General features: G+C 59.1%; 68 protein-coding genes, 1 pseudogene and 1 riboswitch (1 of these 70 running past the window's edge). Of the genes and pseudogenes, 49 read left to right on the top strand and 20 right to left on the bottom strand.

Annotated features, from left to right (window positions below; all coding sequences use genetic code 11):
- From Q8R10_RS01850 to rplQ, 29 genes are all read left to right on the top strand, one after another.
- Positions 1 to 435: EF-Tu/IF-2/RF-3 family GTPase (locus tag Q8R10_RS01850; RefSeq protein ID WP_371133280.1), on the top strand; the 435-nt coding region annotated here is incomplete at its 5' end.
- Positions 436 to 589: 154 nt separating this feature from the next.
- Entirely contained in the window at positions 590 to 901 is a 312-nt protein-coding gene (gene rpsJ / locus Q8R10_RS01855) for a 30S ribosomal protein S10 (protein WP_305650481.1), read from the top strand.
- A gap of 84 nt (positions 902 to 985) precedes the next feature.
- Positions 986 to 1,621 (top strand): 50S ribosomal protein L3, encoded by a 636-nt coding sequence (gene rplC / locus Q8R10_RS01860; protein ID WP_305650483.1) that lies wholly within the window; start codon positions 986 to 988, stop codon positions 1,619 to 1,621.
- Positions 1,622 to 1,633: 12 nt separating this feature from the next.
- Positions 1,634 to 2,236 (top strand): 50S ribosomal protein L4, encoded by a 603-nt coding sequence (gene rplD / locus Q8R10_RS01865; protein WP_305650484.1) that lies wholly within the window; start codon positions 1,634 to 1,636, stop codon positions 2,234 to 2,236.
- Positions 2,233 to 2,532, top strand: coding sequence for a 50S ribosomal protein L23 (gene rplW / locus Q8R10_RS01870; RefSeq protein ID WP_305650485.1), 300 nt, complete (start codon positions 2,233 to 2,235; stop codon positions 2,530 to 2,532). Before rplD ends, rplW begins: the two co-directional genes overlap by 4 nt.
- Before the next feature lie 14 nt (positions 2,533 to 2,546).
- Positions 2,547 to 3,374 (top strand): 50S ribosomal protein L2, encoded by an 828-nt coding sequence (rplB, locus tag Q8R10_RS01875; RefSeq protein ID WP_305650486.1) that lies wholly within the window; start codon positions 2,547 to 2,549, stop codon positions 3,372 to 3,374.
- A 12-nt stretch (positions 3,375 to 3,386) separates the two neighbouring features.
- Positions 3,387 to 3,662 carry a 30S ribosomal protein S19 gene (rpsS, locus tag Q8R10_RS01880; RefSeq protein WP_173203038.1) on the top strand — a complete coding sequence of 92 codons (276 nt, stop codon included), beginning with the start codon at positions 3,387 to 3,389 and terminating at the stop codon, positions 3,660 to 3,662.
- An 11-nt stretch (positions 3,663 to 3,673) separates the two neighbouring features.
- A complete protein-coding gene (rplV, locus tag Q8R10_RS01885; RefSeq protein WP_305650489.1) occupies positions 3,674 to 4,003 on the top strand; it encodes a 50S ribosomal protein L22 in 330 nt (109 codons plus the stop codon).
- Between the two features lie 16 nt (positions 4,004 to 4,019).
- Positions 4,020 to 4,706, top strand: a complete 687-nt coding sequence (rpsC, locus tag Q8R10_RS01890) for a 30S ribosomal protein S3 (protein ID WP_305650491.1) — start codon at positions 4,020 to 4,022, stop codon at positions 4,704 to 4,706.
- 12 nt (positions 4,707 to 4,718) lie between these two features.
- Positions 4,719 to 5,132, top strand: coding sequence for a 50S ribosomal protein L16 (gene rplP, locus Q8R10_RS01895; RefSeq protein ID WP_305650492.1), 414 nt, complete (start codon positions 4,719 to 4,721; stop codon positions 5,130 to 5,132).
- On the top strand, positions 5,132 to 5,323 hold the full coding sequence (gene rpmC / locus Q8R10_RS01900; protein ID WP_252876989.1) for a 50S ribosomal protein L29: 192 nt from the start codon (positions 5,132 to 5,134) through the stop codon (positions 5,321 to 5,323). The genes rplP and rpmC overlap by 1 nt, the downstream gene beginning before the upstream one ends.
- Before the next feature lie 2 nt (positions 5,324 to 5,325).
- Positions 5,326 to 5,592, top strand: a complete 267-nt coding sequence (gene rpsQ, locus Q8R10_RS01905) for a 30S ribosomal protein S17 (RefSeq protein ID WP_305650497.1) — start codon at positions 5,326 to 5,328, stop codon at positions 5,590 to 5,592.
- Positions 5,593 to 5,615: 23 nt separating this feature from the next.
- Positions 5,616 to 5,984 (top strand): 50S ribosomal protein L14, encoded by a 369-nt coding sequence (gene rplN / locus Q8R10_RS01910; protein ID WP_305650499.1) that lies wholly within the window; start codon positions 5,616 to 5,618, stop codon positions 5,982 to 5,984.
- Between the two features lie 12 nt (positions 5,985 to 5,996).
- A complete protein-coding gene (gene rplX, locus Q8R10_RS01915; RefSeq protein ID WP_305650501.1) occupies positions 5,997 to 6,308 on the top strand; it encodes a 50S ribosomal protein L24 in 312 nt (103 codons plus the stop codon).
- Between the two features lie 20 nt (positions 6,309 to 6,328).
- Positions 6,329 to 6,868: a 50S ribosomal protein L5 gene (gene rplE / locus Q8R10_RS01920; RefSeq protein ID WP_305650502.1), complete on the top strand. Its 540-nt coding sequence runs from the start codon at positions 6,329 to 6,331 to the stop codon at positions 6,866 to 6,868.
- A 13-nt stretch (positions 6,869 to 6,881) separates the two neighbouring features.
- Positions 6,882 to 7,187, top strand: coding sequence for a 30S ribosomal protein S14 (gene rpsN, locus Q8R10_RS01925; RefSeq protein WP_305650504.1), 306 nt, complete (start codon positions 6,882 to 6,884; stop codon positions 7,185 to 7,187).
- Between the two features lie 200 nt (positions 7,188 to 7,387).
- A complete protein-coding gene (rpsH, locus tag Q8R10_RS01930) occupies positions 7,388 to 7,780 on the top strand; it encodes a 30S ribosomal protein S8 (protein ID WP_305650506.1) in 393 nt (130 codons plus the stop codon).
- 12 nt (positions 7,781 to 7,792) lie between these two features.
- Complete coding sequence (gene rplF / locus Q8R10_RS01935; RefSeq protein ID WP_305650508.1) at positions 7,793 to 8,326, top strand: 50S ribosomal protein L6; 534 nt, start codon at positions 7,793 to 7,795, stop codon at positions 8,324 to 8,326.
- Positions 8,327 to 8,335: 9 nt separating this feature from the next.
- Entirely contained in the window at positions 8,336 to 8,686 is a 351-nt protein-coding gene (gene rplR, locus Q8R10_RS01940) for a 50S ribosomal protein L18 (RefSeq protein WP_305650510.1), read from the top strand.
- A gap of 3 nt (positions 8,687 to 8,689) precedes the next feature.
- Entirely contained in the window at positions 8,690 to 9,190 is a 501-nt protein-coding gene (gene rpsE / locus Q8R10_RS01945; protein ID WP_305650511.1) for a 30S ribosomal protein S5, read from the top strand.
- A 2-nt stretch (positions 9,191 to 9,192) separates the two neighbouring features.
- The gene (rpmD, locus tag Q8R10_RS01950; RefSeq protein ID WP_305650513.1) at positions 9,193 to 9,375 is read left to right on the top strand and encodes a 50S ribosomal protein L30; all 183 of its coding nucleotides are present in this window, start codon (positions 9,193 to 9,195) and stop codon (positions 9,373 to 9,375) included.
- Between the two features lie 3 nt (positions 9,376 to 9,378).
- Entirely contained in the window at positions 9,379 to 9,813 is a 435-nt protein-coding gene (rplO, locus tag Q8R10_RS01955; RefSeq protein WP_305650515.1) for a 50S ribosomal protein L15, read from the top strand.
- On the top strand, positions 9,814 to 11,142 hold the full coding sequence (gene secY / locus Q8R10_RS01960; protein WP_305650517.1) for a preprotein translocase subunit SecY: 1,329 nt from the start codon (positions 9,814 to 9,816) through the stop codon (positions 11,140 to 11,142). It begins immediately after the preceding gene.
- 28 nt (positions 11,143 to 11,170) lie between these two features.
- Entirely contained in the window at positions 11,171 to 11,287 is a 117-nt protein-coding gene (gene rpmJ, locus Q8R10_RS01965) for a 50S ribosomal protein L36 (RefSeq protein WP_002555468.1), read from the top strand.
- Positions 11,288 to 11,420: 133 nt separating this feature from the next.
- The gene (rpsM, locus tag Q8R10_RS01970; RefSeq protein WP_305650519.1) at positions 11,421 to 11,777 is read left to right on the top strand and encodes a 30S ribosomal protein S13; all 357 of its coding nucleotides are present in this window, start codon (positions 11,421 to 11,423) and stop codon (positions 11,775 to 11,777) included.
- Positions 11,778 to 11,807: 30 nt separating this feature from the next.
- Positions 11,808 to 12,197 (top strand): 30S ribosomal protein S11, encoded by a 390-nt coding sequence (gene rpsK, locus Q8R10_RS01975; RefSeq protein ID WP_007924177.1) that lies wholly within the window; start codon positions 11,808 to 11,810, stop codon positions 12,195 to 12,197.
- Positions 12,198 to 12,212: 15 nt separating this feature from the next.
- The gene (rpsD, locus tag Q8R10_RS01980) at positions 12,213 to 12,833 is read left to right on the top strand and encodes a 30S ribosomal protein S4 (protein ID WP_305650521.1); all 621 of its coding nucleotides are present in this window, start codon (positions 12,213 to 12,215) and stop codon (positions 12,831 to 12,833) included.
- A gap of 21 nt (positions 12,834 to 12,854) precedes the next feature.
- Positions 12,855 to 13,856, top strand: coding sequence for a DNA-directed RNA polymerase subunit alpha (rpoA, locus tag Q8R10_RS01985; RefSeq protein WP_305650523.1), 1,002 nt, complete (start codon positions 12,855 to 12,857; stop codon positions 13,854 to 13,856).
- A gap of 42 nt (positions 13,857 to 13,898) precedes the next feature.
- Positions 13,899 to 14,285, top strand: a complete 387-nt coding sequence (rplQ, locus tag Q8R10_RS01990) for a 50S ribosomal protein L17 (protein WP_305650524.1) — start codon at positions 13,899 to 13,901, stop codon at positions 14,283 to 14,285.
- Positions 14,286 to 14,475: 190 nt separating this feature from the next.
- Here rplQ and uvrA read toward each other — a convergent pair whose 3' ends face one another.
- A complete protein-coding gene (gene uvrA / locus Q8R10_RS01995) occupies positions 14,476 to 17,310 on the bottom strand; it encodes an excinuclease ABC subunit UvrA (RefSeq protein WP_305650525.1) in 2,835 nt (944 codons plus the stop codon).
- Between the two features lie 156 nt (positions 17,311 to 17,466).
- Here uvrA and Q8R10_RS02000 point away from each other — a divergent pair, with 156 nt between their 5' ends.
- From Q8R10_RS02000 to Q8R10_RS02015, 4 genes are read left to right on the top strand one after another with little or no spacing between them, the layout of a single operon-like run.
- Positions 17,467 to 18,870 (top strand): MFS transporter, encoded by a 1,404-nt coding sequence (locus Q8R10_RS02000; protein WP_305650527.1) that lies wholly within the window; start codon positions 17,467 to 17,469, stop codon positions 18,868 to 18,870.
- Between the two features lie 13 nt (positions 18,871 to 18,883).
- Positions 18,884 to 19,399 carry a single-stranded DNA-binding protein gene (locus Q8R10_RS02005; RefSeq protein ID WP_305650529.1) on the top strand — a complete coding sequence of 172 codons (516 nt, stop codon included), beginning with the start codon at positions 18,884 to 18,886 and terminating at the stop codon, positions 19,397 to 19,399.
- 17 nt (positions 19,400 to 19,416) lie between these two features.
- On the top strand, positions 19,417 to 20,301 hold the full coding sequence (locus tag Q8R10_RS02010) for a sugar nucleotide-binding protein (protein ID WP_305650531.1): 885 nt from the start codon (positions 19,417 to 19,419) through the stop codon (positions 20,299 to 20,301).
- Positions 20,294 to 21,226 carry an NAD-dependent epimerase/dehydratase family protein gene (locus tag Q8R10_RS02015; protein WP_305650533.1) on the top strand — a complete coding sequence of 311 codons (933 nt, stop codon included), beginning with the start codon at positions 20,294 to 20,296 and terminating at the stop codon, positions 21,224 to 21,226. The genes Q8R10_RS02010 and Q8R10_RS02015 overlap by 8 nt, the downstream gene beginning before the upstream one ends.
- A gap of 71 nt (positions 21,227 to 21,297) precedes the next feature.
- Here the strand turns inward: Q8R10_RS02015 and Q8R10_RS02020 are convergent, their stop codons facing one another.
- From Q8R10_RS02020 to Q8R10_RS02060, 9 genes are all read right to left on the bottom strand, one after another.
- Entirely contained in the window at positions 21,298 to 21,996 is a 699-nt protein-coding gene (locus Q8R10_RS02020; protein WP_305650535.1) for an OmpW family protein, read from the bottom strand.
- 143 nt (positions 21,997 to 22,139) lie between these two features.
- Entirely contained in the window at positions 22,140 to 22,757 is a 618-nt protein-coding gene (locus Q8R10_RS02025) for a hemolysin III family protein (protein WP_305650536.1), read from the bottom strand.
- Between the two features lie 98 nt (positions 22,758 to 22,855).
- Complete coding sequence (locus Q8R10_RS02030) at positions 22,856 to 23,374, bottom strand: DUF3299 domain-containing protein (RefSeq protein ID WP_305650538.1); 519 nt, start codon at positions 23,372 to 23,374, stop codon at positions 22,856 to 22,858.
- Positions 23,375 to 23,384: 10 nt separating this feature from the next.
- Complete coding sequence (locus tag Q8R10_RS02035; RefSeq protein ID WP_305650540.1) at positions 23,385 to 24,791, bottom strand: FtsX-like permease family protein; 1,407 nt, start codon at positions 24,789 to 24,791, stop codon at positions 23,385 to 23,387.
- A gap of 2 nt (positions 24,792 to 24,793) precedes the next feature.
- Entirely contained in the window at positions 24,794 to 25,501 is a 708-nt protein-coding gene (locus tag Q8R10_RS02040; RefSeq protein WP_305650542.1) for an ABC transporter ATP-binding protein, read from the bottom strand.
- 81 nt (positions 25,502 to 25,582) lie between these two features.
- Positions 25,583 to 26,146, bottom strand: coding sequence for a DUF2796 domain-containing protein (locus Q8R10_RS02045; RefSeq protein ID WP_305650544.1), 564 nt, complete (start codon positions 26,144 to 26,146; stop codon positions 25,583 to 25,585).
- A gap of 180 nt (positions 26,147 to 26,326) precedes the next feature.
- Positions 26,327 to 27,199 carry a thioredoxin gene (gene trxA / locus Q8R10_RS02050; RefSeq protein ID WP_305650546.1) on the bottom strand — a complete coding sequence of 291 codons (873 nt, stop codon included), beginning with the start codon at positions 27,197 to 27,199 and terminating at the stop codon, positions 26,327 to 26,329.
- A gap of 77 nt (positions 27,200 to 27,276) precedes the next feature.
- The gene (locus Q8R10_RS02055; RefSeq protein WP_305650547.1) at positions 27,277 to 27,951 is read right to left on the bottom strand and encodes a methyltransferase; all 675 of its coding nucleotides are present in this window, start codon (positions 27,949 to 27,951) and stop codon (positions 27,277 to 27,279) included.
- Positions 27,948 to 28,397, bottom strand: coding sequence for a YbaY family lipoprotein (locus Q8R10_RS02060; RefSeq protein WP_305650550.1), 450 nt, complete (start codon positions 28,395 to 28,397; stop codon positions 27,948 to 27,950). The genes Q8R10_RS02055 and Q8R10_RS02060 overlap by 4 nt, the downstream gene beginning before the upstream one ends.
- A 121-nt stretch (positions 28,398 to 28,518) precedes the next feature.
- Between Q8R10_RS02060 and nrdR the strand changes: the two genes are divergently transcribed.
- The 13 genes from nrdR (at position 28,519) to Q8R10_RS02125 (ending at position 38,382) form a co-directional block, all read left to right on the top strand.
- Positions 28,519 to 28,983, top strand: coding sequence for a transcriptional regulator NrdR (gene nrdR, locus Q8R10_RS02065; protein WP_305650552.1), 465 nt, complete (start codon positions 28,519 to 28,521; stop codon positions 28,981 to 28,983).
- Complete coding sequence (gene ribD, locus Q8R10_RS02070) at positions 28,980 to 30,119, top strand: bifunctional diaminohydroxyphosphoribosylaminopyrimidine deaminase/5-amino-6-(5-phosphoribosylamino)uracil reductase RibD (protein ID WP_371133281.1); 1,140 nt, start codon at positions 28,980 to 28,982, stop codon at positions 30,117 to 30,119. Before nrdR ends, ribD begins: the two co-directional genes overlap by 4 nt.
- A 56-nt stretch (positions 30,120 to 30,175) precedes the next feature.
- Positions 30,176 to 30,838, top strand: a complete 663-nt coding sequence (locus Q8R10_RS02075) for a riboflavin synthase (RefSeq protein ID WP_305650554.1) — start codon at positions 30,176 to 30,178, stop codon at positions 30,836 to 30,838.
- A 51-nt stretch (positions 30,839 to 30,889) separates the two neighbouring features.
- Entirely contained in the window at positions 30,890 to 31,984 is a 1,095-nt protein-coding gene (ribBA, locus tag Q8R10_RS02080; RefSeq protein WP_305650556.1) for a bifunctional 3,4-dihydroxy-2-butanone-4-phosphate synthase/GTP cyclohydrolase II, read from the top strand.
- Positions 31,985 to 32,078: 94 nt separating this feature from the next.
- Positions 32,079 to 32,555 carry a 6,7-dimethyl-8-ribityllumazine synthase gene (gene ribE / locus Q8R10_RS02085; protein WP_304874499.1) on the top strand — a complete coding sequence of 159 codons (477 nt, stop codon included), beginning with the start codon at positions 32,079 to 32,081 and terminating at the stop codon, positions 32,553 to 32,555.
- Between the two features lie 2 nt (positions 32,556 to 32,557).
- Positions 32,558 to 33,043: a transcription antitermination factor NusB gene (gene nusB / locus Q8R10_RS02090; RefSeq protein WP_305650813.1), complete on the top strand. Its 486-nt coding sequence runs from the start codon at positions 32,558 to 32,560 to the stop codon at positions 33,041 to 33,043.
- 100 nt (positions 33,044 to 33,143) lie between these two features.
- The gene (thiL, locus tag Q8R10_RS02095) at positions 33,144 to 34,112 is read left to right on the top strand and encodes a thiamine-phosphate kinase (RefSeq protein ID WP_305650559.1); all 969 of its coding nucleotides are present in this window, start codon (positions 33,144 to 33,146) and stop codon (positions 34,110 to 34,112) included.
- Positions 34,105 to 34,590 (top strand): phosphatidylglycerophosphatase A, encoded by a 486-nt coding sequence (locus Q8R10_RS02100; protein WP_305650561.1) that lies wholly within the window; start codon positions 34,105 to 34,107, stop codon positions 34,588 to 34,590. The genes thiL and Q8R10_RS02100 overlap by 8 nt, the downstream gene beginning before the upstream one ends.
- An 11-nt stretch (positions 34,591 to 34,601) precedes the next feature.
- Positions 34,602 to 35,375, top strand: coding sequence for an ABC transporter substrate-binding protein (locus tag Q8R10_RS02105; protein WP_305650563.1), 774 nt, complete (start codon positions 34,602 to 34,604; stop codon positions 35,373 to 35,375).
- 161 nt (positions 35,376 to 35,536) lie between these two features.
- Positions 35,537 to 36,187, top strand: a complete 651-nt coding sequence (locus Q8R10_RS02110) for a TIGR02281 family clan AA aspartic protease (protein ID WP_305650565.1) — start codon at positions 35,537 to 35,539, stop codon at positions 36,185 to 36,187.
- Between the two features lie 361 nt (positions 36,188 to 36,548).
- Positions 36,549 to 37,169 (top strand): GTP cyclohydrolase II, encoded by a 621-nt coding sequence (gene ribA, locus Q8R10_RS02115; RefSeq protein WP_305650567.1) that lies wholly within the window; start codon positions 36,549 to 36,551, stop codon positions 37,167 to 37,169.
- Positions 37,166 to 37,585 carry an MFS transporter gene (locus tag Q8R10_RS02120; RefSeq protein WP_305650569.1) on the top strand — a complete coding sequence of 140 codons (420 nt, stop codon included), beginning with the start codon at positions 37,166 to 37,168 and terminating at the stop codon, positions 37,583 to 37,585. The genes ribA and Q8R10_RS02120 overlap by 4 nt, the downstream gene beginning before the upstream one ends.
- Entirely contained in the window at positions 37,585 to 38,382 is a 798-nt protein-coding gene (locus tag Q8R10_RS02125; RefSeq protein ID WP_305650571.1) for a cobalamin-binding protein, read from the top strand. Before Q8R10_RS02120 ends, Q8R10_RS02125 begins: the two co-directional genes overlap by 1 nt.
- Before the next feature lie 13 nt (positions 38,383 to 38,395).
- Here the strand turns inward: Q8R10_RS02125 and Q8R10_RS02130 are convergent, their stop codons facing one another.
- Together Q8R10_RS02130 and dxs are read right to left on the bottom strand one after the other, a co-directional pair.
- Positions 38,396 to 40,339 (bottom strand): TonB-dependent receptor, encoded by a 1,944-nt coding sequence (locus Q8R10_RS02130; RefSeq protein WP_305650572.1) that lies wholly within the window; start codon positions 40,337 to 40,339, stop codon positions 38,396 to 38,398.
- A 123-nt stretch (positions 40,340 to 40,462) separates the two neighbouring features.
- A riboswitch (cobalamin riboswitch) is annotated at positions 40,463 to 40,692 on the bottom strand.
- Positions 40,693 to 40,984: 292 nt separating this feature from the next.
- Complete coding sequence (gene dxs / locus Q8R10_RS02135; RefSeq protein ID WP_305650573.1) at positions 40,985 to 42,877, bottom strand: 1-deoxy-D-xylulose-5-phosphate synthase; 1,893 nt, start codon at positions 42,875 to 42,877, stop codon at positions 40,985 to 40,987.
- Positions 42,878 to 43,093: 216 nt separating this feature from the next.
- On the opposite strand from dxs, the gene Q8R10_RS02140 reads away from it, so the two are divergent.
- The gene (locus tag Q8R10_RS02140) at positions 43,094 to 43,990 is read left to right on the top strand and encodes a phosphatase PAP2 family protein (protein ID WP_305650574.1); all 897 of its coding nucleotides are present in this window, start codon (positions 43,094 to 43,096) and stop codon (positions 43,988 to 43,990) included.
- On the opposite strand, the gene ispA is transcribed toward Q8R10_RS02140, so the two are convergent.
- Both ispA and Q8R10_RS02150 read right to left on the bottom strand, forming a co-directional pair.
- A complete protein-coding gene (gene ispA / locus Q8R10_RS02145; protein WP_305650576.1) occupies positions 43,987 to 44,874 on the bottom strand; it encodes a (2E,6E)-farnesyl diphosphate synthase in 888 nt (295 codons plus the stop codon). The two genes, Q8R10_RS02140 and ispA, sit on opposite strands and share 4 nt — an antisense overlap.
- On the bottom strand, positions 44,871 to 45,113 hold the full coding sequence (locus Q8R10_RS02150) for an exodeoxyribonuclease VII small subunit (RefSeq protein WP_305650578.1): 243 nt from the start codon (positions 45,111 to 45,113) through the stop codon (positions 44,871 to 44,873). The genes ispA and Q8R10_RS02150 overlap by 4 nt, the downstream gene beginning before the upstream one ends.
- A 184-nt stretch (positions 45,114 to 45,297) precedes the next feature.
- Here Q8R10_RS02150 and Q8R10_RS02155 point away from each other — a divergent pair, with 184 nt between their 5' ends.
- On the top strand, positions 45,298 to 46,269 hold the full coding sequence (locus tag Q8R10_RS02155; protein WP_305650580.1) for a DMT family transporter: 972 nt from the start codon (positions 45,298 to 45,300) through the stop codon (positions 46,267 to 46,269).
- Between the two features lie 31 nt (positions 46,270 to 46,300).
- A pseudogene (locus Q8R10_RS02160) lies at positions 46,301 to 46,427 on the top strand (IS3 family transposase); the annotation flags it as partial.
- Positions 46,428 to 46,484: 57 nt separating this feature from the next.
- Here the strand turns inward: Q8R10_RS02160 and ppa are convergent.
- The 6 genes from ppa to eat form a co-directional block, all read right to left on the bottom strand.
- Positions 46,485 to 47,012, bottom strand: coding sequence for an inorganic diphosphatase (gene ppa / locus Q8R10_RS02165; protein ID WP_305650582.1), 528 nt, complete (start codon positions 47,010 to 47,012; stop codon positions 46,485 to 46,487).
- A gap of 75 nt (positions 47,013 to 47,087) precedes the next feature.
- Complete coding sequence (locus Q8R10_RS02170) at positions 47,088 to 47,906, bottom strand: zinc-dependent peptidase (protein ID WP_305650584.1); 819 nt, start codon at positions 47,904 to 47,906, stop codon at positions 47,088 to 47,090.
- A gap of 78 nt (positions 47,907 to 47,984) precedes the next feature.
- Positions 47,985 to 48,440, bottom strand: coding sequence for a GNAT family N-acetyltransferase (locus tag Q8R10_RS02175; protein ID WP_305650586.1), 456 nt, complete (start codon positions 48,438 to 48,440; stop codon positions 47,985 to 47,987).
- A gap of 176 nt (positions 48,441 to 48,616) precedes the next feature.
- A complete protein-coding gene (eutC, locus tag Q8R10_RS02180) occupies positions 48,617 to 49,441 on the bottom strand; it encodes an ethanolamine ammonia-lyase subunit EutC (protein WP_305650588.1) in 825 nt (274 codons plus the stop codon).
- Between the two features lie 18 nt (positions 49,442 to 49,459).
- Positions 49,460 to 50,854 carry an ethanolamine ammonia-lyase subunit EutB gene (locus Q8R10_RS02185; protein ID WP_305650590.1) on the bottom strand — a complete coding sequence of 465 codons (1,395 nt, stop codon included), beginning with the start codon at positions 50,852 to 50,854 and terminating at the stop codon, positions 49,460 to 49,462.
- A 193-nt stretch (positions 50,855 to 51,047) separates the two neighbouring features.
- Positions 51,048 to 52,388: the 3' portion of an ethanolamine permease gene (gene eat, locus Q8R10_RS02190; protein WP_305650592.1), read on the bottom strand. Its footprint extends 30 nt past the window's final position; 1,341 of the gene's 1,371 nt are visible here — the last part of the coding sequence; the start codon falls outside the window, past its right edge; it ends in the stop codon at positions 51,048 to 51,050.

Raw genomic sequence — 52,388 nt, forward strand, 5'->3', positions numbered from 1 at the left:
ACGGTCAAGACCATCTGTACTGGTGTTGAAATGTTCCGGAAGTTGCTCGACGAAGGTCGTGCTGGCGAGAACTGCGGTATCTTGCTGCGCGGCACCAAGCGTGATGACGTTGAGCGTGGCCAGATCTTGGCTAAGCCAGGCAGCGTTAAGCCGCACACCAAGTTCGAAGCTGAAGTGTACGTGCTGAGCAAAGAAGAAGGCGGTCGCCACACTCCGTTCTTCAAGGGCTATCGTCCGCAGTTCTACTTCCGTACTACGGACGTAACTGGTAACTGCGAACTGCCAGAAGGCGTTGAAATGGTAATGCCGGGCGACAACATCAAGATGGTTGTTACCTTGATCAAGTCGATCGCCATGGAAGACGGTCTGCGCTTCGCGATTCGCGAAGGTGGTCGTACCGTTGGTGCTGGCGTGGTTGCCAAGATCATCGAGTAATCGATTGATCTGCTGGTAAAGAAAAGGCCCCCTCGGGGGCCTTTTCTATTTGTTGATCATTTATTGACACCCTGTGGGTGCATCCGTACAATTGCGCCTCCTTTTATCGGGCGTATTGCGCTCGGTGGGAATGGCAAATTGGAGTCTAGGGCTAATGCAAAATCAACAAATCCGGATTCGGTTGAAGGCTTTTGATCATCGCCTAATCGATCAGTCCACCCAGGAAATCGTGGAAACCGCGAAACGTACTGGTGCTCAAGTTCGTGGTCCAATTCCACTACCAACTCGCAAAGAGCGGTTTACTGTTCTGGTTTCTCCGCACGTCAACAAAGACGCGCGCGACCAGTACGAAATCCGCACTCATAAGCGCGTGCTAGACATCATTCAGCCAACGGATAAAACCGTTGACGCTTTGATGAAGCTCGATCTTGCGGCTGGCGTGGAAGTGCAGATCAGCCTCGGCTAAGACCGTTTAGGTTTTAGTCGTGTAACGCTCTGAAATGGGCGGCCATAGCGGGTGAGAGCCCCGTACACTCATGAGGTTTACAACATGACTATTGGTTTAGTCGGTCGTAAATGCGGTATGACCCGTGTTTTCACCGAAGAAGGTGTCTCCATTCCGGTTACGGTCATTGAGATCGAGCCGAATCGCGTCACCCAGTTTAAAACAGTCGAAACTGATGGCTATCGTGCAGTGCAAGTCACTGTCGGTGTGCGTCGTGCTTCGCGCGTCACAGCTGCTCAAGCTGGCCACTTCGCTAAGGCGAACGTTGCTGCTGGTCGCGGTGTTTGGGAGTTCCGTCTTGAAGAAGGCGACTACCAGGCTGGCGATCTGATCACTGCAGATCTTTTCCAAGCGGGCCAGATGGTAGATGTTACCGGTCAGTCCAAAGGTAAAGGCTTCCAAGGTTGCATTAAGCGTTGGAACTTCCGCGGTCAGGACAACACCCACGGTAACTCTGTATCCCACCGTGCTCCTGGATCTATCGGCCAGTGCCAGACTCCTGGTCGTGTATTCAAGGGCAAAAAGATGGCCGGTCATATGGGCGCTGAGCGCGTGACCGTGCAATCCCTCGAAGTGGTACGCGTGGACGTTGAACGCAATGTGTTGCTGGTTAAGGGTGCTGTTCCTGGTGCTCCTGGCGGCAATCTTATTGTGCGTCCGGCAGCCAAGGCTCGCGGTTAAGGGGAAGCTGACATGCAATTAAATGTAAATGACGCTCAGGCGATCGAAGTATCCGAGCTGACTTTCGGCGGTGATTACAACGAGACGCTGGTGCACCAGGCAGTCGTAGCCTATATGGCTGGCGGTCGTCAGGGCAGCAAGCAGCAAAAGACCCGTTCCGACGTATCCGGTGGCGGTAAGCGCCCTTGGCGTCAGAAGGGTACTGGCCGTGCGCGTGCCGGTACTATTCGTAGCCCGATTTGGCGTGGCGGTGGTGTTACTTTCGCCGCTCGTCCACAGGATCACTCTCAGAAGCTGAACAAGAAGATGTATCGCGCAGCACTGCGCTCCATTCTCGCTGAGTTGGTTCGTTCGGATCGTCTGGTAGTGGTACAAGACTTCGCAGTCGAAGGCCCGAAAACCAAGGTTCTGTTGGATAAGTTGAATGGCATGGGTCTGACCAATGTCCTCATCGTGTCTGATTCTATCGACGAAAATCTGTATCTGGCTGCTCGTAACCTTCCGCACGTTGATGTGCGTGATGTTCAGGGTTCCGATCCAGTTAGTCTGATCGCATACGACAAGGTGTTGATCACCGTGTCGGCCGTGAAGAAATTCGAGGAGCTGCTGGGATGAACCAGGAACGCGTATTTAAAGTTCTACTTGGCCCGCACGTCTCCGAGAAGGCCACGGTATTGGCCGATAAAAACGGTCAATTTGTTTTCAAGGTTGCAACTGATGCGACCAAGCTTGAAATCAAGAAGGCCGTCGAAAGTTTGTTCAGCGTGAAAGTAGAGCGTGTAACTACCCTGAATGTTCTGGGTAAAAGCAAGCGTACTGCTCGCGGTGTGGGCAAGCGTAATGACTGGAAGAAGGCAGTTATCTCCCTTCAGCCAGGCCAAGATCTCGATTTCAGCAGCAGTGCTGAGTAAGGAGGGGAAGCATCATGGCTATTGTTAAATGCAAACCGACTTCCCCTGGCCGCCGCTTTGTGGTCAAGGTGGTCAACCAGGAGCTGCATAAAGGCGCTCCTCACGCACCGCTGCTCGAGAAAAAATCGAAGACTGGTGGTCGTAACAACAACGGTCGTATTACCACTCGTCACATCGGTGGTGGCCACAAGCAGCACTACCGCATGGTCGATTTCCGTCGCAACGACAAAGATGGCATTCCAGCCACTGTTGAGCGTATTGAATACGATCCAAACCGTACCGCACACATCGCTTTGATGTTGTACGCAGACGGTGAGCGCCGCTACATTCTCGCCCCTAAAGGCGTGAGTGCTGGCGACCAGCTAGTTGCAGGTGCTTTGGCGCCGATCAAGCCGGGTAACCAGCTGCCGCTGCGCAACATGCCAGTGGGTAGCACGGTTCATGGTATTGAGATGAAGCCAGGTAAGGGCGCGCAAATCGCTCGTTCCGCTGGTGCTTCGGCTCAGTTGATCGCTCGTGAAGGCGCTTATGTGACTTTGCGTTTACGCTCCGGCGAAATGCGCAAAATCCTCTGCGAATGCCGTGCGACCTTGGGTGAAGTCTCGAACTCCGAGCACAGCCTGCGTTCGTTGGGTAAAGCCGGTGCAAATCGCTGGCGTGGTATTCGACCTACAGTTCGTGGTGTTGCCATGAACCCGGTTGATCACCCGCATGGTGGTGGTGAGGGTCGTACTTCGGGTGGTCGTCATCCGGTGTCGCCGTGGGGCTTCCCGACTAAGGGCGCGAAGACTCGTGGTAACAAGCGTACTGACAAAATGATCGTCCGTCGTCGCAATAAATAAAGGGATACGACAGTGCCACGTTCTCTGAAAAAAGGTCCTTTTATCGATCTTCACCTACTGAAGAAGGTCGAAGTGGCGATGGAAAAGAACGATCGCAAGCCAGTGAAAACCTGGTCGCGCCGTTCCATGATCCTGCCGCAAATGGTTGGTCTGACCATTGCTGTGCATAACGGTCGTCAACATGTCCCAGTTCTCGTGAACGAAGACATGGTCGGCCACAAACTCGGCGAGTTTGCTGGTACCCGCACTTATCGCGGGCACGTAGCAGACAAGAAAGCCAAGCGTTAAGGGGTTAAGAAATGGAAGTTGCCGCTAAGTTGTCGGGCGCTCGAATCTCTGCCCAGAAAGCCCGCTTGGTCGCCGACCAGATCCGCGGGAAGAAGGTGGGCGAAGCGCTCAACTTGTTGGCTTTCAGCAGTAAGAAAGCCGCCGAGATCATTAAGAAAGTGCTGGAGTCGGCTGTAGCCAACGCCGAGCACAACGAAGGCGCAGACGTTGATGACCTTAAAGTCAGCACCGTTTTCGTTAACGAAGGGCGTTCGCTGAAGCGCATCATGCCGCGTGCCAAAGGCCGCGCTGATCGCATCGTCAAGCGGTCTTGCCATATCACTGTCAAGGTTGCTGACTAGTAACGGAGTCGATCAGATGGGTCAGAAAGTACATCCCATTGGCATACGCCTGGGAATCGTCAAGGAGCACACCTCCGTCTGGTACGCCAGCGGTCGGACTTATGCGGACTATTTGTTCGCTGATCTGAAGGTGCGTGAGTATCTCCAAGACAAATTAAAAAGCGCGTCCGTCAGCCGTATCGACATCCACCGCCCTGCGCAAACTGCGCGGATTACCATTCACACTGCCCGTCCAGGCATCGTGATCGGTAAGAAAGGCGAAGATGTTGAGAAGCTGCGTCAGGAACTGACCAAGCAAATGGGTGTGCCCGTGCACATCAATATCGAAGAGATCCGCAAGCCGGAACTCGACGGTATGCTAGTTGCCCAGAGCGTAGCTCAGCAGCTTGAGCGTCGTGTCATGTTCCGTCGGGCTATTAAGCGCGCCGTACAGAACGCCATGCGGATCGGTGCCAAGGGCATCAAGATCCAAGTGAGCGGTCGTCTCGGTGGTGCTGAAATTGCTCGTACTGAGTGGTATCGCGAAGGTCGTGTGCCGTTGCACACCCTGCGTGCCGACATTGACTATGCCAATTACGAAGCTCACACCACTTATGGTGTGATCGGTGTGAAGGTTTGGATCTTCAAAGGTGAGGTCATCGGTGGCCTCAAAGAAGAACTGAAACCACAAGCACCAGCGCCTCGTAAAAAAGCTGCTAAGTAAGGGGTACGCCAAATGTTGCAACCAAAGCGTACGAAGTTCCGCAAGCAGATGACAGGCCACAACCGTGGTCTGGCTCAGCGCGGTAGCAAGGTCAGCTTCGGCGAGTTCGCGCTGAAAGCTGTTGCTCGCGGTCGTCTCACCGCTCGCCAAATTGAGTCCGCTCGTCGTGCTCTGACTCGTCACGTTAAGCGTGGCGGGAAAATTTGGATTCGAGTATTCCCTGATAAGCCGGTAACCAAGAAGCCACTCGAAGTTCGGATGGGTAAAGGTAAGGGCAGTGTCGAGTATTGGGTTTGCCAGATTCAACCAGGCAAAGTCCTCTACGAGATCGAGGGTGTTTCCGAAGAGATGGCGCGCGCGGCATTTGCCTTGGCTGCTGCCAAGCTGCCACTCGCCACCTCCTTTGTTAAGCGGACGGTGATGTGATGAAAGCGAATGAACTTCGTGAAAAATCAGCACAGCAACTGAACGAGCAATTGCTCGGTTTGCTGCGCGACCAGTTCAATCTGCGTATGCAGAAAGCAACTGGCCAGTTGGGGCAGTCTCACCTGCTCTTGCAAGTTAAGCGCGATATCGCTCGCGTGAAGACTGTGCTCAACCAGCAGGCAGGTAAGTAATCATGGCTGAAGCCGAAATAACTGTCCGTACGCTGACTGGCCGTGTTGTCAGCGACAAGATGGACAAGACCATCACCGTACTCATCGAGCGTCGCGTAAAGCACCCGATCTACGGTAAATATGTAAAGCGTTCGACCAAGCTGCACGCACACGATGAAACCAATCAGTGCCGCATCGGCGATAAAGTCTCGATTCGTGAGACTCGCCCTGTGGCCAAGACTAAGTCTTGGGCTCTGGTTGAAATCCTCGTTCGCGCAGTGGAAGTCTAAGGGCTTAGGGTCGGAGAAATTATATGATTCAGACTCAATCCATGCTCGATGTAGCCGATAACAGCGGCGCACGCCGTGTTATGTGCATCAAGGTGCTGGGCGGTTCGCATCGTCGTTATGCTGGCATCGGCGACATCATCAAAGTTACCGTTAAGGAAGCAATTCCGCGCGGTAAGGTGAAGAAAGGCCAAGTGATGACCGCTGTGGTTGTTCGTACTCGTCATGGCGTTCGTCGTCCTGATGGCTCGATCATCCGCTTTGACGGTAACGCTGCTGTTATTTTGAATAACAAGCACGAGCCAATCGGCACCCGTATCTTTGGGCCGGTGACCCGTGAACTTCGTACTGAGAAGTTCATGAAGATCGTCTCGCTCGCCCCTGAAGTGCTGTAAGGAGAAGCGATCATGCAAAAGATTCGTCGTGACGACGAGATCATCGTCATCGCCGGCAAAGACAAGGGCAAGCGCGGTAAGGTGCTTAAGGTTCTCGATGACCGTTTGGTCATTGGTGGAGTTAACCTGATTAAGCGCCATACCAAGCCGAACCCTAATGCGGGCGTAGCTGGCGGGATTATCGAAAAGGAGGCGCCAATGCACGTCTCCAACGTGGCCATCTTCAATGGCGAAACCAACAAGGCTGATCGTGTTGGTTTCAAAGTAGAAGAAGGTAAAAAAATTCGTGTCTTCAAGTCGACCCAAAAAGCGGTTGATGCTTGAACACTGCTAGGTAGAAGACCATGGCACGACTAAAAGAGATTTACCGGAAGGAAATCGCTCCCAAGTTGAAGGAAGAGCTTCAGCTGGGCAACGTGATGGAAGTTCCGCGCGTTACCAAGATCACCCTGAACATGGGTGTAGGCGAAGCGATCGGTGACAAAAAAGTCATCGAGCACGCGGTAGCTGACTTGGAAAAAATCACCGGTCAAAAAGCGGTCGTAACTTACGCTCGCAAATCCATCGCTGGCTTTAAAGTCCGCGAAGGCTGGCCGATTGGCGTTAAGGTGACTTTGCGCCGTGAGAAGATGTATGAGTTCCTGGATCGTCTGCTTGCGATCTCCCTGCCTCGGGTTCGCGACTTCCGCGGCCTGAATGCCAAGTCCTTCGATGGTCGTGGTAACTACAGCATGGGCGTTAAAGAGCAGATCATTTTCCCGGAAATCGATTACGACAAAATCGACGCATTGCGCGGTCTGGATATCACTCTGACCACCACTGCCCGTAACGATGATGAAGGTCGTGCCTTGTTGCGCGCCTTCAAATTCCCGTTCCGTAACTGATTGGAGTAGGAACATGGCCAAAACGAGCATGAAAAACCGTGAGCTGAAGCGTCAGCAAACGGTAGCTAAGTACGCCAAAAAGCGTGCTGAGCTAAAAGCTACCATCGCCAATCCGAACTCCACTCCGGAAGCGCGTTGGGAAGCTCAGGTAGCCTTGCAGAAGCAGCCGCGCGATGCTTGCGCTGCGCGTATGCGTAATCGCTGCCGTCTGACCGGTCGTCCGCATGGTGTTTACCGCAAGTTCGGCCTCGGCCGTAACAAGTTGCGTGAAGCGGCAATGCGTGGCGACGTACCAGGTCTGGTTAAAGCCAGCTGGTAAGTCATTCGCGACAAAGCTCGGGAGGCGGTTAGCGCCGTCTCTTGTGCTCAGTGATTTTGAATCAAGCCCCTTCTGGGGCTTGATTCATTTTGGAGCAGTCTATAGAATGCTCGGCTCGCCGAACCATGACCATTTTTGTTGTGGGTTCGGTGACTCTTAGCCGTAAGGCTAATTCTTTCTGTATTAGGAGCGTCTAGCCCATGAGTATGCAGGACCCGTTAGCGGACATGCTAACTCGTATCCGTAATGCCCAGATGGCCGAAAAGTCCGTCGTAAGCATGCCATCTTCCACTTTGAAGGTGGCTGTAGCTAAAGTCTTGAAAGACGAAGGTTACATCGCGGAATTTAAAGTCAGCAGCGAAATCAAGCCGCTGCTCACCATCGAGCTGAAGTACTTCGAAGGCCGTCCGGTCATCGAAGAAGTGAAGCGCGTAAGTCGTCCTGGTCTTCGCCAGTACAAGTCCGTCGGCGACCTTCCTAAGGTTCGCGGTGGTCTTGGTGTGTCTATCGTCACTACCAACAAGGGTGTGATGACTGACCGTGCTGCGCGCGCTGCCGGTATCGGTGGCGAAGTCCTTTGCACAGTGTTCTAAGGGGGGATAAGCATGTCTCGCGTCGCTAAGAACCCCGTAAAGCTGCCCGCTGGCGTTGAAGTTAAACTGTCAGGTCAGCAGCTTTCGGTTAAGGGTGCCAAGGGTACCCTAGATCTAAAAGTACATTCGTCCGTTGAAGTAACTGAGGAAGCCGGCGAGTTGCGTTTTGCAGCCCGTAATGGCGATCAGCAGACTCGCGCGATGGCCGGTACCACTCGTTCGCTCGTGAACAACATGGTTCTCGGTGTTAGCCAAGGCTTCGAGCGTAAGCTCCAGTTGGTTGGTGTTGGTTACAAAGCGCAAGCTAAAGGCGAAGTTTTATCCCTGGCTCTAGGCTTCTCGCACCCAGTGGAATATGACTTGCCTGCCGGCATTACCGCTGAAACACCCAGCCAGACTGATATCCTGATTCGGGGTATTGATAAGCAGTTGGTTGGTCAGGTGGCCGCTGAGATCCGCGACTTCCGTCCACCAGAGCCGTACAAAGGCAAAGGTGTGCGTTACGCAGACGAAGTCGTCCGTCGTAAAGAAGCGAAGAAGAAGTAGGGCTAGCAAATGACCGACAAGAAAGTTACCCGTCTGCGTCGCGCGCGCAAAGCACGCCTGAAAATGCACGAATTAGAAGTCGTGCGTCTCTGCGTCTACCGCTCCTCGCAGCATATATACGCCCAGGTCATCTCGGCCGACGGCAGCAAAGTCTTGGCCAGCGCCTCGACTTTGGATAAAGAATTGCGTGATGCTGCCACTGGCAACATCGACGCGGCCAAAAAGGTTGGGCTGCTGATTGCTGAGCGTGCGAAAGTCGCCGGCATTACTCAAGTTGCCTTCGATCGTTCGGGCTTCAAGTATCACGGTCGTGTTCAGGCACTGGCTGATGCTGCTCGTGAAGGCGGGATGGAGTTCTAAGTTATGTCAAATAACGACCAAAAGCGCGACGAAGGCTACATCGAGAAGTTGGTTCAAGTTAACCGTGTTGCTAAGACCGTTAAAGGCGGCCGTATCTTCACTTTCACCGCGTTGACCGTGGTGGGTGATGGTAAGGGTCGTGTTGGTTTTGGCCGTGGTAAGTCTCGTGAAGTGCCTGCTGCTATCCAGAAAGCTATGGAAGCTGCGCGTCGCAACATGATTCAAGTGGATCTTAACGGTACCACTCTGCAGTACGCGATGAAGTCTGGTCATGGTGCCTCTAAGGTGTACATGCAGCCTGCTTCTGAAGGTACTGGCATCATCGCTGGCGGCGCAATGCGTGCTGTTCTCGAAGTTGCTGGCGTGCAGAACGTCTTGGCCAAGTGCTACGGCTCGACTAACCCGGTAAACGTGGTTCACGCCACTTTTAAAGGTTTGAAAGCTATGCAGTCCCCTGCCTCTATTGCTGCTAAGCGCGGCAAGACTGTTCAGGAGATCTTCTGATCATGGCTACTGCAACCGTAAAAGTTACGCTGATCAAAAGCATGACCGGCCGCATCCCTAACCACAAATTGTGCGTTAAGGGCTTGGGTCTGCGTCGTATCGGTCACACTGTAGAAGTGCTGGATACTCCCGAGAATCGCGGGATGATCAACAAGGCTTACTACATGCTGCGCGTCGAGGTTTAATCGATGAAACTCAATGATCTGAGTCCAGCCCCGGGTTCGCGTCGCGTTAAGCAGCGCGTTGGCCGTGGTATTGGTAGCGGTTTGGGCAAAACTTGCGGCCGCGGCCACAAGGGTCAGTCTTCGCGCTCCGGTGGCACCATTGCTCCGGGTTTTGAAGGCGGCCAGCAGCCACTGCACCGTCGTTTGCCGAAGTTCGGCTTCGTCTCCTTGAAGGCTATGGATCGCGCAGAAGTGCGTACTTCCGAGCTGAACAAAGTGGAAGGCGGCGTTGTAACTCTGCAAACGCTCAAGGATGCCAACCTGATTAATCAAAACGTACAGCGCGTGAAAGTGATGCTGTCCGGTGAGATTACTCGCGCTGTCACCCTCAAAGGTATCGCTGCCACCAAAGGTGCGCGTGCGGCTATCGAAGCAGCTGGCGGCAAGTTCGAGGAATAAATGGCTAAGCAAGGTGCTCTCTCAAGTCTAAGCAATGGCGGGTTGTCCGAGCTCTGGGCGCGTCTGCGGTTTCTCCTGTTGGCGATTATCGTCTACCGGATTGGCGCACACATTCCAGTTCCCGGCATCAATCCTGAGCGGCTGGCTGCTCTGTTTCGGCAGAATGAGGGGACCATTCTTAGCTTGTTCAACATGTTTTCTGGCGGCGCGCTGGAGCGGATGAGTATCTTTGCCTTGGGGATCATGCCGTACATTTCGGCGTCGATCATCATGCAATTGATGACCACCGTTAGCCCGCAGCTAGAGCAGTTGAAGAAGGAAGGTGAGTCTGGCCGTCGTAAGATTAGCCAGTACACCCGCTACGGCACTGTAATCCTGGCATTGGTTCAAGCTATCGGCATGTCCGTTGGCTTGGCTGGCCAGGGTGTGGCTTTTTCGGCTGATTTCGGCTTTCACTTCGTGGCTGTTACCACCTTCGTGGCTGGTGCAATGTTCATGATGTGGCTGGGCGAGCAAATCACCGAGCGCGGTGTCGGCAACGGTATTTCGATGCTGATTTTTGCAGGTATCGTGGCCGGTCTGCCGAGTGCTATCGGGCAGTCTTTCGAGTCTGCGCGTTTGGGCGATATTAATATCTTCGCCCTGGTGGCTATCGGTTTGTTGGCGGTGGCGATCATTGGTTTTGTGGTGTTTATTGAGCGTGGTCAGCGTCGCATTGCGGTGCATTACGCCAAGCGTCAGCAGGGTCGTAAGGTCTTTGCTGCGCAAACAAGCCACTTGCCTTTGAAGGTGAACATGGCGGGTGTAATTCCGGCTATTTTTGCCAGCAGCATTTTGCTGTTTCCTGCCTCGTTAGGCGCCTGGTTTGGTCAGTCCGAAGGGATGGGCTGGATGCAGGATCTATCGCAGGCAATCGCTCCGGGTCATCCGTTGAATATCTTGCTGTTTAGTGCGGGGATTATTTTCTTCTGCTTCTTCTACACAGCCTTGATGTTCAATCCGAAAGACGTAGCGGAAAACCTGAAAAAGTCCGGTGCCTTTATTCCGGGTATCCGTCCAGGTGAGCAGTCGGCGCGCTATATCGATGGCGTATTGACTCGCTTGACCATGTTCGGTGCTCTGTACATGACGGCCGTATGCTTGTTGCCCCAGTTCCTAGTGGTGGCGGCCAACGTACCGTTCTATCTTGGCGGGACCTCGTTGCTGATCGTGGTAGTGGTTGTGATGGACTTTATGGCCCAAGTGCAATCTCACCTCGTTTCGCACCAGTATGAATCCCTGATGAAGAAAACTAACCTGAAGGGCTACGGCAGCGGCATGCTCCGCTGAAGTGTCTGTAAGGTTCGAGGAGTTGGTGATGAAAGTTCGTGCATCGGTGAAAAAGCTGTGCCGTAACTGCAAGATTATTCGCCGCGAAGGTGTCGTGCGCGTAATCTGCAGCGCTGAACCGCGTCATAAGCAGCGCCAAGGCTGATTTTGACTTAAAGCGTTAAAAGCCCGGTAGCTAGTGCGCTACTGGGTTGATTATTTGCTATTACAGCGTTAATATCGCGCGCCCTTTTCTTGGCTTTGAAGGGTGTCGGTAGCTGTCAAAGGAGTCCAACTGAATGGCCCGTATTGCAGGCGTAAACATTCCGGATAACAAGCACACTGTTATCTCGCTGACCTACATCTTTGGTGTCGGTCGCACAACAGCACAGAAGATTTGTGCAACTACCGGGGTTAACCCGGCAGCTAAAATCAAAGATCTGAGCGACGAGCAGGTCGAATTGTTGCGTGGAGCTGTTGCCCAGGTTAATACCGAAGGTGATCTGCGTCGCGAGATCAACATGAAAATCAAGCGCTTGATGGATCTGGGCTGCTATCGCGGTCTGCGTCATCGTCGTGGCCTACCGGCACGCGGTCAGCGTACTAAGACCAACGCGCGTACCCGTAAGGGCCCGCGTAAGCCGATCCGCAAGTAATCGCGCTCGCGAATCGACAGGAATATAGTCATGGCAAAACCTGCTGCTCGTCCTCGTAAGAAAATTAAAAAGACAGTGGTTGATGGCATCGCCCACATCCACGCGTCTTTCAACAACACTATTGTGACCATTACTGACCGTCAGGGTAACGCGCTTTCTTGGGCTACCTCGGGTGGTTCAGGTTTCCGCGGTTCACGCAAGTCCACTCCGTTCGCTGCCCAGGTGGCTGCTGAACGTGCTGGTCAAGCTGCGCTGGAATACGGCCTGAAAAACCTCGACGTTAACGTCAAGGGTCCAGGTCCAGGTCGTGAGTCCGCTGTCCGTGCATTGAACGGCTGCGGTTACAAGATCGCCAGCATCACCGACGTGACGCCAATCCCGCATAACGGGTGCCGTCCGCCGAAGAAGCGTCGCGTGTAATCAGGAGACAGATAAATGGCACGTTACATTGGTCCAAAATGCAAACTGTCTCGTCGTGAAGGCACAGATCTTTTCCTGAAAAGCGGTGTACGCGCTCTGGAAACGAAGTGCAACATCGAAGCAGCCCCAGGTATTCACGGCCAACGCCGTGGCCGTCAGTCTGACTACGGCACCCAGCTGCGTGAGAAGCAAAAAGTTCGTCGTATCTACGGTGTACTTGAGCGTCAATTCAGTGGTTATTACAAAGAAGCTGCCGCTCGTAAAGGCGCTACTGGTGAGAACCTGCTGCAGATTCTTGAGTGCCGCCTGGACAACGTCGTTTACCGTATGGGTTATGGCGCTACTCGCGCTGAATCCCGTCAGCTGGTTTCGCATAAAGCGATCAGCATCAACGGTAAAACCGTAAACGTCCCGTCTTACCAGGTTAGTGCTGGTGACGTGGTAGCGATTCGTGAGAAGTCGAAGAATCAGCTGCGCATCGTTCAAGCTCTTGAACTGTGTGCCCAGCGTGGCCGCGTTGAGTGGGTAGAAGTTGACGTTGAGAAGAAGTCGGGCGTGTTTAAAAGCGTTCCTGCTCGCAGCGATCTGTCTGCCGACATCAACGAAAGCCTGATTGTCGAGCTCTACTCCAAGTAAGGGCTAGTAATAGGTGCATCCATGCAGATTTCGGTAAATGAGTTCCTGACCCCCCGTCACATTGATGTGCAGGTGGTGAGTCCTACCCGCGCTAAAATCACTCTCGAGCCTCTCGAGCGTGGTTTTGGCCACACGCTGGGCAATGCGTTGCGTCGCATCTTGTTGTCCTCTATGCCAGGCTGTGCGGTAGTCGAGGTCGAGATTGACGGTGTACTCCATGAGTACAGCGCCATCGAAGGTGTGCAGGAGGATGTAATTGAAATCCTGCTCAACCTTAAAGGTTTGGCTATCAAGCTGCACGGCCGTGACGAAGTTACGCTGAACCTAGTTAAGAAAGGTTCGGGTGTGGTTACCGCTGCCGATATTCAGCTGGATCACGATGTCGAGATCGTCAACCCTGATCACGTCATTGCTAACCTAGCTTCCAACGGCGCGTTGAGCATGAAGCTCACCGTTGCCCGCGGACGTGGCTATGAGCCGGCTGACTCACGTCAGAGCGATGAAGATGAAAGCCGCAGCATTGGTCGCTTGCAGCTGGACGCTTCGTTTAGCCCGGTTCGTCGCCTCGCGTACGTTGTAGAAAACGCCCGCGTTGAGCAGCGCACTAACCTGGACAAGCTGGTTATTGACCTGGAAACCAACGGTACTCTCGATCCTGAAGAGGCTATTCGTCGTGCTGCAACCATCCTGCAACAGCAGTTGGCTGCGTTCGTCGATCTCAAAGGTGACAGTGAGCCTGTGGTAATCGAGCAGGAAGACGAGATCGATCCGATCCTGTTGCGTCCGGTTGATGACCTCGAGCTGACCGTTCGTTCGGCCAACTGCCTTAAGGCGGAAAACATCTACTACATCGGCGACCTGATTCAGCGCACCGAAGTAGAGTTGTTGAAGACTCCGAACCTGGGTAAGAAGTCCCTGACTGAGATCAAGGACGTTCTGGCCTCACGCGGTCTGTCCCTCGGTATGCGCCTCGACAACTGGCCGCCGGCAAGCCTTAAGAAAGACGAGAAGGCCACGGCCTGATCGTCGTAATCACTGAACGAGAGTTCGGTAAGGAATTTAACCATGCGTCATCGTAAGAGTGGTCGTCACCTCAACCGCACCAGCGCGCACCGTAAGGCCATGTTCCAAAACATGGCAGTGTCGCTGTTTGAGCACGAGCTGATCAAAACTACCCTGCCTAAGGCCAAGGAACTGCGTCGCGTCGCTGAGCCGCTGATCACCTTGGCTAAAATTGATAGCGTTGCTAACCGTCGTCTGGCTTTTGATCGTACTCGTTCGAAAGCTATGGTTGGTAAGCTGTTCAATGACCTGGGCAAGCACTACGCCACCCGTCAGGGCGGCTACCTGCGTATCCTCAAGTGCGGTTTCCGCGCTGGCGACAACGCGCCTATGGCGTATGTCGAGTTGGTTGATCGTTCTGCCGGTGCTGTAGCTGTAACTGCCGAGTAAGACGTCAAGCTTCACAAGAAACCGGACCTAGTGTCCGGTTTTTTGTTGGCTGAAATAAAGTCACGTGACTGGCTGCGGCTGATTTCAACATCGAGTGCAAGGGCGTTTGTGTGGCCCTGGGCCTAAAAAGGCTGCGCAAAAAGAAAGGCCGAGCATTGCTTCTCGGCCTTTTCATTTTGGTGGCGCGGTTTTAGGCGCGATCACGCTCCAGCAGTGGTTTCAGGAAAAACCCCGTATGGGACTGTGGCATCTCGGCGACTTCTTCCGGGGTGCCGACGGCAATGATCTGTCCGCCTTTGGAGCCGCCCTCGGGGCCGAGGTCGACCAGCCAGTCGGCGGTCTTGATCACGTCGAGGTTATGCTCGATCACCACCACGGTATTGCCGTGATCGCGCAGACGATGCAGTACGTCGAGCAGTTGCTGGATGTCGGCAAAGTGCAGGCCGGTGGTGGGCTCATCGAGGATGTACAGGGTCTTGCCGGTGTCGCGCTTGGACAGTTCGCGTGACAGTTTGACCCGCTGCGCTTCGCCGCCCGACAGGGTGGTCGCCGATTGGCCGAGCTTGATATAGGACAGCCCGACGTCCATCAGGGTTTGCAGCTTGCGCGCCAGTGCCGGCACGGCATCGAAGAACGGTCGCGCCTCTTCGATGGTCATCTCCAGCACTTCGTGGATGTTTTTGCCTTTGTATTTTACTTCCAGGGTTTCGCGGTTGTAGCGCTTGCTCTTGCACACATCGCAGGCCACATAGATGTCCGGCAAAAAGTGCATTTCGACCTTGATCACTCCAACGCCCTGGCAGGCTTCGCAGCGCCCGCCTTTGACGTTGAAGGAAAAACGTCCAGGGCCATAACCCCGTGAGCGAGACTCGGGCACGCCGGCAAACAGCTCGCGGATCGGCGTAAACAGTCCGGTGTAGGTCGCGGGGTTCGAGCGCGGAGTGCGGCCGATGGGGCTCTGGTCGATATCCACCACCTTGTCCAAATGCTGCAGCCCGTCGCAGCTGTCGTGGGCGGCGGCTTCCAGGGTGGTGGCTCCGTTCAGGGCGGTGGCGCTGAGCGGGTAGAGGGTGTTGTTGATCAGGGTCGACTTGCCCGAGCCGGAGACGCCGGTTACGCAGGTCAGCAGGCCGATGGGGATGTCTAAATCGACGTTGCGCAGGTTATTGCCGCGCGCGCCCTTGATCTTCAAGGCGAGCTTTTTGTTGCGTGGCGTGCGCTGCGCCGGTACGGGGATTTTCACCCGGCCCGACAGGTATTTTCCGGTGAGGGAATCGGGGTGCACCATCACTTCGGCGGCGGTGCCCTGGGCGACAATTTGCCCGCCATGCACACCGGCGCCTGGGCCGATATCGACCACATAGTCGGCCATGCGAATGGCGTCCTCGTCGTGCTCGACCACTATCACGGTGTTACCGATGTCGCGCAGATGGCGCAAGGTGCCGAGCAGGCGCTCGTTGTCGCGTTGATGCAGGCCGATGGAGGGTTCGTCGAGGATATACATCACCCCAACCAAGCCTGCGCCAATCTGGCTGGCCAAACGAATGCGCTGCGCCTCGCCGCCCGACAAGGTGTCGGCGCTGCGGTCGAGAGTCAGGTAGTCGAGGCCGACGTTGACCAAAAACTGCAGGCGTTCGCGGATTTCCTTGAGGATTTTCTCGGCGATTTCACCGCGTCGGCCCGTCAGTGCCAAGCCGCCAAAGTATTCGGTGGCATCGCCAATCGGCATGCCGGTGACTGCCGGTAAGGTCTTCTCGCCGACCCAGACGTGCCGCGCCTCGCGGCGCAGGCGGGTGCCGCGACAGTCGGTGCATGACTGGGTGCTGAGAAATTTGCTTAGCTCTTCGCGTACGGTTTGCGATTCGGTTTCGCGGTAGCGCCGCTCCAGATTTGGCACTATGCCTTCGAACGGGTGGGCGCGTTTGACGATGTCGCCACGGTCATTGAGATAGCGAAACTCGACGCTATCGCTGCCGCTGCCGTACAAAATGGCTTTCTGTTCGCTGGCACTGAGGGTGTCGAAGGGTACGTCCAGGCTGAAGTCATAGTGCGCGGCCAATGAGCCGAGCATCTGGAAGTAGTACACATTGCGTCTGTCCCAGCCGCGAATCGCACCTTCGGCCAGGGTCATTTCGCCATGCACCAAGCGTTTGATGTCGAAGAACTGTTTAACTCCCAGGCCGTCGCAGGTTGGGCAGGCACCGGCCGGGTTATTGAAGGAAAACAGCTTGGGTTCCAGCTCGCTGATCGAGTGGCCGCAGACCGGGCAGGCGAAGCGGGCGGAGAAGATCATCTCCTCGCCGACTTCGTCCTCCATCGGCGCCACCAGCGCCAGGCCATCGGCCAGCTTCAGTGCCGTCTCGAAAGACTCGGCCAGGCGTTGCTGCAGGTCGCCGCGGGACTTGAAGCGGTCAACCACGGCATCGATGCTGTGCTTCTTCTGCTTGTCGAGCTTGGGCAGTTCGTCCAGCTCATGCAGTCTGCCGTTGATGCGCACGCGCACGAAGCCCTGGGCGCGCAGCTCGTCGAAAATCGCCAGGTGCTCGCCTTTGCGCTCGCGAATCACCGGTGCCAGCAACATCAACTTGCGCCCTTCGGGCAGCGCCAGCACTTGGTCAACCATCTGGCTAACCGTTTGCGCTTCCAGTGGCAGGTCGTGGTCGGGGCAGCGTGGAATACCGACGCGGGCGTAGAGCAGGCGCAGGTAGTCGTAGATTTCGGTGATGGTGCCGACGGTGGAGCGCGGGTTGTGCGAGGTGGATTTCTGCTCGATGGAAATCGCCGGCGACAGGCCTTCGATGGTGTCGACGTCGGGTTTTTCCATCATCGACAAAAATTGCCGGGCATAGGCCGACAGCGACTCGACATAACGCCGTTGGCCCTCGGCGTAGAGGGTGTCGAAGGCCAGGGATGACTTGCCCGAGCCAGACAGGCCCGTGATCACGATCAGCTTGTCGCGCGGCAGGGTCAGGTCGATGTTCTTCAGGTTGTGGGTGCGCGCCCCACGAATCACTATCTTGTCCATGTGCGGCCTCGCATGGCGGGCGTAAACCCGCGAGTATACGGCGCTCAAGTCGCTTGCGGCAAAGCATCGGCGCTGTGCCGTGACGGGCGCGGCTGCTAGAATTGCCGCCGCCCGCGCGTGCGCGTTTACGTCAATAGCAGTTATGAGGGCTTGTTCATGCACGATCTGCATAACGATCGCATGAGTTCGGGTGAGACACGTGCCGCCACCGGGCTGGCGTTGGTTTTCGCCTTTCGGATGTTGGGCATGTTTATGGTGTTGCCGGTGTTGGCGACCTATGGCATGGAACTGCGCGGCGCCACGCCGGCGCTGATTGGCTTGGCTATCGGTGCCTATGGCCTGACTCAGGCGCTGCTACAAATCCCGTTCGGGATGCTGTCCGACCGGATTGGCCGGTTGCCGGTTATTTATATTGGGTTGCTGATTTTTGCTGCCGGTGCCGTGCTGGCGGCGTCGGCCGATTCGATTTGGGGCGTGATCGCCGGCCGGGTCTTGCAAGGCGCCGGCGCCATCTCGGCGGCGGTGATGGCTTTGTTGTCGGACCTGACCCGCGAGCAGCATCGCACCAAGGCCATGGCCATGATTGGCATGAGCATCGGTTTGTCCTTTGCGGTGGCGATGGTGGTGGGCCCGCTGCTCACTCGTGCCTATGGTTTGTCCGGCTTATTTGAAGCGACCGCGGTGATGGCCTTGTTCGGCGTACTGATCGTCGCGCTGGTGGTGCCGCGCGCCCATGGACAGTTACGCCACCGCGAATCCGGCGTGGCTAAACAGGCGCTGGCTGCCACCTTGCGTCATCCGGATTTGTTGCGACTGGATCTGGGGATTTTCGTCTTGCACGCGGTGCTGATGGCCAGCTTTATTGCCTTGCCGTTGGCGCTGGTGGAAAACGGCGGCTTACCGAAAGAGCAGCACTGGTGGGTGTATCTGACGGCGTTGCTGGTGGGCTTTTTCAGCATGATCCCGTTCATTATTTATGGCGAGAAGCAGCGCCAGATGAAGCGGGTGCTGCTGGGCTCGGTCACCGTGCTGCTGTTGTGCGAGCTGTTTTTTTGGTGGTATGGCAGCAGTTTGCGGGCCTTGCTGTTGGGCACCATCGTGTTTTTCACGGCGTTCAACCTGCTGGAGGCCTCGCTGCCCTCGCTGATCAGCAAAGTCGCCCCGGCCGGCGGTAAAGGCACGGCGATGGGGGTGTACTCCACCAGCCAGTTCCTCGGCGCGGCAGTCGGTGGCATTCTCGGTGGCTGGCTGTTTCAGCACGGCGGCCTGGCCATGGTGTTTGTCGGCTGCGCGGTGCTCTGCGCCTTGTGGCTGGGCTTTGCTGTTACTATGCGCGAGCCACCCTACGTGACCAGTTTGCGTTTGCCGCTACCGTCTGCGGCACTCGGCGATGCTGGTTTGGTCGAGCGTTTGCAGTGCTTGGCGGGGGTAACAGATGCTGTGGTGGTCGCCGATGAGGCGGCCATCTATATCAAAATTGACACTAAACAAGTGGATCGCAGCAGCATTGAGCGCTTGATCGCAACGGCACCGATGCCTGCATCAGATATGAACGTATAGATAGGAGAGCGTTATGGCCCGTGGGGTTAACAAAGTCATCTTGGTCGGAACCTGTGGTCAGGATCCAGAAACACGCTACATGCCCAATGGCAACGCCGTCACTAACCTGAGCCTGGCGACCAGCGAGCAGTGGACGGACAAACAAACCGGGCAGAAAGTCGAAAAGACCGAATGGCACCGCGTGTCCTTGTTTGGCAAGGTGGCGGAGATTGCCGGCGAATACCTGCGTAAAGGTTCGCAGGTGTATATCGAAGGCAAGCTGCAAACCCGCGAGTGGGAAAAAGACGGCATCAAGCGTTACACCACCGAAATCGTCGTCGACATGCAAGGCACCATGCAGTTGCTCGGTGGTCGTCCAGAAGGCGGCGACTCGGCTCCGCGTCAGCAGCGCCCGCAAGCGCAGCCACAACGCGAGCAAGCGCAGCGCGAACCACAACAGCAAGCCCCGCGTGAGTCGCGTCCGGCGCCGCAACCAGCCGCGCAGCCCGCGCCTGATTACGACAGCTTCGATGACGACATTCCGTTCTAAAGCGGAGTTTCCTCACTATGCGTATGCGTATCATGCTTCTGGGCGGCGGCAATGCCCTCGGCCAGGCGCTGATCCGTCACGGCGCCAAGGACGACATTGGCTTCCTGGCGCCGCGCCCGCCGCAGGCTGGCTGGGACCCGGCCAGTTTGACCCAGTTGATTGATGACACCCGCCCGGATGCCTTGATCAATCTGGCCTATTACTTCGACTGGTTTCAGGCCGGGGCCGTCAGCGAGGCGCGCTTTGTGCAGCAGGAGCGCGCCGTCGAGCGGCTGGCCGAGCTGTGCCAGCATCACGGGATTCTGCTCCTGCAACCGTCCAGCTATCGAGTGTTTGATGGCGCGCGCGCCACTGCCTATAGCGAGAAAGATGAGCCATTACCGCTGGGTGCGCGCGGCCAGGCGCTGTGGCGGATGGAGCAGAGCGTGCGCGCTTCTTGCCCGCGGCATGTGTTGCTGCGTTTCGGTTGGTTGCTGGACGACAGTGACAACGGCTTGCTGGGGCGTTTTCTGAACCGCGCCGCCGCGGATGATGAACTGTTGCTGGCCGATGATCGACGCGGCAATCCGACCCCGGTGGACGACGCCGCCCGGGTGATTCTGGCGGTGCTCAAACAGCTCGATTGCCAGACGCCGCTCTGGGGTACTTACCATTACGGTGGCCAGGAGGCGACCACGGCGCTAGCGCTCGGCCAAGCGGTATTGAGTGAAGCGCGTAACTTTCGCGGGCAATTGCTCGAGGGCGTTACCCCGCAAGCACACGCTGCTCGCCCGGATGTGGCGGATGAACCGCAGCATGCGGTGCTGTCGTGCAAAAAAATCCTGCATACCTTTGGCATTAAACCGCGCGCCTGGCGCAGCGGCCTGGCCGAATTACTCGAGCGCTATTACCGACATGTCTAATTCTCCCGTATTGATCACCGGCGGTGCCGGCTTTATTGGCTCGCATCTGGTCGACGCACTGCTGGCCAAGGGTTATGCCGTGCGGGTGCTGGATAATCTGTCGACCGGTAAACCGAGCAATTTGCCGCTGAGCAATCCGCAGCTTGAATTGATTGAGGGCGATGTCGCCGATGCCGAGCTGGTCGCGCGCTGCATGCTCGGTTGCCGAGCGGTGGCGCACTTGGCCGCAGTGGCGTCGGTACAAGCTTCGGTAGACGACCCGGTCAGCACCCATCAAAGCAACTTCGTCGGCACCTTGAATGTCTGCGAGGCGATGCGTGAGCGCGGCGTCAAACGCATCGTGTTTGCCTCCAGCGCAGCGGTGTATGGCAACAATGGCGAAGGCCAGGCGATTGACGAAGACACTCCCAAAGCGCCGCTGACTCCCTATGCGGCGGACAAGCTGGCCAGTGAGTACTACCTCGACTTTTACCGCCGCCAGCACGGGCTGGAACCGGCCGTTTTTCGCTTTTTTAATGTCTTTGGCCCGCGCCAAGATCCGTCGTCACCCTATTCCGGAGTGATCAGTATCTTCACCGAGCGCGCCCAGCAAGGTCTGCCGATTAACGTGTTTGGCGATGGTGAACAGACCCGCGATTTTGTCTATGTCGGCGATCTGGTGGCGGTGTTGCTGCAAGCGCTGGAGCTGCCAGAAGTTGCGGTTGGCGCAACCAATCTGGGCTTGGGCCAAGTCACCACGCTCAAGCAATTGCTGGCGGAAATATCCGGCGTGCTAGGCGGTCTACCTGCCGTCAGTTATGTGGCGGCGCGGCCCGGTGATATTCGCCATTCGCGGGCCAATAACCAGCGTTTGCTCAGCCGTTATCAGTTTCCGCAGCCGACGCCGATGGCCGTTGGTTTGGCACGTTTACTCGGGCGCGAATAGGCGCAGGGGTTGTTTGCACTAAACAAGAAAGGCGCCCGAGGGCGCCTTTCTTGTTGGAGCTGCGGCTCGCTTTAGAACTTGTAGCCGAGACCAACCATGTACACGAACGGGTCAACATCTACGTCCACTTTAACTTTGCCCAGTGCGCTGTGGTCTGCGGTGGCAGTGGTGTCGATGTCGATGTACCAGACAGCGGCGTTAACCAAAATATTGTCGGTCAGCATGTAGTCGGTGCCTACCTGGAAGGCTAGGCCTACCGAGTTATCTAAGTCCAGATTGCTGAAGCCGTTAGCCTTTTGCCGACCGGTCAGGTTGTCGTCGAAAAATATGGTGTAATTCAGGCCCGCGCCTACATAGGGCTGAAATGCCGAGGACGCTTCCATCGGGTAGTACTGCAGCGACAGGGTCGGTGGCAGTTGCTTAACATCGGCGAAGCTACCGTCGATGGTGCCGGCAGGAGTGCCTAATGCGGCATCAATGCCCTTTACGCTGATGTCGTGGTTAAAAGGCGTGGCGGCCAGCAGTTCGATACCGACGTGGTCGGTGAGCATGTAAGTTCCGGTCAGGCCAAGCTGAGTGTCGCTGTTGACACCGGCTGAAGTTCCGTCAATTTTGCCTGTGGCTGCAGTCGAAATGCGGCTGCTGTTTTCTTGTGGATCAACAGTGGCAGCGCCACCGCGCACAATGATGTCGCCTTCTTTGTGGGCGAAAGCGGCTGGGCTGGCGATGGCCAGGGCGATCAGGGAAGCGGTAAGCAGTGATTTACGCATGGTGGGCCCCATCAAGTTATAAGCAGTGTTGTATGGGCGCCATGGTAGAGAGTGAGCTAAACCAGATCTTGATCCAGCTCAATGGAAGGGATAGTCAGCGACGTTTTACGGAGCTATGTTCACAGGGCTGCGGCCGGCTGTTTTTAGAGTACAAAACGCCAGATGGTGATGAAGTGCAGCAGGCTGCCGGCCATTACAAATAAATGCCAGATGCCGTGCCAATGGCGAAAGCGACTGTCGTTGGCGAAGAAAATAATCCCCACGGTGTAAAACACCCCGCCAGCCGCCAGCCAGCTGAAGCCCTCGGTGCCGAGCACAGCGATTAGCGGCTTGACCGCCACCAGTACAATCCAGCCCATTACCGCGTAGATGATCAGCGACATGACCCGCGCTTCGGAGCGCGGTTTGATCTCTTGCAGCATGCCAATCAGTGCCAGGCTCCAGACGGTTGCCAGCAACGACCAGCCCCAGGGGCCGCGCAAGGTGACCAGGCAAAACGGCGTGTAGCTGCCGGCGATCAGCAGGTAAATCGACAGGTGATCAAGCTTTTGCATGAGCACTTTGGTGCGGCCCCGGACGCTGTGATAAGTCGTCGAGGCGCTGTACAGCACAATCAAACTGACGCCATAGATGGCGACGCTGATGATCTTCCAGCGGTCGCCACTAAGGCTGGCCAATAGCAGCAACCAGCCCGCGCCAGCCACGGCCATAACTGTGCCGATCAGATGGGTCCAGGCATTAAAGCGTTCGCCGTGGTACATGCGGTTTAACTCTCAATGGGCAGAAATATTGGGCAGAAAAAAGCCGCTGTAGCAGTTTAGCGCTGAGCGGCTGCGGCTGTTCCGAGTGCCGGCAGGTGTTAGTTTTCCGCGCTTTCGTAGGGGTAGATTTTGCTGGCGTTCATCTGGTAGCCGGCTTCGGCCAAGTCGGTGCTGGTGGCTTCCACCTTGAGTGGGCCTTCGATCCAGAACGGCTGATAGAGGTTATCCATCAGTACGCCCAGTTCGGTTTTGACGTGAACTATCTGGTTCGGTGGCGGCGGTGGCACATGGATGCAGGCGCCGTAGTAAGGCACCAGCAGGAACTCGGTAACTCGGCCTTCTTCGGTCACATTCAGCGGCACTATATAGCCGGGTAGCTTGATCAGCTGGCCATCCAGGGCCTTGACCACCGGGGCGGCCACCGATTGCTGGGTGGCCGCCGGGCCGGTCTCCGCCGCCAGTACATCGGCGAGTTTGGCCAGGTCGTGGACCGGCGCGGGAGGGGCGGCGGCCGGCGTCTCGGCCGGGAGCATTTCCGTCCAGGTCAGTTCGCGCGGTTCGCCCGCCCATGAGGGCAGGGCAAGGATGAACGACAGGGCAAGCAGGGCACGCAACATCAGTGGCTTCTCATAGGCGAATCGACAGACCGTCGGCGAGTGACTGGCGATACGCGCGCCACGCCGGGATAGCGCCCATCAGCAGGGCGGCCGCCAGAATAGCGCCAAGCAGGGTCCACTCATAGCGGCTTGGCAGCGCCAGTGGCAGGAACAATCCGTAATTGGCCTGCACGGCGTTTTGCGCCAATGCGATGCCCAGATACAGCAGGCTGACCCCGAGCAGCACGCCGGCGGCCGCCAGGCTGAAGGCTTCCAGCAGCAGCAAGCTGGCGATATGCCAAGGCCGGGCGCCGACCGAACGGAGAATCGCCATCTCGCGGCGGCGCTCGTTGAGGCTGGTGAGAATCGCCGTGAGCATGCCGATCAGGCCGGTCAGCACCACAAACAGCGACACCACAAACAGCGCCTGTTCGGCGGTGCCCATCAGGCTCCAGAGTTCTTGCAGGGCCACGCCGGGCAAGATCGCCAGCAGCGGCTCGCCGCGAAATTCGTTGATCTCGCGCTGCACGCTAAAGGTCGCGATCTTGCTCTTGAGGCCGAGTAGCACCGCAGTAATCGCCGTGGGCTGCAGAGCCTGCCCACAAGCTACTGCGCTTGGAGCTGCTGCGTTGGAAGCGGACTCGGCATGCTCATTTACCGCCTCGTAAACTCCGCTGCCTCCTCCGTTTCCGCCTTTCCCCGCCTGCGCTCGTGACGCTTGTGGGCAGGCTCTGGCCAACTGCCGCGCCTGGTCGGCGCTAATCCGGCCGGCGCCATGGGCCGGCACGCCGTTTTGCCAATCGACATGCAGCGCCTGCATGCCTTGCAGGCTGATATGCAATGTGCGGTCGACCGGGGTGCCGGTGCGTTTGAGAATGCCGACTACGGTGAAGGGTTTGTCGTCATGTTTAACCAGACTTATGGTCGCCACGCCATGGGCCAGCACTATCTGCTGGCCGAGTTGATAGTGCAGGGCGTCGGCCACTTCTGCGCCGAGTGTTACCTCAAAAGGATCACTGGCAAAGCCACGGCCTTGGGCCAGCTCAAGGGCTTGGTCGCGACCGTAGTGGTAGTGCTCGAAATAAGTCGGCGTGGTGCCCAGCACCCGATAACCCCGGTGCGAGTCGCCCAAGGAAATCGGAATCGCCCACTTCACCTTGGGGTCGGCGGCGAAGTGCTCGAAGCTGTCCCAGCGAATATTGTTGGTGGCATTGCCGATGCGGAACACCGAATACAGCAGCAGGTTGATGCTGCCGGAGCGGGCGCCAACGATCAGGTCGGTACCGCTGATGGTGCTGGCAAAGCTGCTGCGCGCCTCGCTGCGCACCCGCTCGACCGCCAGCAACAAACACACCGATAAGGCGATGGCGAATACCGTTAATAACGCGGTGAAGCGGCGGTTGGCCAGGCTGGCCAGCGCCAGGCGAAATAGATACATAGTTACAGTTCCGTCGGCCGGGTGGCGCGATTCAGTTCGGCCAGCGACAGGCTGCGGTCGAACAGTGGTGCCAGGCTTTGGTCGTGGCTGACAAACAGCAGGCTGGAGCCGGCTTCGCGGCATTCGGCAAACAGCAGCTGCAAAAAGGCTTCGCGGGCATCGGTGTCCAGCGCCGAGGTCGGCTCGTCGGCGATCACCAGTTCCGGCTGGCCGATCAGGGCGCGGGCGGCGGCCACCCGTTGCTGCTGGCCGATCGACAGCGCATCGGCGCGCCGATTGAGCAGCTGTGGGTCGTGCAAACCGAGGTGGGCGAGCAGGGTGCTAGCGGCTTGGCCGACACTGCCGTGGCGTTGCTGGGCGCGCTGGCTGCGCAGCTTGGAGAAGTGACAAGGCAGCTCGACGTTCTCGCGCACCGAGAGAAATGGCAGCAAGTTGAACTGCTGAAAGATGTAGCCGGTGTGATCGACCCGAAAGTGATCGCGAGCGCCGGCGGACATCTGGCTCAAATCCGCACCGAGCAGGCGAATACTGCCGCGTGCGGGTTTTTGCACGCCGCCCAGCAGGCCGAGCAAGGTGGTTTTGCCGCTGCCGCTGGGGCCTTTGAGAAACAGGCTTTCGCCGCTTTGCAGGGCGAAGGCTGGAATATCCAGCAGCTCGGGTTGGCCGGGCCAGGCAAAGCCCAGCTCGGACAGTTCAATTAATGCGCTCATGCTGATCGGTGGCCTGCTTGGCGGTTGGAGGTGCGGCGTGTCGCGATGCTAACGCAGCCCGCCGGGTCGCGCTGCGCCAACTTAAAAGTTCAGGCGCGGATTAGCCGGGCTGAGTTCGCCGCCTTGCTGGCCCTTGGGGCCGATCAACTGCACCTGGATTTTCTGCGTGGCCGGGAAGCGTTTGAACAACTCGCTGAGGTCGATCCCCTGCAGCTGCTCAGGATGACTGCAGGTCAGGGCGTAGTCGGCATCGACATCGCTGTGCTCGCTGCCGTTGTTAGTCGCGGCGGTTGCGGCGGCAAATACCTGGCTGGCAACCTCAAGCTTGGTCACGCGGCAATTCGCACCTGGCGCGATGCTGAACAATGCCAGCGGATCTTGCAGTTGCTGCTTGGCTTTGGCTGCGGCGGCTTGGTCGCTGACGCTGACGGCGGCATGTTCGAAGCCGACGATATTCATCGTTGGGCTTTCTAGAGCCAGCTCAAGCGTGTTGCCATCGAGCGCAACATTAAGCTGCGCCGCACCATGTTCGTGGGCCGCGAGGCTGCTGTGTTCGGCGTGCTCGTGGGCATGCTCATCCTCGGCGGCTTGGGCTGCGGCCAGTGGCAGGAGGGTGAAGGGCAGGGCGAGTAACAAGCGACGCATAAAGACTCCGGGCGAGCTGATGGACTTAAAGTTGTTACGTTATAACAACTTTAAGTCGGTTCGGCCAGTGCCTGGGGGATTTGCGAGAGATGAGTGGCTGTGTGGGCTTCAGCCCGCCAGTGTGCATATGTTGTGTCGGCAGTGGGCTGAAGCCCACCCTACAGAGCGCCGAGCGCTGCCTCAGTAAATCGCCTGGTAGAGCTTGCGTCTGTAATTGGTCACCAGCGGATGCTGATTGCCGAGCAGCTCGAAGACTTGCAGCAAGGTTTTGTGCGGCAGCCCTTCGGCGTAGTTGCGATTGCGGATAAACAGCCGCAACAAGGCCTCCAGCGCTGGCTCGTAGTGCTGGCGCGCCAGTTGCTGGATGGCCAGTTGGTAAGCCGCTTCGTCGTCTTCGGGATTTTGTGCCAAGCGGGTTTTCAGGCTGGCCACCTCGGGCAAGTCAGCGGCTTGGCGCAGGAAGGTCAGTTGCGCGCGGGCGGCGGCCAGAGCGTGCTGGTGCTCGGTGCCGCAGACCGCATTGAGCACCACTTCCGCTTCGCCCAGTTCGCCGCGTTCGGCCAGGCAGCGCCCGTACAGAATCAGCGCGGCGGCGTTAGTGGCGTCGTCCGTCAAGAGTTGCTTGAGCAGTGCTTCGGCGGCGCCAAACTGGGCCTCGTTAAACAGTGCTTGCGCAGTGACCAGCGGATCGGCGGCCGGCTCTGGTGGCAGGGCCACATGCTGGGCGAGCATGGTGCGAATCGCCGACTCGGGTTGCGCGCCGGTAAAACCATCCACCGGCTGGCCATCTTTAAACAGCACCACGGTCGGCAGACTGCTCACGCCCAGGCGCTGGACGATGTCCGGTTCCAGGTCGCAATTGACCTTGGCCAGCAGCATCTCGCCCTGATAGGACTCGGCAATGCCCGCCAGCAGCGGCAACAGCACCTTGCATGGCGCACACCACTCGGCCCAGAAATCCACCAGCACTGGCTTGTGAAAGGAGTTCTCGATTACCAGTTGATCAAACTGGGCGACGCCGCTGACGTCGAAAATATAGGGGGTGGCGCTCATGGTCGGTCTCGCTGGGCGAAGGATGCTAGGCACTGTAAATGTGGGCGATGGCTGGCGCAAACAACTGCGCCGCCGGATTAATCCCGGCTGGCGTGGTACAGGCTGACCAGGCGGAACTCGGCAGGTTCCGCTAAGTCGGGCCAGGTACAGGCATCCAGCAGGCCGATGCGTTGGTATTGCGGATGCTGAAAGTCACGCACCCGTGAGTCGGCCACCAAGGCCTGTTGACCGCGACTGAGAAACTGATCCAGCAGCGGCAGGTTGCCACGGTCGTAGAGCACGTCGGCGACGATGATCAGGTCGAAGCGGTCAGCCTCGCTGAAAAAATCCGCCGAATAGCTCAGTTGCACGCCGTTCAGTTCGGCATTCGCCCGGCAGGCCGCCAGCGCCAGCGGGTCGAGGTCGCAGGCCACCACTTCGAGGGCGCCGGCTTTGGCGGCAGCAATCGCCGCCACCCCTGAGCCGCTACCGAAATCCAGCACCCGCTTGCCGCGCACCCATTCGGGGTGTTCGGCCAGCCAGCGCGCCAGCACCAGGCCGCTGGCCCAGCAAAAACACCAATAGGGCGGTTCTTCTAAGATGCGCCGGGTTTCCTCGGGGTTAAAGGCGCGCTCCATATTGCGCGGGTCAATCAACCAGAGTTTTAGGTCGGTGCCCGGCAGGGTTTCGGCGATTAACTGCGCATCGCCGAGCAGTTCGCCCAAGGCCGCTTGCAGGGCTGCGGGTGCGCTATTGGTTGCTGCTGCGGTCACGGCGCCGGCACCAGGCGCAGTTCGCCGAGGGCGACCGAGACGCTTGGGTCGATCTGCCGGGGCGGCAGGTGCAGAGTCAGCACTCCGCCCTGACTGACCCGCGCCCGTAGCTCTGCGCGCATGCCTGGCGCCAATTGATTGGGCGCAAAGCGCAGGCTAAACGGCAGCGCGCCACCCTTGCCGCTTAAGCGCGTGCTGGCCAGCAACAGCAGCGGCCGGTCGCGTTGATCGACCAGCAACAGGGCCACTTCGGCCTCGCCGGCCAGTGGCACGTCGAGCAATTGACCGCTCAGTTCGCGCAGCTCGGCCGGCAACGGGGTCAGTGGTGCCGTGCTGACGGCAGGGCGAGGCACCGGTGCTGGCGCAGGCGTGGTGGCGGGCGGTGTCTGGCTGCAGGCGCTAAGCAGGGCGAGTAAGCCCAGGGCAATGAGTGGGTGCAACGACATGGCGGGTTTCCAGTGCGGCTATGACTATCTAGGGCCGCCTATATACCGCAAAGCCTGCGGCTTGTCTTGCCGGCGGGATGCGCTACCATGAGGGCCCTCATTTTTCCGGCCGTCAGCCAGCATGCATTGTCCGTTCTGTGGAGCTAATGACACCAAGGTAATCGACTCGCGTCTGGTTGCCGAAGGTGAGCAGGTACGCCGTCGGCGCGAATGTCTCGCCTGCGAAGAGCGTTTCACCACCTTTGAGACCGCCGAATTGGTGATGCCGCGACTGATCAAGTCCGACGGCAGCCGCCAGCCTTTCGATGAAGACAAGTTGCGCGCCGGTATGCAGCGAGCGCTGGAAAAACGCCCGGTGAGTGTCGAGCGGCTGGAAGCGGCAATAGTGCACATCAAGCACAAGCTGCGCGCCGCCGGCGAGCGCGAGATCAAGTCGCGGGTACTCGGTGAACTGGTGATGGGCGAGCTGCAAAAGCTCGATGAAGTGGCCTATATCCGCTTCGCCTCGGTGTACCGCCGCTTTCAGGATTTGAACGAGTTCCGCGAGGAGATCGAGCGACTGTCGCGCGAGCCGAATAAAGAATGACGGCCAGCGAACAGGCTGCGCTCGATCAGCGCAGCATGGCCCGCGCCCTCGAATTGGCACGCAACGGGCTGTACTCCACCCATCCCAATCCACGGGTCGGTTGCGTCATCGTCCAGGGCACGCAAATAGTCGGCGAAGGCTGGCATGCGCGGGCTGGCGAGCCGCATGCCGAGGTGTATGCCTTGCGCCAAGCCGGCGAGAAAGCGCGCGGCGCCACCGCCTATGTGACGCTGGAACCGTGCAGCCATCATGGCCGCACCCCGCCGTGCGCCGATGCGCTGATTAATGCGGGCGTGGCGCGGGTGGTGGTGGCCATGCAAGACCCCAATCCGCAAGTGGCCGGCAGTGGCCTGGCCCGTTTGCAGGCGGCCGGTATCAGTGTGCAGTGCGGCGTGTTGGAAGCCGAGGCGCGGTTGCTGAATGCTGGTTTTATCAAGCGCATGGAGCAAGGCCTGCCGCTGGTGCGGGTCAAGCTGGCGATGAGTTTGGATGGCCGCACGGCCATGGCCAGCGGCGAGAGCCAATGGATTACCGGCCCGGCGGCGCGGGCTGCGGTGCAACGCTTACGGGCGCGCTCGAGCATAGTGCTGACCGGCGCCGATACGGTGTTGGCCGACTCCGCGCGACTGACCGTGCGGCCCGATGAGCTGGGCCTGAATGCCGAACTGACTGCCCTGGCCATGACTCGCCCGCCACTGCGGGTGCTGGTCGATGGGCGTTTACGGGTGCCCTTGTCGGCGCCGTTTTATCAGGTTGGCCCGGCGTTGGTGGCCACCTGCGCTGCGGCGATGGCGCGGGAACGTTTTCTCGATGACGGCCACCAGCTGCTGGCGGTGCCCGGCACCAATGGCCATGTCGACTTGCGCAAACTGTTGCTGGAGTTGGCCAGTCGCGGTGCCAATGAAGTCCTGGTGGAGGCCGGTCCGCGTTTGGCCGGAGCCTTTGCCCGCCAGGGTTTGGTCGATGAATTTCAGCTGTTTATGGCGGCCAAGTTTCTCGGCTGCAGCGGCCGGCCCTTGCTCGACTGGCCACTGGCGAAAATGGCCGATGCGCCGGCTTTGAAGATTGTTGAAATGCGCGCGGTGGGCGACGACTGGCGGATCATTGCCGTACCCGCGCCTGCGCAGCACGTATAATTGCGCGCTGTATTTGGCGCAGATCCTAAAATCGTACTGAGTTAATCGGAGACAGCATGTTCACCGGCATTATCGAAGCCATCGGCACCGTGCACGCCCTCAGCCCCAAGGGCGGGGATGTGCGGGTTTATGTAAAGACCGGCAAGCTGGATCTGGGCGACGTCAAACTGGGCGACAGCATTGCCGTTAACGGCGTCTGCCTCACTGCAGTGGAGTTACCGGGCGACGGTTTCTGGGCCGATGTAAGCCGGGAAACCTTGGCCTGCAGCGCCTTTATCGACTTGAAAACCGGCAGCCAGGTCAATCTGGAAAAAGCCCTGACGCCCAGCAGTCGCCTCGGTGGTCACTTGGTCAGCGGCCACGTGGATGGCGTTGGTGAAGTGCTGGCGCGGGATGAAAACGCCCGCGCCGTGCAGTTTAAAATCCGCGCCCCCCGTGAGCTGGCCAAGTACATTGCGCTAAAAGGCTCGATCACCGTCGATGGCACCAGCCTCACGGTCAATGCCGTGAATGGCGCCGAATTTGAGCTGACGATTGTGCCGCACACCCTCGGCGAGACCATCATGGCCGACTATCGGCCGGGCCGCTCGGTGAACCTTGAGGTCGACTTGGTGGCGCGTTATCTCGAACGTTTGCTGCTTGGCGATAAGGCCGCAGAGCCGCAAGCATCCGGCATTACCGAAGGCTTCTTAGCCGCCCATGGTTACCTAAAATCCTGAATCGGCGTGTTAACGACGATTTACTGCACACCTAATTAAAGGAGCCGCCCCATGGCGCTCAATAGCATCGAAGAGCTGGTTGAAGATATTCGTCAGGGCAAGATGGTCATCCTTATGGATGACGAAGACCGCGAGAACGAAGGCGATTTGATCATGGCCTCCGAGCGCGTGCTGCCTGAACACATCAACTTTATGGCGCGCTTTGCCCGTGGCCTGATCTGCATGCCGATGAGTCGCGAGCGTTGCGAACTGCTCAACTTGCCGCTGATGGCACCGCGCAATGGCTCGGGCTTCGGCACTAAGTTCACCGTCTCCATCGAAGCGGCTGTTGGCGTTACCACCGGCATTTCCGCCGCCGATCGCGCCTGCACAGTACAAGCCGCCGCGGCGCGCAATGCCAAGGCCGACGACATCGTCAGCCCTGGGCATATCTTCCCGCTGATGGCCCAGCCGGGCGGCGTGCTGGCCCGTGCCGGTCACACCGAAGCGGCCTGCGACCTGGCGCGCATGGGTGGTTTTGAGCCGTCCGGGGTGATCTGCGAAATCATGAACGACGACGGCACCATGGCCCGTCGCCCCGAGTTGGAAGAGTTCGCCAAGCTGCACGGCATCAAGATCGGCACCATCGCCGACCTGATCCACTACCGGCTGATCCACGAGCGCACCGTGCAGCGCATCGCCGAGCAGCCGCTGGAAAGCGAGCTGGGCTCGTTCAATCTGGTCACCTACCGCGACTCGGTGGAAGGCGATGTGCACATGGCCCTGACCCTCGGGAAAATCTGCGCCGAGGAGCCGACCCTGGTGCGGGTACATAACATGGAGCCGCTGCGCGACCTGTTTATGGTCAACCAGCCGGGCCGTTGGAGCCTGCGTGCGGCCATGGCCAAGGTGGCCGAGGCTGGCAGTGGCGTGGTCTTGCTGTTGGGCAATCCGCTCAGCGGTCAGGAGTTGCTGATGCACCTGGAGCGTCAGTTGGGCAGTGAAGCCAGCGTCACTACGCCGACCACCTACAGCACGGTCGGCGCCGGTTCGCAGATTCTGCGGGATCTGGGTGTGCGCAAAATGCGCCTGCTCAGTGCACCCATGAAGTTCAATGCGATATCCGGTTTTGATCTGGAGGTAGTAGAATACCTGCCCGCCGAATAGTGGGCCCACAGCTGCGCAGGCCCTAATTGGGCTTTAATAATTCATTAGGCGTGCACCTCGCGCGCCCGCTCTTTATATAGATATGAGAATGCCCATGACCCTGAAGACCATCGAAGGTAATTTCATCGCCCCCCAAGGCCGCTTTGCCCTGGTAGTTGGCCGTTTCAACAGCTTCGTGGTGGAAAGCCTGGTAAGTGGTGCGATTGACACCTTGGTACGCCACGGCGTGAGCGAAAGCCAGATCACCATCATCCGTGCTCCGGGCGCGTTTGAGATTCCCTTGGTGGCGCAAAAAGTCGCCCAGCGTGGCGAATACGCCGCCATCATCGCCCTTGGCGCGGTGATTCGTGGTGGCACCCCACATTTTGAATACGTTGCAGGCGAGTGCACCAAGGGCCTGGCCCAGGTGTCCATGGAGTTCGGCGTACCGGTTGCCTTTGGCGTGCTGACGGTCGACTCGATCGAGCAAGCCATCGAGCGTTCCGGCACCAAGGCTGGCAACAAGGGTGGCGAAGCGGCGCTGTCGGCACTTGAGATGGTTAGCCTGCTGGCACAGTTGGACGCCAAGTGAGCCTGAATAAGGACGACAGTCCCGAGCAGACTCCGGCAGCTCCTGCACCCAAGGGCAAAACTGCAGCCCGTCGCCAGGCCCGCAGCTTGGCCATGCAGGCCCTGTATCAGTGGCATATGGCCGGCCAGGCGGTAAACGAAATCGAGGCGCAGTTTCGCGTCGACAATGATTTTGTCGGCGTCGACGGCGCTTACTTTCGCGAGATTCTGCACGGCGTGCCCAAGCAGAAGAGCGAGATCGACAGCAGCTTTGAACCCTTCCTGGATCGGCCGTTGGCAGAGCTGGACCCGGTCGAGCTGGCGATCTTGCGCTTGTCGACTTACGAGTTGCGCAACCGCCCGGACGTGCCGTACCGCGTGGTGATCAACGAGGGCATCGAGCTGGCGAAGATTTTTGGCGCCACCGATGGCCACAAGTTCGTCAACGGCATCCTCGACAAGCTGGCGCCGCGTTTACGTGGCGAAGAAATTCGCGCCAATAAGCGTTAGTTGGAAGTGGGAAGTAGGGAGTGGGGCGTTCAACTCCACTTCCCGCTCCCTACTTCCCACTTCCCACGCGCGCAAGACGCCCGCCATCGAGCGCTCTGCCATGAATGAGTTCGCGTTAATCCGCCAATACTTTGCGGCCGCGCCCTGTGCGCAGGCGGCTGCGGGCGTGGCACTGGGCATCGGCGACGATTGCGCGCTGCTGGATTTTCCGGCTGGCGAGCAGCTGGCGATCTCCACCGACACCCTGGTAGCCGGGGTGCATTTCCCCGACTCCTGCGATCCTTATCTGCTCGGCCAGCGCGGCCTGGCAGTGGCCGCCAGCGACTTGGCGGCGATGGGTGCAACCCCCTTGGCATTTACCCTGGCCCTGACCTTGCCGGCCGCCACGCCCGAGTGGCTGCAAGGCTTTGCTCAAGGCTTGAATCAAATGGCGCAGAGCTGCAACTTGGCCTTGATCGGCGGCGACACTACCCGTGGGCCCTTGAGCCTGACGGTTACGGTGTTCGGCCGACTGCCGGCTGGCCAGGCGTTATGCCGCAGCGGCGCCCAGGTTGGCGATCTGCTCTGTGTCGGTGGTGCGCTGGGCGATGGCGCCGGCGCCTTGCCGCTGGTGCTCGGTCAGCGCCAAGTAGCCGATGAGTTGGCGGCGCCATTGTTGGCGCGTTTCTGGTCGCCGCAGCCGCAACTGGCCCTCGGTCAAGCGCTGCGCGGCAAGGCCACGGCGGCGCTGGATATTTCCGATGGCCTGTTGGCCGATTGCGGGCATATCGCCACGGCCTCCAAGGTCGCGCTGCGGATCGAACTTGAGCGTCTGCCCTTGTCGCCGGCGTTGTTGGCGTTGCTGGATAAACCGGCGGCGCAGCAGTGCGCCTTGGCTGGCGGCGATGACTATGTGCTGGCCTTCACCCTGCCCGCCGCGCATTTGCCGGCCTTGCAGGCGGCCGGCTGGCCCATTGTGGTGATCGGCCAGGCGCTCGCCGGCGCCGGCGTGCAGCTGCTGGATGCCCAGGGCATCGCTATCAAGCCGCCGGCGCGCGGCTATCAACATTTTGGGAGCGCAGGTGACTGACTCGATAAAAGCGCCGCCATCGGTATGGCGTAACCCATGGCATTTTTTGGCCTTTGGTTTTGGCTCCGGCACCTTGCCGAAAGCCCCTGGTACCTGGGGCACCTTGGTGGGTTTGGCCTTTATCCCCCTGTGGCAACTGCTACCCGACTGGGGCTATGGGCTGATGCTGGGGCTGACCACGCTGTTTGGCTTCTGGTTGTGCGGCAAGGTGGCGCGCGATCTGGGCGTGCATGACCATGCTGGCATCGTTTGGGATGAAATGGTCGGGATCTGGATCACCCTCTGGCTGGCGCCGCCCGGCTGGCAGTGGCTGCTGTTAGGTTTTGCACTGTTTCGGTTGTTTGATATCGTCAAACCTTGGCCGATTCGCTGGATCGATCAGCATGTTCATGGTGGACTGGGCATCATGCTCGATGATGTGTTGGCCGGGGTGTTCGCCTGGCTGGCGCTGCAAGCGGTGATCCTGGTTTTAAGCTAAACGGAGGCAGCATGCGCGGTGGCTGGATAGGGATATTGTTGGGCTGCTTGCTGGCTAACAGCCTGATGTTAAGCGCGGCCCAGGCGCGCGAAACAACGCCGTCAGCGGAGTTTCGGGTGGCCAGCGAAGCCTGGGAAAACCACAGCAATGCCGATGGCAGCGGCCTGGCATGGGATCTGTTGCGTGCGGTGTTTGAGCCGGTTGGGGTTAAGCTGAAAATCACCAGCGTGCCCTATACCCGCGCGCTGGGATTGGCGCAGCGCGGCAAGGTCGATGCGGTGTTAGGCTTGTATCTCAATGAAGCCGAAGGCATTGCTTATCCGCGCTGGCCCTATGCCGATGACGCAGTGGTGGCTCTTGGTTTGGCGCGTGCGCCTGCGCCAACCCTGCAAAGCCTGGCAAAGTACCGGCTGATCTGGGTGCGCGGTTATGCTTATCAGAGTCAAATCCCTAACCTGACAAACTACCAAGAAGTGCAGCGCCGCGATGGCATCCCGCAGATGCTTAAGCAAGGCCGTGCAGACTTTTATATCGATGACGATGATGAGGTCAAAATCCTCTTGGCGGCCACCGAGCATCCGCAAGAATTCAAAGTGACTCCTCTGCAATACCTGCCGGTTTATCTGGGCTTTGCCCACACCGTGCATGGCCGGGCGATGCAGGCGTTGTACGAGCAGCGCATGCCGCAACTGTTGCGTGCCGGCACTTTGCGACCGATCTTTGCCCGTTACCAGCAACACTACCCTTATGACTCTGCTCAGGAGATGCCCCATGCGCGTCCGTGAACTGCTGGCCACTGTTGGCCTGTTGCTGCTTGCCATGTCGTCGCAGGCTGCCGAGCAGGTGCAGTGCAAATGGTAGGGGTGTTTCCCGGCGCTGCGGTGCTCAATGTTTTTTGCCCGTTACCAGCAACACTACCCCTATGACTCTGCTCAGGAGATGCCCCATGCGCGTCCGTGAACTGCTGGCCACTGTTGGCCTGTTGCTGCTTGCTATGTCGTCGCAGGCTGCCGAGCAGGTGCAGGTGGTGGGTTTGTTTCCCGGTGCGGCGGTGGTCAATGTCGACGGTCAGCGCAAACTGGTTAAAGTCGGCCAAACCGGGCCCGGTGGCGTGCAGGTGGTGAGCGCCGACAGCCGTGGCGCGGTGCTGCGGGTTAATGGCGTGGAGCGGGCCTACAGCCTGAGTCGCGATGCCGGTAGCAGTGGCGCAAGTGCTCCAGTTAAAGCGCAGACCAGCATTGCCCGTGGCGCCGATGGGCACTATCGGGTGGTCGGCTCGGTTGGCGGACATTCAGTCGCGTTTTTGGTCGATACCGGCGCCACCAGCATTGCCTTAAACGAAACCCAGGCACGGCGTTTGGGTGTCGACTTTCGCGTGCAGGGCGAACCGATGATCGTCAATCTCGCCAAGGGCACCGCCAGGGCGTGGCGGATCAAGTTGCCGCAAGTCAAGGTCGGCCCGCTAGAGGTGTTGGGGGTGGAGGCCTTTGTGCTTGAGGGGGAGGGGACCAGCGATGCGCTGCTGGGCATGAGCTTCTTGAATCGAGTGCGCTGGCATGAGGATCAAGGTGTGCTGGTGCTGGAGTCGAAGTTCTAGCAGGCCGTTGAAAAACTACTGCGCTAGGCTATGCGGCGTTGAAATCAGCCTCAAAATGCTCATTTACGACCAGTAAACTGTGCTTTTAACTCGCTACGCTCGCCCTGCGGGCCAGCCTACGGCTGTTACTGCGCTTCGCTACGTTGCGGCTGATTTCGCCTTGTGACCCGCATGGATGTGGGAAATGCAGCTAGCCCGCAGGAGCGGGCGTCGCACTCGCCGTCGCTCGCTACATTTTTCAACGGCCTGCTAAGCGCTACGTCCAGGCTTATCCAGGATGATTCAGCCGCCGCGCCGGCAAGCCCTGCTGATACAATGCGGGCCCTGCTGATTCAGCCCTCTACTTACCTAGGAGCATTCGGTGTCTGTCGTCTTTGTCGCCGCCTCCCAACTGCCCACGCCGTTCGCGGTGTTTACCATGCATGGTTTTCTCGATGAGGACACCGGCAAGGAACACCTCGCCTTGACGCTGGGTGAAATTAACGATGGCGCGCCGGTGCTCGGTCGCTTGCACTCCGAGTGCCTGACGGGCGATGCGCTATTCAGCCAGCGCTGTGATTGCGGCTCGCAGCTGGAAGCCGCGTTGCGCGCGATTGCCGCCGAAGGTCGTGGCGTCTTGCTGTACTTGCGCCAAGAAGGTCGCGGCATCGGCTTGCTGAATAAAATCCGCGCCTATGAGCTGCAAGATGGCGGCGCCGATACCGTGGAAGCCAACGAGCAGCTGGGTTTTGGCGCCGACCAGCGCGACTACTCGATCTGCCAACCGATGCTGGCGCACCTAGGCGTCAGCGCCATCAAGCTGATGACCAATAACCCGCGCAAGGTCAAAGCCCTCGAAGGTTTTGGCTTGCGGGTGGCTTCACGAGTGCCGCTGCAAACCGGGCAGAATCTGCACAACAAAAAATACCTGGCCACTAAAGCCAACAAACTCGGGCATTTGCTCGGCAGCCTGCACCAAGCCGAGGTTGAGGACGAGCTGTGAACCGCGCCACAACCCGCCGGCGTCTGGCGCTGGCGTGGTGGTGGCAGGTGCTGCTGACGTTAGCGCCGCTGATTATCCTTAATCAACTTTTCGCGGACTTACGTACCGCACCCTCGGTGCTGGCACTGCCGCTGTTTATTGCCGGCTGCAGCTCACTGTTTGTCAGCCTGGGCCAGTTTAAGCGCTACAAGCACGCGCTAATCGCCACCGAACAAGCCCTCAATAGCGACACTGAAGCGGCCGCCTGGCAGGCGCTGGCGCAGACTCGTCGGCGGGCTTTTATCGCCGCCGGCTTGCCCGCCTGGATCGCCGCCCTGGCGGTGTTGACCGGGCTTGAGGCCGTCCCGCTGCTACTGCTGGCAGTGGCCAGTTTGGTCTTGCTCTACCTCTATCGTATTCCGCGTCAGCTCGGCTGATGAAGCGCCTGCTCGGCTTGTGTTTACTGCTGCTGGCCATGCCGGCCGGCGCACTGGAGCGGGTGGTGAGTTTGTCCCCGGCGCTGAATGAGCTGATGTTGGAGTTAGGCGCAGGCCCGCAACTGGTCGGCGTGCTGGGTACTCGCGAGCGGCCGGCAGCTTTGGCCGATTTGCCCTCGGTGGGCGAATACGGTCAGCTGGAAATCGAAACCCTGCTGAGCCTCAAACCGCAACTGGTGCTGCTTTGGCCGGACAGCATCGGCGCCGCCCAACGCCAGCAACTGCGTCAACTCGGCCTGGAACTGTATGAAGTCCAGCCCCATAGCCTCGATGAGCTAGCCACCCAAGTGGAGGCGCTGGCTCTGCGGGTTGGTCGTGCCGAGCGCGGGCTGCAACTGGCTCAGGAGTTTCGCCAGCAGCTGGCGCACTTGCGCCAGCGTTATCAGCGCCAGCCACCGCTGCGGGTGTTTTATCAGGTTTGGGACAGTCCGCTGTACAGCATCGGCGGTCAGCAAATTATCAGCGACGCCTTGCGCGTTTGCGGTGCGGAAAATCTGCTTAGTGATTTAACCTTGGCCGCGCCGCAGATCAACCTCGAAACCGTGCTGGCGCGCGACCCCGAGGTGATTCTGACCAGCGAACCGCAGCTGCTGGCGGCCTGGCAAGCCTGGCCGCAACTGCAGGCGGTCAAGCGTGGGCAGGTGTGGAGCATTCCCGACCGCGGCCTGGAGCGCCCCAGCCTGCAGATGCTGAATGCCACCGAGCGGTTGTGTGAGTTACTGCAGTCGGCGCACTGATTCACCGGTCGGTTTAGAAACGGTAGCCAAGGCTCAGTTGCACGTCCTCTTCCTGGGCTGGATATAGCGCTTGGTTGCCTGCCGCATAGAGCGTGTAGGTGGCGAAGCTGTCGTAGCGTTTGCCCGTCAGGTTGTTGACCCGCAGCTTGGCGTTGAACTGGCTGTATTGGTAATTCAAAGCGGCATTGAACAGGGTGTAGCCGCCGGCCTGCGCCAGTTCGTGAGCATCATCGCTGGAGAGGTAGCGCGGCCCGGTGTACACCGCCTCCAGATAAGCATTCAGGTCTTGAGCCAGGCGATAGTTCAGGTGAGTGCTGGCGCTGTTACGCGAGACCCATGGCACTTCGTTGCCCTGGTTAACCCCAGCCCGGTACTTGGCGTCGGTAAAGCTATATTGCCCGCCCAGGCTCAGGCGCTCGCTCAAGCTGCGCTCGGCCTCGAGCAGCAGCCCCTCGCGGCGAGTTTTGTCCAGGTTGATATTGGCGCCCCAGCCGCCATTGGCGAACGGGTCGTACATCAGCTCATCAACCAGATCGAGCCGGTACAGGCTGGCCTGATAGCGCTGGCTACCATCACTCCACTCCAGGCCGCTTTCCCAGGACACGCCGGTTTGCGCTTTGAGAAAGTTGATGCCCGGCTCAACGTAGGCATTCTCGTTGACGTTGGCCCAGCGCAGTACATCTTCGCGCTTGATAAATAGCTGGGTCTGGCGGTTGGCCTGCCAGCTCAGGCCGATGCTGCTACTGCCTTCGCGGTCGGTATGCTGCTGACTGTTGAGCTTGTTGCGATCTTCGGCTTCGCTGCTGCGGTAACCCAGGCTAAGACTCAGGCCTTGCCCTAACGGCTGGCTGAACTGGCTGTACCAGTCGCGCTGGGTTTGTAGCGCATCGCTGTTGAGAGAGGCAAAGCTGGCATAGCTGGCTTGGTAGTCGCTGCTGATATGGTCGTGGCCGAGCAGCCATTCGCTACGCCCAAGGGCATTCTCCCAGTGCGCGGTAACTCGCGGGCTGAGGCTTTCGACCCGGGTGCCATCGCGCAGCGGGCTGCCGGAAATAAAACCGACGCCGTCGGTGTCACGCAAGCTGTAGTCGAAGTCGCCGACCCAGTTTCCGTTGAGATTTTGCTGCACGGCGAAGCGTTGCACCTGAGTCTTGTTGTCGCTCCATTCGTTGGACGTGCTGGCTTTGCGGTCTGCCCGACGCTGACTGATGGTCAGTGCACCGGGTAGGCGCAATTCATCATCCACGCTTTGGTATTCGTAGAGCGCCCAGCCGCTGTCATGTTCATAGCGCAGGCGGCCGAAGCCGTTGCTGTAGCTGGCGTTGTTGTGGTCCCGGTAGTTGTCGGCGTTGCGTGTTTCGCCGCTGAAAAAAGCTGAAAAGCCGGCGCCAAGCTGTTGAAAGGCATGCCCGCGGTAGGCTTCCAGATCGTGACTGCCCTGGCTGGTTTCAACATAAGCCTGATTGTCTTGTGGGGTGCGGGTAATGATATTGATCACCCCGCCAACCGCTTGGTCGCCATACAGCACGGTGCCGGCGCCGCGCAAAATTTCGATGCGCTCGATATTGGCCAATGGCACGCTGTTAAGGTCGGGGCCGCTGAGCGTCGGGTTATTCAAGCGCCGACCATCGACCATGACCAAGGTATTGTTGACTGAGTTTTCGCCGAAGCCGCGCAAGCTGATGGAGGCGCGATTGCCATCGCCAAGGGTGTCGCGAACCTGTAAGCCGGCTTGGCCGCGCAGCACGTCGATGAGGTTGCTGGCCGCGCTCTTGTCAATTTCCTCGCGGCTAATCACCTGCACGCTGGCGGGGGCTGGCTGCTGCAGGGGCGTGGCGCGGGTAATCACCAGCGGTGGCAGGCTGATGGCGTCTTGTGGTTGGTCGGCTGTTTCGGCTGCAGTGGTAAGCGGCAGCAGGGCAATTGCCAGGGCCCGGCTCGTGGAATAAAGCTTCATAAATAATCCTCAAAAGTGGGCAGAACCTTTTGAGGAGGGCAGGGACAAGCGCAGGGTTGTGGCTTACGGATTCTAAAAGCACCGGACAGCCGCCTACGCTTGACGGTGATTGCCCTCCGCAACACCAGTCGCATCCACTAAGGCCGGTCTCCGGGCTGCCGACATACCCATGCTTACCTTCCCAGGCGAACCCAGTGGTGTCTTAAGCAGGCGTTGCAATGCATCGGCTGGTGCAGATTGCACCAACGTTTGAGTTGCGGTCGGTTACCGTTGCGGGGGCAGCGCAGGCTTGGCCAAGTGGCGCACCTTCTTCCCGTTTAAAGCTGACGCTTACAGGTCGTGTGAAAACTACTGCGCTCGGTTATGCGGCGTTAAAAACAGGCTCGGACTGCTCATTTACAACTCGTAAACTCCGCGTCCTCGCCTGTTTTTGCCTTGCTTAACCTTCGCTCGCTACGTTTTCACACGGCCTGATCCGCGCGTCGCTCACCTTGGTCGATAAAAACGACGCGCACCATAGGCTGCGAGGTCGACAAAGACAAGTGAAAGCCCTGCAAGCCGATGTGCAACCGGTTCACGTTGCTGTGCTCTGGGGGTTGCGGCTTGGGTTGGTCGCAGCCAGCGGGTGGCCCCGCCGGCAGAATTTTACAGTTGGGCGAGGCGTGCCCGAATAGCGGCTTCGATACCGGCGGCATCCAGGCCGCATTCGGCGAGCATTTGCGCCGGCTTTGCGTGCTCGACATAGGCGTCGGGCAGGCCGAGATGCAGCACGGCTTTGAGCAGGTTCTCGGCGGCCAGAAACTCGCTGACCGCCGAACCTGCGCCGCCCATGATGCTGTTTTCTTCGATGGTCACCAGCAACTCATGCTCGGCGGCCAACTGGCGCAGCAGGGCTTGATCGAGGGGTTTGACGAAGCGCATGTCGACCACTGTGGCGTTGAGATTTTCGCCAACCTTCAAGGCCTCGGCCAGTTGTACGCCAAACACCAATAAAGCGATTTTGCTGCCTTGGCGGCGAACCACGCCCTTGCCTATTTCCAGTGGCGTCAGCGCTTGCTCGATAGTTGCGTTGGGGCCGCTGCCGCGCGGGTAGCGCACCGCCGCCGGGCCAGGGAACAGGTAGCCGGTGGTGAGCATCTGGCGCAGTTCGTTTTCATCACTGGGGGTCATGATCAGCATGCCGGGGATGCAGCGCAGGTACGACAAATCGAAGCTGCCGGCGTGGGTCGGGCCGTCTTCGCCGACTAAGCCAGCGCGGTCGATGGCGAACAATACATCGAGGTTTTGCACCGCCACATCGTGAATCAGCTGATCGTAAGCGCGCTGCAGGAAGGTCGAATAAATCGCCACCACCGGTTTGACGCCGTCGCAGGCCATGCCGGCGGCCAGGGTTACCGCGTGCTGCTCGGCAATCGCTACGTCAAAGTAACGCTCGGGGAAGCGCTGGCTGAAAGCGACCAGGTCCGAGCCTTCTTTCATCGCCGGGGTAATGCCGACCAGGCGCGGGTCTTGCTCGGCCATGTCGCACAACCATTGGCCAAACACGCTGCAATACTTCGGCCCGCTGACTGGCTTAGGCGTGGCTGGCGCGGCGTTGATCGGCTCCAGCTTGGTGATGGCGTGGTAGCCAATTGGGTCCAGCTCGGCGGGGCCGAAGCCTTTGCCTTTCTTGGTGCTGATATGCAGAAATTGCGGGCCGTCCAGGTCGCGCATATTGCGCAGGGTGGCCAGCAGGGTCGGCAGGTCGTGGCCGTCGATCGGGCCTATGTAGTTCCAGCCCAACTCTTCAAACAGGGTGCCGGGGACCAGCATGCCTTTGGCGTGCTCTTCGGTTTTACGGGCAATTTCCCAGGCGCCGGGCAGGCGCGAGAGGATCTTCTTGCTGCCCTCGCGCATGCTCGCGTAGGTGCGGCTGGAGAGGATTTTGGCCAGGTAATTGGACAGCCCGCCGACGTTGTTGGAGATCGACATGTCGTTGTCGTTGAGCACCACCAGCATATTGGCGCCGACATCGGAGGCGTGGTTGAGCGCCTCGAAGGCCATGCCGGCGGTCAGCGCGCCGTCACCGATCACCGCCACGGCCTTGCGTTTGCTGCCCTGGATGCGTGCGGCTATGGCCATGCCTAAGGCGGCGCTGATGCTGGTGCTGGAGTGGCCGACGCCAAAGGTGTCGTACTCGCTCTCGCTGCGCCGCGGGAAGGCGGCGATGCCGTCCTTCTGGCGCAAGCTGCCCATCTGCTCGCGCCGGCCGGTGAGGATCTTGTGCGGATAGGCCTGATGGCCAACGTCCCAGACCAGGCGATCATCGGGGGTGTCGAACACATAGTGCAGGGCGATGGTCAGCTCGATCACACCCAGCCCCGCACCAAAGTGCCCGCCGGTTTGCCCGACCGTGTACAGCAGATACTGACGCAGCTCATCCGCCAAGCCCTCCAGCTCCGCCTCGGCCAGGCGGCGCAGGCCGTCCGGCGTGCTCGCGCGGTCAAGCAGCGGCGTTACGGGGCGCTCACGGGGGATCTGGTGAAAAGTCGTCGGCATCTGGAGTATCGCGTTCGTGGGGTAGCGGGGCAAAAGATGCGGCAGTTTACCCGAAGCATGCCAGCCAGCCCAAACAATGGATTGGCGCCAGGTGTCAGAGCTGGAGTTTTATTCGCCGGAGTGAATTGAGCGCCTGTGCTTGCAACAGTCGGCTCGAATGAATTAATAAGGCTGCTGATTTTCAACAAGAGCGGTTTCACCGCCTAAGGCTTTTGCATGCCCGATCTTTTGCAGCACCTGTTGCACAACCTCGACTGGGTGCTGCCGCTGCGCAGCGACTGGCTGACCCTGCTGATGCACGGCTTTAGCCTGCTCGGTTACGAGAAGTTCATCTTGTTCTTTCTGCCGTTGGGTTACTGGGCTTGGAATCGGCCGTTGTTCTTGCGCCTGTTTGTGTTGGTGACGATTAGCGCTTTGCTGAATGCCTATCTGAAAGACCTTTGGCAAGATCCGCGGCCGCCGCTGGAGATGCGCTTGGATGACTTGGTGGGTGCCAGTTACGGCTTGCCGTCGGGCCACTCGCAGGTCGCGGTGGTGCTCTGGTTGTGGCTAGCCTATGAGTTGCGGCGCACCTGGGCCTGGCTGTTGTGCGTTTTTATCGTGCTGGCGATTATGTTCAGTCGGCTGTACCTGGCCGCCCATGATCTGGAGGATGTGTTGGGTGGCGGCCTGATCGGCGGCGCAACATTGATTCTGTTTGCCCAGGTGAAGGATTGGCGCTGCTGGTCGGCGGCCAATCTGCCCGGGCATTTGGTCTTGATTGTGGCCGTCGCGCTGCTGAGTTTCTTCACCTGGCCCGGCACGCCGCCCAGCTACATCCCCTTGCTTGGCGGCATGCTGATTGGCGTATTGCTGGGCAATGCCCGGCAGCCCTTTACCCCGCCCGTATTGCTATGGCAGCGGGGCGTGGTGGCGCTGATCGGTTCGCTGGCCTTTATCGCCGTGCAGATCAGTTTGAAAAAACTCGAGCCGCTGCTGGGCCTGGAGCCGTTGCTATGGCAAGGCCTGCGCGGGTTGGTGATGGGCTTGTTTGTCGGCCTGCTGATGCCGTGGCTGTTTATTCGTGCGCACATGCTAACGGCGCGCCGTGCCGGGAGTTTGCTGCGCGGCTAGCTGCGCCGTTCGACGATAAAGCGCGCCAAGGCGCGCAGTGGTTCGGCACTGGCGTTGAAACCTTGCAGGGCCGCCAGTGCCTGGTCGCGCAGCTCAAGGGCATAGGCTTTGGCGGCGTCCAGGCCGAGCAGTGCTGGATAGGTGGGTTTGTCGCGGGCGATGTCGGCACCCTGGCGTTTGCCCAGGGTGGCGGTGTCGCTCTCCACATCGAGAATGTCGTCCTGCACCTGAAAAGCCAAACCAATCGCCTGGGCATAGGTGGCCAAAGCCGCCAGCGTTGCGCTGTCGGCTTTGCCGCTGGCCAGGGCGCCGAGGCTAACACTGGCTTCGATCAACGCGCCGGTTTTGTGTCTGTGCATTAACTCCAGCGCGGTTTGATCGAGCTTGTGGCCGACCGAATCCAGATCAATCGCCTGGCCGCCGACCATGCCGGCCGGCCCGGCTGCGCGGCTCAAACAACTCAGCATGCGCAAGCGGGTGTCGGCATCCTGGGGGTTGCGCTGGCCGTCGGCGAGCACTTCGAAGGCTAGGGTTTGCAGGCCATCGCCGGCCAGAATCGCGCAGGCTTCATCAAAGGCTTTGTGGGTGGTGGGTTGGCCGCGGCGTAAATCGTCGTCGTCCATGGCCGGCAAATCGTCATGCACCAGCGAGTAGGCGTGGATCAACTCCACCGCGCAGGCGGCGCCATCGGCTTGCGCCGCGTGGCCACCCAAAGCTTCGCAGGCGGCATACACCAGCAGCGGGCGAATGCGCTTGCCGCCGTTGACCACGCTGTAACGCATGGCCTGATACAGCCGCTCCAGCTCCGCATATGGCGCCACCAGCAGGTCCGTCAGTGCGGCATCGGCGCGGGCTTGGCACTGCGCCTGGTAGGCGGCAATCATACCGATGGCTCTGGGTCGAAGGGGACTTGCTCCAGTTCGCCATCGCGCTCCAGCAGCAGTTGCACCTTTTGCTCGGCCTGGGCCAGGGCGGCTTGGCATTCGCGGGTCAGGCGAATGCCCTGCTCGAAAGAGCTTAGGGAGTCTTCCAGCGATAACTCGCCGTTCTCCAGGCGCTCAACCAGAACTTGCAGGTCGGCTAAGGAGTGTTCGAAATCGGCAGTGGCTTTTTTGCGGGCCATGGTGGCTCTCTCGGCTGGCTGGAACGGGCGCGACACTAGCAGAGCGGCGCTGTGCGGGCAAATCGGCGGACCGCCAACACGCCCTGCGGCTTGCCTGTGTCGAGTGCGGCGCGAGATTCTAGACCTCACCTTGGAATATGCTGCCCTCAAGACCGCCTCCATACTCTGACGACAGGCATCCAACATGACCATCCAATCGACCTCAATACCTCCTGCGTCCGACAGCCTGACTTATCTCAAACTATCCCTAGTGGCGATCATCTGGGGCGGCACTTTTGTGGCGGGTCGCTATATCTCCTCCGAGTCTCCCCCCATGCTATCGGCGAGCCTAAGATTCATACTTGCAGGCATCACTCTCACTCTCTTCCTGATCCTGTCCAGAAAGATGTTCATTAAGGTCAATCGATCCCAACTATTTAAAATAATTGGCCTTGGGTTCTGCGGCATATATACCTACAACCTCTTTTTCTTTTATGGACTCCACTACACCACCGCATCCCGAGCGTCACTGATCGTCGCACTCAACCCTGCGGTTATGGCCATTTTTTCCTATTTGTTCTACCGGGAAAGGCTTTCTGGCATGAAGGCGTCCGGTGTCATCCTCTGCTTGCTTGGCGCGGCGGCGGTGATATTCAGCAAGTCGCCGCACACATTTCTTGCGGAGAAGAGTAACTGGCATGGTGATGCGTTAATCTTCGGATGCGTACTGAGTTGGGTGACTTATAGTGTGTTCTGCAAGAACATCGTCAAGGAGATAGGCCCCTTACATACGGTAACCTACTCTATCTGGGCCGGCGCAGGGCTACTGACGGCGACAGCAGCCGCCACAGGACAACTCAATTTAGCGACAGTGCGTGATCTATCAGCAGGCGACTTTTTTAGCCTTCTATACTTGGGCGCGATAGGGTCGGCATTGGCATACATCTGGTACTACGAGGGTATCCAGAAGATTGGTGCCACGCGAGCCGGGGTCTTTATTGCCCTTAATCCACTAACCGCCGTCCTGCTAGGCGCGGTGTTGCTCGATGAGCAACTGACACTTGCGATGTTCATAGGTGGCGCCCTAATCATCGCGGGTATTCTTATCTGCAATAAGACGCCCGCGGGCGACCGGCGCCAAAGGCTTCTGCCACAAAGGTCAGGGCGGCCAAACTGACGGGGGCTAATGCAGGTCTGGTCGAAGTGAAGTCAGTGAGTTGCCGAGCTATGGCTACCGTCGCGTCTGGGGCTTGCTGCGTCGTTGGTGTGGCGTCGGTCAATCTAAAGGGGGTCTATCGCGTCATGCGCGATCACCAGTTGCTGCTTGAGCGACGTTTTTTCCGGGCAATAAAAAAACCGGCTTGTGGCCGGTTTTTAGGGGGTGGGTTTGGCTTATTTTTGGTAAGCCGCAACCGCCTTTAAAATCTCGCTGCGGGCTGCATCGGCATTGCCCCAGCCTTCAACTTTGACCCATTTGCCTTTCTCGAGATCTTTGTAGTTCTCGAAGAAGTGCTTGATTTGCTCCAGCAGCAGGGCTGGCAGGTCGGTGTATTCCTTGATGTCCACATACAGCTGGCTCAGCTTGTCGTGGGGTACGGCGATCAGCTTGGCGTCGCCACCGGCTTCGTCGGTCATGTGCAGCACGCCGATTGGGCGGGCGCGTACTACCGAGCCTGGGGCTACTGGGTAAGGCGTTACCACCAGCACGTCGAGGGCGTCGCCGTCGTCGGCCAGGGTGTTGGGGATGTAGCCGTAGTTGGCCGGGTAGAACATCGGCGTGGCCATGAAACGGTCGACGAACAGGCAGTCGGTGTCTTTGTCGATTTCATACTTGATCGGCGCGTGATTGGCCGGGATTTCGACAACTACGTAAATGTCGTTTGGCAGGTCTTTACCTGCTGGAACCTTGCTGTAGCTCATAGGTGACTCCCAGGGATGGGCCAAAAAAGTGGCCGGATTATAGGCATATTCCTGCGCCGTTGCTACGCCGGCGGCCTACGCCTTTGGTCTTGTGTTGTGTAAAGGCTGCTCTGTGGCGACTTGTTGTTGGCGCGCCAGTGGGTCTTGGCGGTAAAACAGGCGCAGTTGCGCATACACCTGCGGGTAGGCGGCGCTGAGTAAATCGGGGGCGCTGAAGAAATACTCGCTGCACACGGCAAAGAACTCGGCCGGATTTTCGCCGGCGTAGGCATCAATCGGCGGTTCGGCGTGGGGATGCTGATCGAGCTGGGCATTCAGCTGCTCGTAGGCCGCTTGCATCACCTGCGCCCATTCGGCCTGGCGCATGTCGGCGTGCAGCGGCGGCAAACCATTGGCCGAGCCGTTGAGCATGTCGAGTTTGTGCGCCAACTCATGGATCACCAGGTTGTAGCCATCCCACTGACCGCTCTGCAGTACGCCGGGCCAGGCCAGGATTACCGGGCCTTGCAGCCAGGCTTCGCCGCTGTGCTCGCCGGCCCATTCGTGCACCACGCCGCTGGCATCGCGATGCTGCTGGGGGCTGCGAAAGTCGTCGGGGTACAGGACTATCTCGTGAAAGCCCTGGTACCAGTCCAGATCGGCCAAGTGCAGCAACGGCAGCTCGGCCAGTGCCGCCAGATGCAGACGACCTTCATCGTTCATGCTGATGCCGGGCAGGGTGGTGAGGCGCTTGGCGTGCAAAAACAATACGGCACGCTCACGCAGACGCTGCTCGTCGCTGGCGCTGAGGCCGTCAAGAATCGGTAATTGTTGGCGGACCTTGGCCCAGGTGGCGGCGCTGACGGGGTTGTTGCGCAGTGTGCGGCGCTGGCGCCAGGCCTTGAATGACCACATAAACAAGGCTTCTCGGGGAGCGGGCGCGGTTAAGTCGGCGAGCTGCTGGCCGGCGCGGGGCCGGCCAGTGGAGGGGGGTTATTCGTCGTTGAGTTCGAGGGTGTAGTTTTTGAATTGGCTGTCTTGGCGAAAACCAATCGACTCGTAAACCTTCTGCGCCACGTCGTTATGAATGCTGGTGGAGACGCGCAGGCGAATGGCATTGGTTTCGCGGGCCATTTTTTTCGCTTGCTGCATCAAGCCATCCGCGACCAGTTGGCGGCGGGCGTCTTCGCAGACATAGATGTCGTTGAGGATCCACACGCGCTTGAGGGTCAGCGACGAGAAGCTTGGGTAGAGCTGGCAAAAGCCCAGCGGGGTGTCGTCTTTGTCGGCCAGCGCCAGGTAAATCACCGATTCTTTACGGGCCAGGCGCTTTTCCAGAAAGCTGCGCGAGGTCTCGGGGTAGGGCATGGCGTTGTAGAACTCACGGTATTTAACAAATAGCGGAGTCAGTAGGTCCAGATGCTCCAGGGTGGCTTGGACTATGCGCATGGTGGACCTCGAATTCAGTGGTAGTTGTAATTGTGTGCAGGCGCTATGCCATGACGTGCGCCGGATGCTGCCTAATCCAGATAGAAAGTGCAATCCAAACAAGCGTTTAACTTTATCGCCGACCTTTTGCTTGGTTTGGCGCAGCTTAACCTCTGGCCTTTGCCAGCCCGGCGGGTCTAGTGGTCTTGCGCTGCCGCCAGCAGAAAGTTGCTCGGTGTAGTTGGCGCATCGTCACCGTCGAGGGTTTGCAGTTGGGCTTCATCCTTGAGTTCGACACCCGACAGCTGTCGCCGGCAGGCTTCACGCATTAGGTAGAGTAGCCGGTGTGCGGCCATGGCGTAGCTAAGGCCCTCTAGGCGCACGTTGGAGATGCAGTTGCGATAGGCATCGGTGAGACCAACCTTGGGCCTGTAAGTGAAGTACAGGCCGAGGCTGTCGGGAGAACTCAGCCCCGGACGCTCACCGATGAGGATCACCGTCATTTTCGCCCCCAGCAGCTCGCCGACTTCATCGGCCACTGCCACCCGACCTTGCTCGACCAGCACTACCGGCGCCAGCGACCAGCCCTCATTCAGCGCCTGCTCTTCCAGTCGGGCCAATAACGGCAAGCTGTGGCGGTGCACGGCCAGTGCCGAAAGGCCGTCGGCGATGACTATGGCCAGATCGACGCCGCCGGGATTGGCTTGGGCGTAGTCGCGCAGTTGCTGGGCCGAGTCGCCGTGCAAACGGCGGCCCAGGTCTGGCCGCTGCAGGTAGCTGTGGCGATCAGCCGCGGCGCTGTGCAGCAGCAAACTGGCGCGGCCTTGCTCGGCTAACTGGGCGCGTAAACCTGCGTGATCGAAGGCCAGATGCACGGCGTCGCGGGCCTGGGCGTGGGCGTATTGGAAATCCAGCTGGGCGCTGGTCGGCAGGCTGATGCCGGTGCGGCCCAGGGCAATGCGCGCCGAGGTCAGGCTGCGCAGGGCCAGTAAAGGGTCGGTGAGTGATTGGTCATCGGGCATGGCAGTGTCTCAGCCTGTTCAATTCAGTTGCGCCAAGGCCTGGCGGAACGCCGGCGGCAGGTTATTACCGAAACGCACCTGGCCATCGGCTTGGCTGAAAATGCCCATGCGCTGCAGCCAGGCCTCGAACTCGGGCGCGGGTTTCAGGCCGAGGGTTTGCCGGGCGTAGAGGGCGTCGTGGAAGGAGGTGGTCTGGTAGTTGAGCATGATGTCGTCGGAGCCGGGGATGCCCATGATGAAGTTGATCCCGGCCACGCCCAAGAGGGTGAGCAACACATCCATGTCGTCTTGATCGGCCTCGGCGTGATTGGTGTAGCAGATGTCGCAGCCCATCGGCAGGCCCAGCAACTTGCCGCAGAAGTGGTCTTCTAAGCCGGCGCGGATGATCTGTTTGCCGTTGTACAGATACTCCGGGCCGATAAAGCCGACCACGGTATTCACCAGAAACGGTTTGAAATGCCGGGCCACCGCGTAGGCGCGGGTTTCGCAGGTTTGCTGATCGAGGCCATGGTGGGCGTTGGCCGACAGCGCGCTGCCTTGACCGGTTTCAAAATACATTAGGTTGTTGCCGACGGTGCCGCGCTTCTGGCTTAGGCCGGCGTCGTAGCCTTCTTGCAGTAGATTCAGATTGATGCCGAAGCTGGCGTTGGCCGCCTGGGTGCCGGCAATCGACTGAAACACCAGGTCCAGCGGCACGCCCCGGTTGATCGCCTCAATCGAGGTGGTGACGTGGGTCAGCACGCAGGCCTGGGTGGGGATCTCGTAGCGTTGAATCACCGCATCGAGCATCTGCAACAGGGTGCAGATGGAGGCGATATTGTCGGTGGCCGGGTTGATGCCGATCATGGCGTCGCCGTTGCCATACAGCAGACCGTCGAGAATGCTGGCGGCGATGCCGGCCGGATCGTCGGTCGGGTGATTGGGTTGCAGACGGGTCGACATCCGTCCGCGCAGGCCGACGGTGTTGCGAAAGCGGCTGACCACGCGAATCTTCTGCGCCACCAGCACCAAGTCCTGCACGCGCATTAACTTGGACACTGCTGCCGCCATCTCCGGCGTCAGACCGGGGGCGAGGGCGCGCAGGCTGGCCTCATCGGCCAGATCGCTGAGCAGCCAATCGCGCAGGCCGCCGACGGTCAGGTGACTGACCACGGCAAAGGCTGCCACGTCGTGACTGTCGATAATCAGCCGGGTGACTTCATCTTCCTCGTAGGGGATCAGCGCCTCGTCGAGAAAATGCTTGAGCGGGATATTGGCCAGCGCCATCTGCGCGGCCACACGCTCGCCGGCATTGCTGGCGGCCACCCCGGCGAGAAAGTCTCCGGAGCGTGCCGGGCTGGCTTTGGCCAGAACGTCTTTAAGGCTGTCGAAGTGGAAGGTCTCCACGCCAACGGAATGGGTAAAACGGGCCATGGGGTTACTCCTGCAACGGCTCGTTAGGGGTATACAAAGGCGATGTTCAGTCTAAACCCTAGGATGGGTTAGCCGTAGGCGTAACCCATCAGCATTTCTGCCGCGCCGCGGTTTATTGGTACACGGTTTGGCATCGTTGGTGGGTTACGCCGCTGCGCGGCTAACCCACCCTACAAAGGCCCAATGCTGGCGGTTAAACCCCGGTCAGCATTGCATCCGCAGGTGCATTGGCGCGGTGGTGCGAGGTCAGTTGGAAGTAGACAAAACCCACCACCATGAAGCCCAGGAACACCATGCCGATCATGGCATTAAACCAAGCCATAGCCACCAAGCACACCACCGCCAAGGCCAGGGCAATGCCCGGCACAATTGGGTAGCCAGGGGCGCGGAAGCTGCGCTCCAGCAGCGGCTCGGAGTGGCGCAGTTTAAACAGGCTGAGCATGCTCATGATGTACATCACGATGGCGCCGAACACCGCCATGGTGATCATCGCGGCGGTCAGGGTCATGCCTTGCAGGTTGATCAGGCCGTCGCTGTAGATAGCTGCGATGCCGATCACGCCGCCGGCCAGAATCGCCCGGTGCGGGGTTTGGAAGCGGTTCAGTTTAGCCAAGCCGCGCGGCAGGTAGCCGGCGCGAGCGAGGGCGAAGAACTGCCGCGAGTAGCCGAGGATGATGCCGTGAAAGCTCGCCACCAAACCGAACAGGCCAATCCACACCAACATGTGCATCCAGGTCGAATTGTCGCCGACCACGGCTTTCATCGCCTGGGGCAACGGATCGTTGATGTTCGACAGCTGACGCCAGTCGCCGACACCGCCGGCCATGATCATCACGCCGACCGCCAGGAACACCAGAGTCAGAATGCCGCTGATGTAGGCCTTGGGAATGGTGCGTTTCGGGTCCTTGGCTTCTTCGGCGGCCATGGCCGCGCCCTCGATGGCGAGGAAGAACCAGATGGCGAACGGAATCGCCGCGAACATCCCCGGAATCGCCGCACTGCTGAACTCGTTCGCGCCCGACCAGCCATTTAAGGCGAAGTTGCTGAAACTGAAGCCCGGCGCCACCACGCCCATAAACACCAGTAATTCACCCACTGCCAGCACCGTCACCACCAGTTCAAAGGTGGCGGCAATGCTGACGCCGACAATATTCAGGGTCATGAAGATGATGTAGGCGCCGACTGCCGCGTGCTTGGGGTCCAGTTCGGGAAACTGCACATTCAAGTAAGCGCCGATGGCCATGGCAATGGCCGGTGGCGCAAAGACGAACTCGATCAGCGTGGCCAGCCCCGCGATCAAACCGCCCTTGGGACCAAAGGCTCGCCGGCTGTAAGCGAAGGGCCCGCCCGCGTGAGGGATGGCGGTGGTCAGCTCGGTGAAACTGAAGATAAAGCAGGTGTACATGGTCGCGACCATCAAGGCCGTGACCAAGAAGCCCATGGTGCCGGCGCTGCCCCAGCCGTAGCTCCAACCGAAGTATTCGCCGGAAATCACCAAGCCGACGGCGATGCCCCAGAGGTGCAGGGTGCCGAG

The organism is Pseudomonas sp., from assembly GCF_030698175.1.
Lineage (GTDB): Bacteria > Pseudomonadota > Gammaproteobacteria > Pseudomonadales > Pseudomonadaceae > Aquipseudomonas.

What these genes read in the sequence shown, in the direction of transcription:
- rpsJ (WP_305650481.1), top strand. Translation starts at nt 590, where the DNA reads ATGCAAAATCAACAAATCCGGATTCGGTTGAAGGCTTTTGATCATCGC.
- rplC (WP_305650483.1), top strand. Translation starts at nt 986, where the DNA reads ATGACTATTGGTTTAGTCGGTCGTAAATGCGGTATGACCCGTGTTTTC.
- rplD (WP_305650484.1), top strand. Translation starts at nt 1,634, where the DNA reads ATGCAATTAAATGTAAATGACGCTCAGGCGATCGAAGTATCCGAGCTG.
- rplW (WP_305650485.1), top strand. Translation starts at nt 2,233, where the DNA reads ATGAACCAGGAACGCGTATTTAAAGTTCTACTTGGCCCGCACGTCTCC.
- rplB (WP_305650486.1), top strand. Translation starts at nt 2,547, where the DNA reads ATGGCTATTGTTAAATGCAAACCGACTTCCCCTGGCCGCCGCTTTGTG.
- rplV (WP_305650489.1), top strand. Translation starts at nt 3,674, where the DNA reads ATGGAAGTTGCCGCTAAGTTGTCGGGCGCTCGAATCTCTGCCCAGAAA.
- rpsC (WP_305650491.1), top strand. Translation starts at nt 4,020, where the DNA reads ATGGGTCAGAAAGTACATCCCATTGGCATACGCCTGGGAATCGTCAAG.
- rplP (WP_305650492.1), top strand. Translation starts at nt 4,719, where the DNA reads ATGTTGCAACCAAAGCGTACGAAGTTCCGCAAGCAGATGACAGGCCAC.
- rpmC (WP_252876989.1), top strand. Translation starts at nt 5,132, where the DNA reads ATGAAAGCGAATGAACTTCGTGAAAAATCAGCACAGCAACTGAACGAG.
- rpsQ (WP_305650497.1), top strand. Translation starts at nt 5,326, where the DNA reads ATGGCTGAAGCCGAAATAACTGTCCGTACGCTGACTGGCCGTGTTGTC.
- rplN (WP_305650499.1), top strand. Translation starts at nt 5,616, where the DNA reads ATGATTCAGACTCAATCCATGCTCGATGTAGCCGATAACAGCGGCGCA.
- rplX (WP_305650501.1), top strand. Translation starts at nt 5,997, where the DNA reads ATGCAAAAGATTCGTCGTGACGACGAGATCATCGTCATCGCCGGCAAA.
- rplE (WP_305650502.1), top strand. Translation starts at nt 6,329, where the DNA reads ATGGCACGACTAAAAGAGATTTACCGGAAGGAAATCGCTCCCAAGTTG.
- rpsN (WP_305650504.1), top strand. Translation starts at nt 6,882, where the DNA reads ATGGCCAAAACGAGCATGAAAAACCGTGAGCTGAAGCGTCAGCAAACG.
- rpsH (WP_305650506.1), top strand. Translation starts at nt 7,388, where the DNA reads ATGAGTATGCAGGACCCGTTAGCGGACATGCTAACTCGTATCCGTAAT.
- rplF (WP_305650508.1), top strand. Translation starts at nt 7,793, where the DNA reads ATGTCTCGCGTCGCTAAGAACCCCGTAAAGCTGCCCGCTGGCGTTGAA.
- rplR (WP_305650510.1), top strand. Translation starts at nt 8,336, where the DNA reads ATGACCGACAAGAAAGTTACCCGTCTGCGTCGCGCGCGCAAAGCACGC.
- rpsE (WP_305650511.1), top strand. Translation starts at nt 8,690, where the DNA reads ATGTCAAATAACGACCAAAAGCGCGACGAAGGCTACATCGAGAAGTTG.
- rpmD (WP_305650513.1), top strand. Translation starts at nt 9,193, where the DNA reads ATGGCTACTGCAACCGTAAAAGTTACGCTGATCAAAAGCATGACCGGC.
- rplO (WP_305650515.1), top strand. Translation starts at nt 9,379, where the DNA reads ATGAAACTCAATGATCTGAGTCCAGCCCCGGGTTCGCGTCGCGTTAAG.
- secY (WP_305650517.1), top strand. Translation starts at nt 9,814, where the DNA reads ATGGCTAAGCAAGGTGCTCTCTCAAGTCTAAGCAATGGCGGGTTGTCC.
- rpmJ (WP_002555468.1), top strand. Translation starts at nt 11,171, where the DNA reads ATGAAAGTTCGTGCATCGGTGAAAAAGCTGTGCCGTAACTGCAAGATT.
- rpsM (WP_305650519.1), top strand. Translation starts at nt 11,421, where the DNA reads ATGGCCCGTATTGCAGGCGTAAACATTCCGGATAACAAGCACACTGTT.
- rpsK (WP_007924177.1), top strand. Translation starts at nt 11,808, where the DNA reads ATGGCAAAACCTGCTGCTCGTCCTCGTAAGAAAATTAAAAAGACAGTG.
- rpsD (WP_305650521.1), top strand. Translation starts at nt 12,213, where the DNA reads ATGGCACGTTACATTGGTCCAAAATGCAAACTGTCTCGTCGTGAAGGC.
- rpoA (WP_305650523.1), top strand. Translation starts at nt 12,855, where the DNA reads ATGCAGATTTCGGTAAATGAGTTCCTGACCCCCCGTCACATTGATGTG.
- rplQ (WP_305650524.1), top strand. Translation starts at nt 13,899, where the DNA reads ATGCGTCATCGTAAGAGTGGTCGTCACCTCAACCGCACCAGCGCGCAC.
- uvrA (WP_305650525.1), bottom strand. Translation starts at nt 17,310, where the DNA reads ATGGACAAGATAGTGATTCGTGGGGCGCGCACCCACAACCTGAAGAAC.
- Q8R10_RS02000 (WP_305650527.1), top strand. Translation starts at nt 17,467, where the DNA reads ATGCACGATCTGCATAACGATCGCATGAGTTCGGGTGAGACACGTGCC.
- Q8R10_RS02005 (WP_305650529.1), top strand. Translation starts at nt 18,884, where the DNA reads ATGGCCCGTGGGGTTAACAAAGTCATCTTGGTCGGAACCTGTGGTCAG.
- Q8R10_RS02010 (WP_305650531.1), top strand. Translation starts at nt 19,417, where the DNA reads ATGCGTATGCGTATCATGCTTCTGGGCGGCGGCAATGCCCTCGGCCAG.
- Q8R10_RS02015 (WP_305650533.1), top strand. Translation starts at nt 20,294, where the DNA reads ATGTCTAATTCTCCCGTATTGATCACCGGCGGTGCCGGCTTTATTGGC.
- Q8R10_RS02020 (WP_305650535.1), bottom strand. Translation starts at nt 21,996, where the DNA reads ATGCGTAAATCACTGCTTACCGCTTCCCTGATCGCCCTGGCCATCGCC.
- Q8R10_RS02025 (WP_305650536.1), bottom strand. Translation starts at nt 22,757, where the DNA reads ATGTACCACGGCGAACGCTTTAATGCCTGGACCCATCTGATCGGCACA.
- Q8R10_RS02030 (WP_305650538.1), bottom strand. Translation starts at nt 23,374, where the DNA reads ATGTTGCGTGCCCTGCTTGCCCTGTCGTTCATCCTTGCCCTGCCCTCA.
- Q8R10_RS02035 (WP_305650540.1), bottom strand. Translation starts at nt 24,791, where the DNA reads ATGTATCTATTTCGCCTGGCGCTGGCCAGCCTGGCCAACCGCCGCTTC.
- Q8R10_RS02040 (WP_305650542.1), bottom strand. Translation starts at nt 25,501, where the DNA reads ATGAGCGCATTAATTGAACTGTCCGAGCTGGGCTTTGCCTGGCCCGGC.
- Q8R10_RS02045 (WP_305650544.1), bottom strand. Translation starts at nt 26,146, where the DNA reads ATGCGTCGCTTGTTACTCGCCCTGCCCTTCACCCTCCTGCCACTGGCC.
- trxA (WP_305650546.1), bottom strand. Translation starts at nt 27,199, where the DNA reads ATGAGCGCCACCCCCTATATTTTCGACGTCAGCGGCGTCGCCCAGTTT.
- Q8R10_RS02060 (WP_305650550.1), bottom strand. Translation starts at nt 28,397, where the DNA reads ATGTCGTTGCACCCACTCATTGCCCTGGGCTTACTCGCCCTGCTTAGC.
- nrdR (WP_305650552.1), top strand. Translation starts at nt 28,519, where the DNA reads ATGCATTGTCCGTTCTGTGGAGCTAATGACACCAAGGTAATCGACTCG.
- ribD (WP_371133281.1), top strand. Translation starts at nt 28,980, where the DNA reads ATGACGGCCAGCGAACAGGCTGCGCTCGATCAGCGCAGCATGGCCCGC.
- Q8R10_RS02075 (WP_305650554.1), top strand. Translation starts at nt 30,176, where the DNA reads ATGTTCACCGGCATTATCGAAGCCATCGGCACCGTGCACGCCCTCAGC.
- ribBA (WP_305650556.1), top strand. Translation starts at nt 30,890, where the DNA reads ATGGCGCTCAATAGCATCGAAGAGCTGGTTGAAGATATTCGTCAGGGC.
- ribE (WP_304874499.1), top strand. Translation starts at nt 32,079, where the DNA reads ATGACCCTGAAGACCATCGAAGGTAATTTCATCGCCCCCCAAGGCCGC.
- thiL (WP_305650559.1), top strand. Translation starts at nt 33,144, where the DNA reads ATGAATGAGTTCGCGTTAATCCGCCAATACTTTGCGGCCGCGCCCTGT.
- Q8R10_RS02105 (WP_305650563.1), top strand. Translation starts at nt 34,602, where the DNA reads ATGCGCGGTGGCTGGATAGGGATATTGTTGGGCTGCTTGCTGGCTAAC.
- Q8R10_RS02110 (WP_305650565.1), top strand. Translation starts at nt 35,537, where the DNA reads ATGCGCGTCCGTGAACTGCTGGCCACTGTTGGCCTGTTGCTGCTTGCT.
- Q8R10_RS02125 (WP_305650571.1), top strand. Translation starts at nt 37,585, where the DNA reads ATGAAGCGCCTGCTCGGCTTGTGTTTACTGCTGCTGGCCATGCCGGCC.
- Q8R10_RS02130 (WP_305650572.1), bottom strand. Translation starts at nt 40,339, where the DNA reads ATGAAGCTTTATTCCACGAGCCGGGCCCTGGCAATTGCCCTGCTGCCG.
- dxs (WP_305650573.1), bottom strand. Translation starts at nt 42,877, where the DNA reads ATGCCGACGACTTTTCACCAGATCCCCCGTGAGCGCCCCGTAACGCCG.
- Q8R10_RS02140 (WP_305650574.1), top strand. Translation starts at nt 43,094, where the DNA reads ATGCCCGATCTTTTGCAGCACCTGTTGCACAACCTCGACTGGGTGCTG.
- ispA (WP_305650576.1), bottom strand. Translation starts at nt 44,874, where the DNA reads ATGATTGCCGCCTACCAGGCGCAGTGCCAAGCCCGCGCCGATGCCGCA.
- Q8R10_RS02150 (WP_305650578.1), bottom strand. Translation starts at nt 45,113, where the DNA reads ATGGCCCGCAAAAAAGCCACTGCCGATTTCGAACACTCCTTAGCCGAC.
- Q8R10_RS02155 (WP_305650580.1), top strand. Translation starts at nt 45,298, where the DNA reads ATGACCATCCAATCGACCTCAATACCTCCTGCGTCCGACAGCCTGACT.
- ppa (WP_305650582.1), bottom strand. Translation starts at nt 47,012, where the DNA reads ATGAGCTACAGCAAGGTTCCAGCAGGTAAAGACCTGCCAAACGACATT.
- Q8R10_RS02170 (WP_305650584.1), bottom strand. Translation starts at nt 47,906, where the DNA reads ATGTGGTCATTCAAGGCCTGGCGCCAGCGCCGCACACTGCGCAACAAC.
- Q8R10_RS02175 (WP_305650586.1), bottom strand. Translation starts at nt 48,440, where the DNA reads ATGCGCATAGTCCAAGCCACCCTGGAGCATCTGGACCTACTGACTCCG.
- eutC (WP_305650588.1), bottom strand. Translation starts at nt 49,441, where the DNA reads ATGCCCGATGACCAATCACTCACCGACCCTTTACTGGCCCTGCGCAGC.
- Q8R10_RS02185 (WP_305650590.1), bottom strand. Translation starts at nt 50,854, where the DNA reads ATGGCCCGTTTTACCCATTCCGTTGGCGTGGAGACCTTCCACTTCGAC.